The sequence below is a fragment of the Streptomyces sp. NPDC047853 genome, from assembly GCF_043204535.1.
Taxonomy (GTDB): domain Bacteria; phylum Actinomycetota; class Actinomycetes; order Streptomycetales; family Streptomycetaceae; genus Streptomyces.
Map to the genome: position 1 here is coordinate 450,670 of NZ_JBIDCI010000001.1, position 55,458 is coordinate 506,127.

The 55,458-nt window shown below is 71.6% G+C and carries 52 protein-coding genes (1 of these 52 only partly in view); 32 read left to right on the top strand and 20 right to left on the bottom strand.

Annotated features, from left to right (window positions below):
* From ACGF5T_RS02155 to ACGF5T_RS02170, 4 genes are all read left to right on the top strand, one after another.
* On the top strand, positions 1 to 1,148 hold the 3' portion of the coding sequence (locus ACGF5T_RS02155; RefSeq protein ID WP_366766048.1) for a gluconate:H+ symporter. Its footprint begins 340 nt before the window's first position; 1,148 of the gene's 1,488 nt are visible here — the last part of the coding sequence; the start codon falls outside the window, past its left edge; the stop codon is at positions 1,146 to 1,148.
* 137 nt (positions 1,149 to 1,285) lie between these two features.
* Positions 1,286 to 2,026: a hypothetical protein gene (locus tag ACGF5T_RS02160; RefSeq protein WP_366766049.1), complete on the top strand. Its 741-nt coding sequence runs from the start codon at positions 1,286 to 1,288 to the stop codon at positions 2,024 to 2,026.
* A gap of 67 nt (positions 2,027 to 2,093) precedes the next feature.
* The gene (locus ACGF5T_RS02165) at positions 2,094 to 3,416 is read left to right on the top strand and encodes an Nramp family divalent metal transporter (protein WP_356604090.1); all 1,323 of its coding nucleotides are present in this window, start codon (positions 2,094 to 2,096) and stop codon (positions 3,414 to 3,416) included.
* Between the two features lie 200 nt (positions 3,417 to 3,616).
* Positions 3,617 to 5,176, top strand: a complete 1,560-nt coding sequence (locus ACGF5T_RS02170) for a carbohydrate-binding protein (protein ID WP_356604092.1) — start codon at positions 3,617 to 3,619, stop codon at positions 5,174 to 5,176.
* Positions 5,177 to 5,281: 105 nt separating this feature from the next.
* Here the strand turns inward: ACGF5T_RS02170 and ACGF5T_RS02175 are convergent, their stop codons facing one another.
* Positions 5,282 to 6,988 carry a glycoside hydrolase family 18 protein gene (locus tag ACGF5T_RS02175; protein ID WP_356604094.1) on the bottom strand — a complete coding sequence of 569 codons (1,707 nt, stop codon included), beginning with the start codon at positions 6,986 to 6,988 and terminating at the stop codon, positions 5,282 to 5,284.
* A gap of 383 nt (positions 6,989 to 7,371) precedes the next feature.
* Here ACGF5T_RS02175 and ACGF5T_RS02180 point away from each other — a divergent pair, with 383 nt between their 5' ends.
* The 12 genes from ACGF5T_RS02180 (at position 7,372) to ACGF5T_RS02235 (ending at position 16,718) form a co-directional block, all read left to right on the top strand.
* A complete protein-coding gene (locus tag ACGF5T_RS02180; protein ID WP_356604722.1) occupies positions 7,372 to 8,220 on the top strand; it encodes a hypothetical protein in 849 nt (282 codons plus the stop codon).
* Positions 8,221 to 8,304: 84 nt separating this feature from the next.
* Entirely contained in the window at positions 8,305 to 9,012 is a 708-nt protein-coding gene (gene cpaB / locus ACGF5T_RS02185) for a Flp pilus assembly protein CpaB (RefSeq protein WP_356604096.1), read from the top strand.
* Between the two features lie 7 nt (positions 9,013 to 9,019).
* Positions 9,020 to 10,273, top strand: a complete 1,254-nt coding sequence (locus tag ACGF5T_RS02190; RefSeq protein WP_356604098.1) for an AAA family ATPase — start codon at positions 9,020 to 9,022, stop codon at positions 10,271 to 10,273.
* Positions 10,270 to 10,689 carry a TadE family protein gene (locus tag ACGF5T_RS02195; protein WP_356604100.1) on the top strand — a complete coding sequence of 140 codons (420 nt, stop codon included), beginning with the start codon at positions 10,270 to 10,272 and terminating at the stop codon, positions 10,687 to 10,689. Before ACGF5T_RS02190 ends, ACGF5T_RS02195 begins: the two co-directional genes overlap by 4 nt.
* A gap of 1 nt (position 10,690) precedes the next feature.
* Positions 10,691 to 11,053 (top strand): TadE/TadG family type IV pilus assembly protein, encoded by a 363-nt coding sequence (locus ACGF5T_RS02200; protein WP_356604102.1) that lies wholly within the window; start codon positions 10,691 to 10,693, stop codon positions 11,051 to 11,053.
* Positions 11,054 to 11,071: 18 nt separating this feature from the next.
* A complete protein-coding gene (locus tag ACGF5T_RS02205; protein ID WP_356604104.1) occupies positions 11,072 to 12,409 on the top strand; it encodes a CpaF family protein in 1,338 nt (445 codons plus the stop codon).
* 36 nt (positions 12,410 to 12,445) lie between these two features.
* On the top strand, positions 12,446 to 13,390 hold the full coding sequence (locus ACGF5T_RS02210) for a type II secretion system F family protein (RefSeq protein WP_356604106.1): 945 nt from the start codon (positions 12,446 to 12,448) through the stop codon (positions 13,388 to 13,390).
* 12 nt (positions 13,391 to 13,402) lie between these two features.
* On the top strand, positions 13,403 to 14,296 hold the full coding sequence (locus ACGF5T_RS02215; RefSeq protein WP_356604108.1) for a DUF5936 domain-containing protein: 894 nt from the start codon (positions 13,403 to 13,405) through the stop codon (positions 14,294 to 14,296).
* Positions 14,297 to 14,680: 384 nt separating this feature from the next.
* The gene (locus ACGF5T_RS02220) at positions 14,681 to 14,881 is read left to right on the top strand and encodes a hypothetical protein (RefSeq protein ID WP_366766050.1); all 201 of its coding nucleotides are present in this window, start codon (positions 14,681 to 14,683) and stop codon (positions 14,879 to 14,881) included.
* Positions 14,878 to 15,471 carry a pilus assembly protein TadG-related protein gene (locus ACGF5T_RS02225; RefSeq protein ID WP_366766169.1) on the top strand — a complete coding sequence of 198 codons (594 nt, stop codon included), beginning with the start codon at positions 14,878 to 14,880 and terminating at the stop codon, positions 15,469 to 15,471. Before ACGF5T_RS02220 ends, ACGF5T_RS02225 begins: the two co-directional genes overlap by 4 nt.
* 33 nt (positions 15,472 to 15,504) lie before the next feature.
* Complete coding sequence (locus ACGF5T_RS02230; RefSeq protein ID WP_366766051.1) at positions 15,505 to 16,083, top strand: hypothetical protein; 579 nt, start codon at positions 15,505 to 15,507, stop codon at positions 16,081 to 16,083.
* A gap of 8 nt (positions 16,084 to 16,091) precedes the next feature.
* Complete coding sequence (locus tag ACGF5T_RS02235) at positions 16,092 to 16,718, top strand: OmpA family protein (RefSeq protein ID WP_366766052.1); 627 nt, start codon at positions 16,092 to 16,094, stop codon at positions 16,716 to 16,718.
* A 37-nt stretch (positions 16,719 to 16,755) separates the two neighbouring features.
* Here ACGF5T_RS02235 and ACGF5T_RS02240 read toward each other — a convergent pair whose 3' ends face one another.
* Complete coding sequence (locus ACGF5T_RS02240) at positions 16,756 to 17,124, bottom strand: DUF192 domain-containing protein (RefSeq protein ID WP_366766053.1); 369 nt, start codon at positions 17,122 to 17,124, stop codon at positions 16,756 to 16,758.
* 183 nt (positions 17,125 to 17,307) lie between these two features.
* Here ACGF5T_RS02240 and ACGF5T_RS02245 point away from each other — a divergent pair, with 183 nt between their 5' ends.
* The 4 genes from ACGF5T_RS02245 (at position 17,308) to ACGF5T_RS02260 (ending at position 20,780) form a co-directional block, all read left to right on the top strand.
* A complete protein-coding gene (locus tag ACGF5T_RS02245; RefSeq protein ID WP_361017716.1) occupies positions 17,308 to 17,970 on the top strand; it encodes a hypothetical protein in 663 nt (220 codons plus the stop codon).
* Positions 17,971 to 17,978: 8 nt separating this feature from the next.
* Positions 17,979 to 18,989: a hypothetical protein gene (locus tag ACGF5T_RS02250; RefSeq protein ID WP_366766170.1), complete on the top strand. Its 1,011-nt coding sequence runs from the start codon at positions 17,979 to 17,981 to the stop codon at positions 18,987 to 18,989.
* A gap of 62 nt (positions 18,990 to 19,051) precedes the next feature.
* Positions 19,052 to 19,924 carry an LLM class flavin-dependent oxidoreductase gene (locus ACGF5T_RS02255; protein ID WP_356604121.1) on the top strand — a complete coding sequence of 291 codons (873 nt, stop codon included), beginning with the start codon at positions 19,052 to 19,054 and terminating at the stop codon, positions 19,922 to 19,924.
* A gap of 55 nt (positions 19,925 to 19,979) precedes the next feature.
* Entirely contained in the window at positions 19,980 to 20,780 is an 801-nt protein-coding gene (locus ACGF5T_RS02260; RefSeq protein ID WP_356604123.1) for a class I SAM-dependent methyltransferase, read from the top strand.
* A 15-nt stretch (positions 20,781 to 20,795) separates the two neighbouring features.
* On the opposite strand, the gene ACGF5T_RS02265 is transcribed toward ACGF5T_RS02260, so the two are convergent.
* Positions 20,796 to 21,986: a winged helix DNA-binding domain-containing protein gene (locus ACGF5T_RS02265; protein WP_366766054.1), complete on the bottom strand. Its 1,191-nt coding sequence runs from the start codon at positions 21,984 to 21,986 to the stop codon at positions 20,796 to 20,798.
* 998 nt (positions 21,987 to 22,984) lie between these two features.
* Here ACGF5T_RS02265 and ACGF5T_RS02270 point away from each other — a divergent pair.
* The 3 genes from ACGF5T_RS02270 (at position 22,985) to ACGF5T_RS02280 (ending at position 26,924) form a co-directional block, all read left to right on the top strand.
* Positions 22,985 to 24,310, top strand: a complete 1,326-nt coding sequence (locus ACGF5T_RS02270; protein ID WP_356604127.1) for a PhoH family protein — start codon at positions 22,985 to 22,987, stop codon at positions 24,308 to 24,310.
* A 417-nt stretch (positions 24,311 to 24,727) separates the two neighbouring features.
* A complete protein-coding gene (locus tag ACGF5T_RS02275) occupies positions 24,728 to 25,423 on the top strand; it encodes a transglycosylase SLT domain-containing protein (protein ID WP_356604129.1) in 696 nt (231 codons plus the stop codon).
* 133 nt (positions 25,424 to 25,556) lie between these two features.
* A complete protein-coding gene (locus tag ACGF5T_RS02280) occupies positions 25,557 to 26,924 on the top strand; it encodes an AI-2E family transporter (RefSeq protein WP_366766055.1) in 1,368 nt (455 codons plus the stop codon).
* Between the two features lie 67 nt (positions 26,925 to 26,991).
* On the opposite strand, the gene ACGF5T_RS02285 is transcribed toward ACGF5T_RS02280, so the two are convergent.
* Positions 26,992 to 27,528: an alkyl hydroperoxide reductase gene (locus ACGF5T_RS02285; protein ID WP_356604133.1), complete on the bottom strand. Its 537-nt coding sequence runs from the start codon at positions 27,526 to 27,528 to the stop codon at positions 26,992 to 26,994.
* 6 nt (positions 27,529 to 27,534) lie between these two features.
* Positions 27,535 to 28,089 carry a peroxiredoxin gene (locus ACGF5T_RS02290; RefSeq protein ID WP_361017728.1) on the bottom strand — a complete coding sequence of 185 codons (555 nt, stop codon included), beginning with the start codon at positions 28,087 to 28,089 and terminating at the stop codon, positions 27,535 to 27,537.
* A gap of 137 nt (positions 28,090 to 28,226) precedes the next feature.
* On the opposite strand from ACGF5T_RS02290, the gene ACGF5T_RS02295 reads away from it, so the two are divergent.
* Complete coding sequence (locus tag ACGF5T_RS02295; RefSeq protein WP_366766056.1) at positions 28,227 to 29,165, top strand: LysR substrate-binding domain-containing protein; 939 nt, start codon at positions 28,227 to 28,229, stop codon at positions 29,163 to 29,165.
* Positions 29,166 to 29,247: 82 nt separating this feature from the next.
* Here ACGF5T_RS02295 and ACGF5T_RS02300 read toward each other — a convergent pair whose 3' ends face one another.
* The 5 genes from ACGF5T_RS02300 to ACGF5T_RS02320 form a co-directional block, all read right to left on the bottom strand.
* A complete protein-coding gene (locus tag ACGF5T_RS02300; RefSeq protein ID WP_366766057.1) occupies positions 29,248 to 31,590 on the bottom strand; it encodes an ABC transporter permease in 2,343 nt (780 codons plus the stop codon).
* On the bottom strand, positions 31,587 to 32,276 hold the full coding sequence (locus ACGF5T_RS02305; RefSeq protein ID WP_356604141.1) for an ABC transporter ATP-binding protein: 690 nt from the start codon (positions 32,274 to 32,276) through the stop codon (positions 31,587 to 31,589). The genes ACGF5T_RS02300 and ACGF5T_RS02305 overlap by 4 nt, the downstream gene beginning before the upstream one ends.
* On the bottom strand, positions 32,273 to 32,797 hold the full coding sequence (locus tag ACGF5T_RS02310) for a PadR family transcriptional regulator (RefSeq protein ID WP_356604143.1): 525 nt from the start codon (positions 32,795 to 32,797) through the stop codon (positions 32,273 to 32,275). The genes ACGF5T_RS02305 and ACGF5T_RS02310 overlap by 4 nt, the downstream gene beginning before the upstream one ends.
* 163 nt (positions 32,798 to 32,960) lie before the next feature.
* A complete protein-coding gene (locus ACGF5T_RS02315; protein WP_361017733.1) occupies positions 32,961 to 33,278 on the bottom strand; it encodes a hypothetical protein in 318 nt (105 codons plus the stop codon).
* Positions 33,275 to 34,222, bottom strand: a complete 948-nt coding sequence (locus ACGF5T_RS02320; protein WP_356604147.1) for an SPFH domain-containing protein — start codon at positions 34,220 to 34,222, stop codon at positions 33,275 to 33,277. The genes ACGF5T_RS02315 and ACGF5T_RS02320 overlap by 4 nt, the downstream gene beginning before the upstream one ends.
* Before the next feature lie 293 nt (positions 34,223 to 34,515).
* Between ACGF5T_RS02320 and ACGF5T_RS02325 the strand changes: the two genes are divergently transcribed.
* On the top strand, positions 34,516 to 36,822 hold the full coding sequence (locus tag ACGF5T_RS02325) for a transglycosylase domain-containing protein (RefSeq protein WP_366766058.1): 2,307 nt from the start codon (positions 34,516 to 34,518) through the stop codon (positions 36,820 to 36,822).
* 63 nt (positions 36,823 to 36,885) lie between these two features.
* Here the strand turns inward: ACGF5T_RS02325 and ACGF5T_RS02330 are convergent, their stop codons facing one another.
* From ACGF5T_RS02330 to ACGF5T_RS02345, 4 genes are all read right to left on the bottom strand, one after another.
* The gene (locus ACGF5T_RS02330) at positions 36,886 to 38,967 is read right to left on the bottom strand and encodes a SpoIIE family protein phosphatase (RefSeq protein WP_356604150.1); all 2,082 of its coding nucleotides are present in this window, start codon (positions 38,965 to 38,967) and stop codon (positions 36,886 to 36,888) included.
* Between the two features lie 283 nt (positions 38,968 to 39,250).
* The gene (locus ACGF5T_RS02335; RefSeq protein ID WP_361017738.1) at positions 39,251 to 39,955 is read right to left on the bottom strand and encodes a DUF402 domain-containing protein; all 705 of its coding nucleotides are present in this window, start codon (positions 39,953 to 39,955) and stop codon (positions 39,251 to 39,253) included.
* An 89-nt stretch (positions 39,956 to 40,044) separates the two neighbouring features.
* The gene (locus tag ACGF5T_RS02340) at positions 40,045 to 41,448 is read right to left on the bottom strand and encodes a class II fumarate hydratase (protein WP_366766059.1); all 1,404 of its coding nucleotides are present in this window, start codon (positions 41,446 to 41,448) and stop codon (positions 40,045 to 40,047) included.
* A 77-nt stretch (positions 41,449 to 41,525) separates the two neighbouring features.
* Positions 41,526 to 43,202, bottom strand: coding sequence for a fumarate hydratase (locus ACGF5T_RS02345; RefSeq protein ID WP_366766060.1), 1,677 nt, complete (start codon positions 43,200 to 43,202; stop codon positions 41,526 to 41,528).
* Positions 43,203 to 43,456: 254 nt separating this feature from the next.
* Here ACGF5T_RS02345 and ACGF5T_RS02350 point away from each other — a divergent pair, with 254 nt between their 5' ends.
* Positions 43,457 to 44,164 carry a DUF1707 domain-containing protein gene (locus tag ACGF5T_RS02350; protein WP_366766061.1) on the top strand — a complete coding sequence of 236 codons (708 nt, stop codon included), beginning with the start codon at positions 43,457 to 43,459 and terminating at the stop codon, positions 44,162 to 44,164.
* Positions 44,165 to 44,268: 104 nt separating this feature from the next.
* The gene (locus ACGF5T_RS02355) at positions 44,269 to 44,649 is read left to right on the top strand and encodes a WhiB family transcriptional regulator (protein ID WP_356604160.1); all 381 of its coding nucleotides are present in this window, start codon (positions 44,269 to 44,271) and stop codon (positions 44,647 to 44,649) included.
* Positions 44,650 to 45,078: 429 nt separating this feature from the next.
* Here the strand turns inward: ACGF5T_RS02355 and glpX are convergent, their stop codons facing one another.
* Complete coding sequence (gene glpX, locus ACGF5T_RS02360; RefSeq protein WP_356604162.1) at positions 45,079 to 46,110, bottom strand: class II fructose-bisphosphatase; 1,032 nt, start codon at positions 46,108 to 46,110, stop codon at positions 45,079 to 45,081.
* A 126-nt stretch (positions 46,111 to 46,236) separates the two neighbouring features.
* Here glpX and ACGF5T_RS02365 point away from each other — a divergent pair, with 126 nt between their 5' ends.
* On the top strand, positions 46,237 to 46,770 hold the full coding sequence (locus ACGF5T_RS02365; protein WP_356604164.1) for a DUF4245 domain-containing protein: 534 nt from the start codon (positions 46,237 to 46,239) through the stop codon (positions 46,768 to 46,770).
* A gap of 130 nt (positions 46,771 to 46,900) precedes the next feature.
* Here the strand turns inward: ACGF5T_RS02365 and ACGF5T_RS02370 are convergent, their stop codons facing one another.
* Complete coding sequence (locus ACGF5T_RS02370; RefSeq protein WP_356604166.1) at positions 46,901 to 47,491, bottom strand: malonic semialdehyde reductase; 591 nt, start codon at positions 47,489 to 47,491, stop codon at positions 46,901 to 46,903.
* Positions 47,492 to 48,054: 563 nt separating this feature from the next.
* On the opposite strand from ACGF5T_RS02370, the gene ACGF5T_RS02375 reads away from it, so the two are divergent.
* On the top strand, positions 48,055 to 48,267 hold the full coding sequence (locus tag ACGF5T_RS02375) for a DUF4287 domain-containing protein (protein WP_356604168.1): 213 nt from the start codon (positions 48,055 to 48,057) through the stop codon (positions 48,265 to 48,267).
* A 53-nt stretch (positions 48,268 to 48,320) separates the two neighbouring features.
* On the opposite strand, the gene ACGF5T_RS02380 is transcribed toward ACGF5T_RS02375, so the two are convergent.
* The 3 genes from ACGF5T_RS02380 to ACGF5T_RS02390 form a co-directional block, all read right to left on the bottom strand.
* Positions 48,321 to 48,572: an exodeoxyribonuclease VII small subunit gene (locus tag ACGF5T_RS02380; RefSeq protein WP_356604170.1), complete on the bottom strand. Its 252-nt coding sequence runs from the start codon at positions 48,570 to 48,572 to the stop codon at positions 48,321 to 48,323.
* Positions 48,573 to 48,581: 9 nt separating this feature from the next.
* A complete protein-coding gene (gene xseA / locus ACGF5T_RS02385; RefSeq protein ID WP_356604172.1) occupies positions 48,582 to 49,790 on the bottom strand; it encodes an exodeoxyribonuclease VII large subunit in 1,209 nt (402 codons plus the stop codon).
* Between the two features lie 127 nt (positions 49,791 to 49,917).
* Positions 49,918 to 51,333 carry an APC family permease gene (locus tag ACGF5T_RS02390; protein ID WP_366766062.1) on the bottom strand — a complete coding sequence of 472 codons (1,416 nt, stop codon included), beginning with the start codon at positions 51,331 to 51,333 and terminating at the stop codon, positions 49,918 to 49,920.
* 127 nt (positions 51,334 to 51,460) lie between these two features.
* On the opposite strand from ACGF5T_RS02390, the gene ACGF5T_RS02395 reads away from it, so the two are divergent.
* Both ACGF5T_RS02395 and ppgK read left to right on the top strand, forming a co-directional pair.
* The gene (locus ACGF5T_RS02395) at positions 51,461 to 52,477 is read left to right on the top strand and encodes a 4-hydroxy-3-methylbut-2-enyl diphosphate reductase (protein ID WP_366766063.1); all 1,017 of its coding nucleotides are present in this window, start codon (positions 51,461 to 51,463) and stop codon (positions 52,475 to 52,477) included.
* 29 nt (positions 52,478 to 52,506) lie between these two features.
* On the top strand, positions 52,507 to 53,271 hold the full coding sequence (gene ppgK, locus ACGF5T_RS02400; RefSeq protein ID WP_366766064.1) for a polyphosphate--glucose phosphotransferase: 765 nt from the start codon (positions 52,507 to 52,509) through the stop codon (positions 53,269 to 53,271).
* A gap of 252 nt (positions 53,272 to 53,523) precedes the next feature.
* On the opposite strand, the gene ACGF5T_RS02405 is transcribed toward ppgK, so the two are convergent.
* On the bottom strand, positions 53,524 to 54,159 hold the full coding sequence (locus ACGF5T_RS02405) for a DUF6542 domain-containing protein (protein ID WP_366766065.1): 636 nt from the start codon (positions 54,157 to 54,159) through the stop codon (positions 53,524 to 53,526).
* 176 nt (positions 54,160 to 54,335) lie between these two features.
* Here ACGF5T_RS02405 and ychF point away from each other — a divergent pair, with 176 nt between their 5' ends.
* Positions 54,336 to 55,424: a redox-regulated ATPase YchF gene (gene ychF / locus ACGF5T_RS02410; protein WP_356604181.1), complete on the top strand. Its 1,089-nt coding sequence runs from the start codon at positions 54,336 to 54,338 to the stop codon at positions 55,422 to 55,424.
* Positions 55,425 to 55,458: the final 34 nt, after the last annotated feature.

The following is a 55,458-nucleotide window of genomic DNA, read 5'->3' on the forward strand; positions in this document are numbered from 1 at the left end:
TCCTGGAGGTCAGCGGCGGCGCCCAGGTGCTGGCAGGCCGGCTGCTCGGCCTCTTCGGCGAGAAGCGCGCCCCGCTCGCCATGGGCCTGACCGGCCTCATCTTCGGCATCCCGGTCTTCTTCGACGTCGGCATCTTCGTCCTCGCGCCGATCGTCTACGCCGCCGCCAAGCGCTCCGGCAAGTCGATCCTGCTCTACTGCCTGCCGCTGCTCGCCGGCCTGTCGATGACCCACGCCTTCCTCCCGCCGCACCCCGGCCCGGTCGCCGCCGCCGGACTGCTGCACGTGGACCTCGGCTGGGTGATCCTCATGGGCGTCGTCTGCGGCGTCCCGGCCGTCCTCGCCGCCTGGGTGTTCTCCGCCTGGATCGGCCGCCGCATCTTCGTGCCCGTGCCGCAGGACATGGTCGAGGCGGCCGAGGAGGCCAAGCAGGCCGTCATCGACGAGCAGACCAAGGCCGGCGTCGCCCCGCGCGAGACCCCGGTCGCCCTCGGCACGGTCCTCGGCATCATCGGCACCCCGCTGGTCCTGATCCTCGCCGCGACCTTCTCCTCCATCGCCCTGGACCCGTCCACCCTCCGCTCGGTGATCGAGTTCTTCGGCAACCCGTTCGTCGCGCTGACCATCGCCCTGTTCCTCGCCTACTACCTGCTCGGCATCCGGCGCGGCTGGTCCCGCAAGTCCCTGGAGACCGTCTCGACGGCCTCGCTGAAGCCGGTCGGCAACATCCTGCTGGTGGTCGGCGCGGGCGGTATCTTCGGCGCCGTCCTCAAGGCCAGCGGCGTCGCCCAGGCGCTCTCGGACACCTTCAACGACGTCGGCCTGCCGGTGATCGTCCTCGCCTACCTGATCTCGCTGGTCCTGCGGGTCGCCCAGGGCTCGGCGACGGTCGCCATCGTGACGACCGCGGGCATCGTGGCGCCGCTGCTCGCCGAGGGGGACCACTCGCAGGCGTTCGTCGCCCTGGTCATCATGGCCATCTCGGCGGGCTCCATCTTCGCCTCGCACGTCAACGACGGCGGGTTCTGGATGGTCGCGAAGTACTTCGGCATCAGCGAACGGGACACCCTGAAGACGTGGACCGTGCTGGAGAGCGTGCTGTCGGTCGCCGGCTTCGTGGTCGCGGCGCTGCTCAGCCTGTTCGTGTAGGCGTCCCGTGCGGGCGCTCATCCGGGCGCTCATCCGGGCGCTCGCGCGGGCACTCGTAGGACGTCTCGTGTAGGCGTCTGATAACGAAGTTGGGGCTGGCTGTGTCCGGCACAGGATCGTCGACCATACTGCCCGCTGTGGAGCAGCGCAGAGGATCGACGAGCCAGCCCCTGGAAGGCGCCGGATTCGACCCGGCCTTCATCCCCGGGCTCACCGCGCCCGTGACCCGTGGGCCGCAGGACGCGAAAGCGGACGAGCCGGAGGCGGAGTCCGGGACGGGGCCCGGGGAGGTCCGCGACGCGGCGGAGGCCCCGGCCGGGGACCCGTCCGCCGCGGAGCCCGCCGGGGAGTCCGCCGAGCAGTCCGGAGAACCGGACGAAGAGGTCCCCGACGGCCCCGTCTTCGAGGCGTCCGACCGCCGCGCCAGGATCGTCGCCGACCACAGGGGCGTACGCCTGTCCCTCGACGACCAGAGCTGCGAGTTCCGCTGGGACGAGGTCGGCGCCGTGGAGACGGAGACGGGACGCTTCGGCAAGCGGTTCACGGTGACGGTGCACACGCCCGACCGCCGCTGGTACCCGATCGAGATCGAGGCGAAGTCCAGGAGCGTCTTCCCCGAGTGGGAGTCCGCCCTGGACGAGGTCCTGGACGCGTACTTCGAGGACGACGCGACGCCCGAGGCGCAGGACGGCGCGGAGCCTGACGCGAAGTCCGACGCGCGGGACGACGCGAAGCCTGACGCGCGGGACGACGCGCGGGACGACGCGAAGCCCGACGCGCGAGACGCTGCGAAGCCTGACGCGAAGCCCGATGCGCAGGCCGGCGCGGAGCCTGATGCGCAGAACGGCGCCAAGGGCAAGGCCGACGGCGACGAGTAAGCGCATCGGGTGAAGATCCGCGCACGCCCTCTTGTCCCACCGGCGGTCATGGGCTTGGTTGGCCCGCATGGCGGACACCACGGGCAACATCGCAGACACCGGCGGGCCGGGCGGCACCGACTCGGCTCCCCGTAAGTCCAGTTGGCGCTACATCGGCCCCGGCATCGTCGTGGCAGCGACCGGTGTGGGCGCCGGCGACCTCGTCGCCACGCTCATCGCGGGCAGCAACTTCGGCTACACCCTGCTGTGGGCCGCGGTCCTCGGCTGCCTGGTGAAGATCTCGCTCGCGGAGGCCTGCGGCCGGTGGCACCTGGCCACCGGCCGCACACTCTTCGACGGCTGGGCCGGCCTCGGCCGCTGGACCACCTGGTTCTTCGGGGTCTACACCGTGATCTGGGGCTTCGTCTACGGAGCGGCGGCGATGTCCTCCAGCGCCCTGCCGCTGCAGGCGCTGTTCCCGGACGTGATGGACCTGGAGTGGTGGGGCATCGCGTGCGGCCTGGTCGGCCTGGTCTTCGTCTGGTTCAACAAGTACGCGGTCTTCGAGAAGGTCATGACGGTCCTGGTGGGCGTCATGTTCGTGGTGACGGTGTACCTGGCGATCCGGGTGACACCCAACCTCGGCGACGCCTTCGCCGGCCTCCTCCCGGTCCTGCCGGACGAGAAGGACTCCGTCCTCAACACCCTGGGCCTGATCGGCGGCGTGGGCGGCACCATCACGCTCGCCGCGTACGGGTACTGGGTCAACGCCAAGGGCTGGACCGACACCGGCTGGATGAAGGTCATGCGCCTGGACAACCGGGTCGCCTACGCCACCACCGGCATCTTCGTGGTCGCCATGCTCTTCGTCGGCGCGGAGCTGCTCCACTCGGCGAACATCGCGATCGCGAGCGGGGACAAGGGCCTGATCCAGCTGGGCGACATCCTGGAGGACGAGTACGGGACGGCGACCGGGAAGCTGTTCCTGGTCGGCTTCTTCGCCACGTCCTTCACCTCGCTGATCGGCGTCTGGCACGGAGTGAGCCTGATGTTCGCCGACTTCCTGTCCCGGCAGCGGGGGGAGCGCCAGGCGAGGGGCGAGGAACTGGCCTCGGGGCGCCGCGAACGCTCCTGGGCCTTCCGCGCCTACCTGCTGTGGCTCACCTTCCCGCCCATGATCCTGCTCTTCCAGGACGAGCCCTTCCGCCTGATCATCATCTACGGCGTCCTGGGCGCCGCCTTCATGCCCTTCCTCGCCCTGACCCTGCTGTGGCTCCTCAACTCCGGCCGTACGCCGCGCGAGTGGCGCAACGGCTGGCTGAGCAACGGCATGCTGGCCGTCGCCGGCCTGCTGTTCCTGGTGCTGTGCGTGAAGCAGGTCTGGGACCAGCCGTGGTCGGAGTTCTTCTAGGGGTCTCGTTCCCGTCCGGCCGCCATGTCGACGACACCGCCGTCGACATGGCGGCCGCCGGGCCCCGTCGATGTTCAAGACCATGAACGGCAATCACGTACCTAACCGTTGACGTGTTCGCAACACGGTCGTAGCTTGCGTGAAAGCGCTTTCTCCTTCCGCGGCTCACTCATGGCTCATCGACGATCCGGAGACCCACGATGCTTCGCAGACCCGTCATCGCCAGTGCCGGCCTCCTGGCCGGAACGCTCGTCGCCCTGTCCGGCAACCCGGCGCAGGCCGCCACCACCCGCTACGAGGCCGAATCCGCCCCGGCGAGCTGCACGGGCACCGTCGACTCCGACTGGTCCGGCTACTCGGGCGGTGGTTTCTGCAACGGCACCAACGCGACGGGCGCCCACGCCCAGTTCACGGTCGACGCCCCCGCGGCGGGCACGGCGACCCTCCGGGTGCGCTTCGCCAACGGCACCGGCACGCAGCGCCCCGCGAACATCGTGGTGAACGGCACGACGGTAGCCTCCGCGCCCTTCGAGGGCACCGGCGCGTGGAGCACCTGGGCGACCCGGGAGTTCGAGGTGCCCCTGAGAGCCGGCGGCAACACCGTCCGCCTCACCCCGACCACCTCGGCCGGCCTGCCCAACGTCGACTACGTGGAGGTGGAGACGGACGGCGGCACCACCACCCCGCCCCCCACCACCGGCACCCTCCACGTGGCCCCGAACGGCACCGACGGCGCCACCGGCACGGCGTCCGACCCGACCACGCTCACCTCGGCGCTCACCCGGGTCGCCCCCGGCGGCACGATCTACCTGCGGGGCGGCACCTACCGCTACTCCCAGACGGTGACCGTCCCGCAGGGCAACGACGGCACCTCCGCGGCCCGCAAGACACTCGCCGCCTACCCGGGGGAGACCCCGGTGCTGAACTTCTCCGCCCAGAGCGAGGACCCGGCGAACCGGGGCCTCGCGGTGAACGGCTCGTACTGGCACGTCAAGGGCCTCGTCGTCGAGCGCGCCGGCGACAACGGCATCTTCGTCGGCGGCAGCAACAACATCTTCGAGCGCACGGTGACCCGCTTCAACCGGGACACCGGCCTCCAGCTGTCCCGGATGCTCTCCAGCACGCCCAAGGCCCAGTGGCCGTCGAACAACCTCGTGCTGAGCGCGGTCTCGCACGACAACGCCGACTCCGACGGCGAGGACGCCGACGGCTTCGCCGCGAAGCTCACCTCCGGCCCCGGCAACGTCTTCCGCTACGCCGTCGCCCACAACAACATCGACGACGGCTGGGACCTCTACACCAAGTCCGACACCGGCGCGATCGGAGCGGTGACCATCGAGGACTCCCTCGCCCTCGAGAACGGCACCCTCAGTGACGGCTCCCAGGCGGGCAACGGCGACCGCAACGGCTACAAGCTCGGCGGCGAGGACATCGAGGTCGACCACGTCGTCCGGCGCAGCATCGCCTACGGGAACGGCAAGCACGGGTTCACCTACAACAGCAACCCGGGCACCATGCAGGTGTCGGACAACATCAGCGTCGGCAACGAGGAGCGCAACTTCAACTTCGACGACGGCGACTCCGTGTTCCGGAACAACACCTCGTGCGACAGCGGCTCGAACGACCGGATCATCGGCAACGCCGACGGGTCCAACCAGTTCTGGTCCGGCTCCAACGGCTCCCGCTGCTCGTCGTACGCCGGAGCCCCGCGCTGGTCCTTCGCCGCGGACGGCCGCCTGGTGGTGACCTTCAAGGGGTGACCGCGCCCCGCCGGCAGTGACCGAGGCGGACGGCCGGTGCGGACGGCCGGTGCGGAAAGGCCCCCGGCGCTCCGAGCGCCAGGGGCCGGACCGCACCGGGGGGACCTACGGCAGCGCGTGCACGTGGGCGCCCACCGCGTTGGACCAGGCGTTGCCCGCCGTCGCGTCCCAGTTGGTGGACCAGGTCATCGCGCCCCGCAGGTCGGGGTAGGTCCTGGACGGCTTGAAGGAGCCGCAGTTCGTGCCCTTGGTGAGGCAGTCCAGGGCGGCGTTCACCACCGACGGCGCGACGTAGCCGCCGCCGGCCGCCCGGGTGGAGGCCGGCACGCCGAGGCCCACCTGGGAGGCGTCGAGGCCGTTCTCCAGTTGGATGCAGGCCAGCGCGGTGAGGAAGTCGACCGTCCCCTGGGAGTAGACCTTGCCGTCGCAGCCCAGCATCGAGCCGCTGTTGTAGTACTGCATGTTGACGACCGTGAGGATGTCCTTCACGTTCAGCGCGGTGCGGAAGTACGAGCCCGACGTGGACTGCATGTCGATGGTCTGCGGCGCCATCGTGAGGATCATGTCCGGCCCGGCCTTCGCCGACAGGGCGCGCAGGGCCTGCGTCATGTAGGTCGGGTTGAGGCCGTTCTCCAGGTCGATGTCGACGCCGTCGAAGCCGTACTCCTGCATCACGGCGTACACCGAGTCGGCGAAGTTGGCCGCGGAGGCGGAGTCGTTCACCGAGACGGTGCCCTTCTCGCCGCCGACCGAGATGATGACCTTCTTCCCGGCGGCCTGCTTGGCCCGCACGTCGGCCTTGAACTGGTCGACGGTGTAGCCGCCGAGCCCGGCCGAGTCGAGGTTGAAGGTGACCGCGCCCGGGGTGGTCGTCGCGTCCGCGAAGGAGACCGCGATGATGTCGTACTGGGAGGAGACGTCCGAGATCCGCTGGACCGCCGCCCCGTTGTTGAAGTTCTGCCAGTAGCCGGTCACCGCGTGCTTGGGCAGGTCGCCGCCCCCGCCGCCGCCCTGCTCGGTGGTGCGGGCCGTCACGGCCGTCGACTTCGCGGACTCGCCCGCCGCGTTCGTCGCCGTGACCTGGAAGGAGTACGAGGTGGCCGCCGCGAGGCCGGTCACCGTCGCCGAGGTGCCGGTCACCGCGGTCACCTTCGTGCCGTTGCGGTAGATGCTGTAGCCGGTGGCGCCGGAGACCGCGTTCCAGGCCAGGGACGCCGACGACGAGGTGGTACCGGTGACGTTCAGGCCCGCCGGGGCGCCCGGCACGGTGGGTCCGGGGCCGTCGCCGCCCCCGCCGCCGTCCGGACCGAAGACCGAGAGGTCGTCGACGTGGTAGGCCGCCTGTCCGTACCAGCCGTGGGTGTACACCGTCACCGAGGTCGTCGAGGAGCCCGTGGTGAACCGGGTCGACAGCTGCTTCCAGGAGGCCGAGTCGGGGGTCCAGGTGGACACGTCCGTCGTGCCCGTGCCCGTGACGCCCAGGTAGGCGTACCCGCCCTGCACCCAGGCGCCCAGGGTGTACGTCGAGCCGGGCTTGACCTTCACCGTCTGGGAGCAGCGGGCGTTGTCCTGGCCGTTCGGCGTCGCCTTGAGCGCGGCCGAGCCGCCGTGCACCGGGGAGGAGACCGTCGTGCCGCTGTTCGCGGAACAGGTCCAGTCGCTCAGGCCGGCCTCGAAGCCGGCGTTCTTCGCGTTGTTGACGTCGGCGGCGGACGCCTGGCCGACGGCCGTGACCGAGAGGGCGAGCGCGGCGGTGACGGCTCCCGCCCAGAACTGCGTGCGTCTGCCGGGCCGTCTGCGTACGGGCTCCATGGGGGCCTCCGCTGGGGGTGTGGGGGCGTTGCGGTGTGTCCGCCCAAGGTGGTCCAGACCAATTGAGGGTGTCAAGGGGTAGGTCCGGACCAACTTGACGCTCGAGCTGCGGACTTGGCGAGCGCCGGGAGGGGAAGGCCAGGGGTGGGCGCGAAGCGACCGGGAAATGCTCAACGTGTCCTGATTTGGCGCACCTTGTACATCACAAGTTGTTCCACGGCTGTAGGAAACGCTGTTCTCCGGTCACAGGCGCGTGGATACAGTGCTCAGGTAGTCACGCAGTGAAGTCATCCGGGTGTGCCGGAGTTACGCCGGTGGACCGACGGGCATGGGGAGACGGGGAGCCGCGCGTGCCAACTGCCATTGCCGTGACCAGTGCCGACATGGCGCTGCCGCCGCACGACGAGCGGACGCTGCCCGCGGTCGTGCTCCAGGACGTGGACCGGCGTCCGCTGGACCAGGTGCTGGCCGAGCTGCAGTCGCTGGTCGACCTGCACGGGCACCTGATCGTGGTGTGCTCCCGGGCCGTCCCGACGGGCGTCGAGCGGCGGCTGCACACCGTCCGCGCCCTCCTGGAGACCGACCGGATCGCCCTGTTCCGTCCACCGCTCCCGCCGCTCGGACTCGCCGTGCTGGCCCGCCAGTTGCGTCAGCTCGCCTCCTGCGACCTCAGCCCCGGCGTGCTCGCCTCGGCCGGCCGCCTGCTCACCCACTACCTCCACGCCGGCGCGCTCCTCGGCTCCGTCGCCCGGCTCGACCACGTCCCCGTCGGCCTCAAGTCGCACGCCAGGTCCTGGATGCCCGGCAGCCAGTTCGGGGTCGTGGCGCACCCCGTGCCGCAGCTGGTGCGGATCGGCCCGGAGGCCGCCCTGGACGGGCCCGAGTTCGGCACGTGGCTGCTGGTCGCCAAGGGGCAGCTCCCGTCCGACTGGGTCACGGGCACCCTCGCCCCCTCCTGGCGTGCGCAGGGGCTGCGCGAGGCGCCGCTGCCCGCCGAGTCCGCGCGCTGGTGGGGGACCGGGAAGCTGACCGAGTTCTGCGCCTACCTGCCCGACCTCTCCGTCCTGTACCAGCTGGTCACCTCGGTGCGGCAGAGCCGGTGCCACTGGTGCGGCATCGACGTCATCGGCGACCGCTGCGTCTTCTGCTCCGCGACACCGCCGGAGTACGAGCGGCGGCCCGACTCCGGCCGCTCCCTCCAGCACCGGGAGAGACGCGCGCTCACGGGGTAGGCCCGCAAGGCACCCGCCCGCGCCCCCGCCCGCCCCGCCATCCGATCCGGCTCGACCGATTCCCCCAATGAGGTTGCACGGTTCATGAACTCCCGTCAGCGCCGCGGCATCATCCTGCTGATCCTGTCGGTCCTGTGCGCCCTCGGCGCCTTCGCCGGCGTGCTGTCCGTCGTCAACGACGTGAAGTCCAAGGTCGGGCCCGAGGTCACCGCCTATCGGCTCAAGAACGAGGTGCAGCCCTACACGCCCCTCGACGCGGGGCAGTTCGAGAAGATCCAGATGCCCGAGCGCTGGCTGTCGGAGAACGCCGTCACCGACCTCGGACAGGTCCGCGGCAAGATCGCGGTGACGACGCTCAAGGCGGGCTCGCTGCTCCAGAGCGACATGGTCGTCGACCAGCCCGCCCTCCAGCCGGGGCAGCAGGAGGTCGCCATCATGATCGACGCGGCGACCGGCGTCGCCGGCAAGATCACACCGGGCTCCACCGTCAACGTCTACGCCACCTTCGAGGGGGCACGCGAGGGCGACCCCGCCCAGTCCAAGATCATCGTGACGAACGCCCGGGTCATCGACGTCGGCGACCTCACCCCGCTGAAGCCCGACGAGGACAGCCGGGACCGCGAACCGACCGACGCCGTCCCCATCACCTTCGCCCTGTCCACCATCGACGCCCAGCGCATCACCTACGCCGAGTCGTTCGCCCAGCGGGTCCGGCTCGCGCTGGTGGCGCCCGGCGGCGGCACCACGGTCCCGGACAAGGACCGGACGTACGAACTCGCGAAGGACAAGTGAGACCCGTATGCCCACGAGGATCCTCCCGGCAGTCGGCGACGCGGACGCCGTACGGTCCGTCACGACCCTGCTCAGCCAGCTCCCCGACGCCGAACCGGTGGCCCCGGTCGTCGACTCCACCCAGCTCGTCGACACCCTCGCCCGACTGGCCGCCGAGTCGGTCGACGAACTGCCCGAGGTCGTCGTCGTCCACGAGCGCATCGGCCCGGTGCCGGCCCTGGAGCTGATCCGCGAGGTCGCCCTGCGCTTCCCGGCCGTCGGCGTCATCCTCGTCACCTCCGATCCCGGCCCCGCCCTCTTCCAGGCCGCCATGGACCACGGCGCCCGCGGCCTGGTCGCCCTGCCGCTCAGCTACGAGGAACTCGCCAGCCGCGTCCACGCGGTCGCCCAGTGGTCCGTGGGCGTCCGCCGGCACCTGGGCAGCGGCGGCGACGTGTTCACCGGGGCCGGCGGCACCGTCGTCACGGTCAGCGGCGCCAAGGGCGGGGTGGGGACCTCCCTGACGGCGATCCAGCTGGCCCTCGCCGCCCAGGCGTCCGGCCGCCCCACCGCCCTGGTCGACATGGACCTCCAGACCGGCGACATCGCCTCCTACCTTGACGTCCAGTTCCGCCGGTCGGTCGCCGACCTCGCCACCATCACCGACATCTCCCCGCGCGTCCTGGCCGACGCCGTCTTCCGCCACGACACCGGACTCGCCCTGCTGCTCGCCCCCGGCGAGGGGGAGCGCGGCGAGGACGTCACCGACCGCGCCGCCCGCCAGATCGTCGGCGCCCTGCGCTCCCGCTACGAGGTCGTCGTCATCGACTGCGGCGCCCAGCTCGGCGGGGCGGGCGCGGCGGCCGTGGAGACGGCGGACACGGCGCTGCTGGTGACCACCCCCGACGTGGTCGCCGTGCGGGGTGCCAAGCGGGCGGTGCGGATGTGGGACCGGCTGCAGATCCGCAAGGCCGAGGAGACCACCGTGGTCGTCAACCGGCACACCCGTGCCACGGAGATCCAGCCCGCGCTGATCCAGAAGATCACCGGCACGCTGGTCGCCACCACCACCGTCCCCGCCAACTTCAAGGAGCTCCAGGGCGCCGTGGACGCCGGCCGCGTCCACGAACTGGACAGCCGGAGCACCGTGAAGCAGGCCCTGTGGGCCCTCGCGGGCGAACTGGGCCTGGTCCGGGCGGCCGAGCCCGACCGCAAGGCCGGCCGGTTCCGCGGCGACCGGGGGGCCACGGGCGTCCGACGGCGGAAGGACGGCGGGGGATGAGCGCGTCACGGGCCCGCATCCGCGGCGAGGCACTCCGACGCGCGCGCCGGGACCGGGGCCAGGTCACCGTCGAGTTCCTCGGCATGCTGCCGACCATCATCGTCACGCTGGTGGTGCTGTGGCAGCTCGCCCTCGTGGGATACACCTACACGCTCGCGGGTAATGCTGCGGACGAGGCGGTACGGGCGGCGACGGCCGCCGGCCCGGGGGCGCGGCAGAGCGCCTGCCAGGAGGCGGGCCGGGACAAGCTGCCGGGCGCGTGGGAGGGGGGCGCCGGCGTGGACTGCGGCACCGGGGGCGGGTACGTCACCGCCGACGTACGCATCGAGGTGCCCATCCTCTTCCCCGGCACGGTCAGCTTCCCCTACACCGTGCACGGGCACGCGGGGGCCGTCGAAGAGGAGGAGGACGACTGAGATGCCGTACTCCGTGCGCGGCCGGGCGAGGGACCGGGGCCAGGTGGCCATCGAGTACCTCGGCTTCCTCCCGATCCTGATCATCGTCGGCATGGCCGTCGTCCAGCTCGGCCTGATCGCCTACACCGCCCAGCAGGCCGGGACCGCCGCCCGGGCCGGCGCGCGCGGGGCCTCGCTCGACCGCAGCGCGGAGGCGGCGTGCGCGGTGGCCGTCAGCGGCTGGCTGGCCGACGGCACGAACTGCACGGAGGCGCAGGGCGGCGACGAGGTGACGGTCACCGCCACCGTCGAGATCCCCTCGATCGTGCCCGGCTGGGACTTCGGGGACGCCACCAGAACCGCCACCATGCCGCTGGACCACTGACCGAGGAGCCGGAGACGCATGAGCCTGCGCGCACGCATCCACTCCCCCGAGGAGCACGGCAGCCGGGGCGAGGACACGCACCTGGTCGCCTCCTACCGGACCAAGCTCCTGGAGGAGATCGACCTCGCCGAGATGAGCTCGCTGGCGACGGCCGAGCGCCGGGCCCGCCTGGAGCGGGTCCTCGGGCACATCATCAGCCGCGAGGGCCCGGTCCTCTCCACCGTCGAACGCTCCCAGCTGATCCGCCGGGTCGTGGACGAGGCCCTCGGCCTCGGCATCCTGGAACCGCTGCTGGAGGACGCCTCGATCACGGAGATCATGGTCAACGGCCCCGACGCGATCTTCGTCGAACGCGGGGGGCGCGTCGAGCAGCTGCCGCTGCGCTTCGCCTCCGAGGACCAGCTGATGCAGACCATCGAACGCATCGTCTCCACGGTCAACCGCCGCGTCGACGAGTCCAACCCGATGGTCGACGCCCGGCTCCCCTCCGGCGAGCGCGTCAACGTCATCATCCCGCCGCTGTCCCTCACCGGCGCCACCCTCACCATCCGCCGCTTCCCCCGCTCCTTCACCCTCCAGGAACTGATCGGCCTCGGCTCGCTCGACGAGCACATGCTGTACCTGCTCGCCGGCCTGGTGCGGGCCCGCTTCAACATCATCGTCTCCGGCGCGACCGGCACCGGGAAGACCACCCTCCTCAACGCCCTCTCCGGCCTGATCCCCGAGACCGAACGCATCATCACCATCGAGGACTCGGCGGAACTCCAGCTCCAACAGGCCCACGTCATCCGCCTGGAGTCCCGCCCGCCGAACGTCGAGGGACAGGGCCGCGTCACCATCCGCGACCTCGTCCGCAACTCCCTGCGCATGCGCCCCGACCGCATCGTCGTCGGCGAGGTCCGCGGCGGCGAGTCCCTGGACATGCTCCAGGCCATGTCGACCGGCCACGACGGCTCCCTCGCCACCGTCCACGCCAACAGCGCCGAGGACGCCCTGATGCGGCTCCAGACCCTGGCCTCCATGTCGGACGTCGAGATCCCCTTCGTCGCCCTGCACGACCAGATCAACAGCTCCGTCGACGTCCTCGTCCAGCTCACCCGGTTCGCCGACGGCGCCCGCCGCATCACCGAGATCGCCCTGCTGGCCAGCCACGGCGGCGAGCCGTACCGCCTGGCCACGGTCGCCCGCTTCAACGCCCGGCCGATGTCCGCCGACGGCCGCGTCGACGGCGTCTTCGAGTACTACCCCCTCCCGCGCCGCACCGCCGAACGCCTCTACATGGCGAGCCAGCCCATCCCGCAGGCCTTCGGCGTGGCCCACACCGCGGACCAGCTCGCCACCCGAGAGGCCAGGTAGGAACCGAACCGATGGAAACCGAGTAGGTACCGCCCGATGGAACTGGACACGCTCGTCACGCTCACCACCGGCATCACGCTGCTGACCTGCACCCTGGCGGTCGTCGGCGTGCACTCCTACGCCGCCGGCAAGGCCCAGCGCGACGCCCTGGTCGACCGTCTCTCCGCCACGGGCCGGCTCACCCCCTCCGGCCGTCGGCGCCGCTTCCGCACCCTGGACCGCCGCCTGCGCCGCACCAGGCTCGGCCGGCAGCTGGAACTGCGCCTGGCGGCGACCGGCCTGGACGTCACGCCCGGCGAGTTCTTCGCCTACATGCTCGCGGCGGTCGCCGGCCTGTGGCTGATCGGCCAGGCCGCCCTCGCACCCTTCTTCGGGCCGCTCGCCGGCCTGCTCGGCATCGCGGTGGCGGTGCAGTTCCTCAACTGGCAGCGCCAGAAACGCATCGAGAAGTTCATCAACCAGCTCCCCGAACTCGCCCGCATCCTCGCCAACGCCACCCAGGCGGGCCTCGCCCTGCGCACCGCCATCGGCATGGCCGCGGAGGAGCTGGAGGCCCCGGCGGGCGAGGAACTCGGCAAGGTGGCCGACCAACTTGCCCTCGGCGCCTCGATGGACGACGCCCTCGGAGAACTCGGCGAGCGCCTCCCCTCCCGCGAACTCGTCGTCCTGGTCACCACCCTCGTCCTGTCCAACCGCGCGGGCGGCCAGGTGGTCAGCGCCCTGCGCAACCTGACGGAGACGCTGGAGGAGCGCAAGGAGACCCGGCGCGAGGTCCGCACCCAGCTCTCCCAGGTCAGCATGACCTCGTACGCCGTCCCCGTCCTCGGTGTCGGCTCGTTGTTCCTCATGAACGGGGTGAAGGACGGCGCCCTGGAACGCATGACGGGGTCCCCGGCCGGCCAGGCCGCGGTGATCATCGCCTTCGCGCTCTACGCCGTCGGCTTCGTCCTCATCCGCCGCCTGTCCCGCATCGACGTCTGAGGAGGTGACGCCATGACCCTCGGTCTCCTGCTCGCCCTGCTCATGGCCCTGAGCGTCTGGGGGGCCTTCGCCGGCATCCGCATGTACCGGGCCGACGCCAAACTCCCCGGCGACCTGGCCCTCGCCCTGGAGGTCGGCTCCACCCGCACCGGCGCCGTCGACTCCCTGATCGACCGCATGGGCATGCGGTACGCGCCCGCCGTGCTGCGCCTGATGGGCCCGGCCTTGGTCGCGCGGTACCGCCGCCGCATCGACCTGGCCGGCAACCCCGGCGGCCTGACCATCGACCGCTACGCCGCCCGCCGCGCGGTCTACGGCTTCCTGGGCGCCGTCGGGTTCCTGGTCTTCCTCCTGCGCGGCCAGTTCGTGGTCGCCCTGCTCCTCCTCGCCTTCGGTGCGTTCTGGACGGAGGTCGGCATCTGGTCGGCGATCCGCATCCGCAAGGACGTCATCGAGCGGACCCTCCCCGACTTCCTGGACGTGCTGGCGGTCGTGGTGAGCGCGGGCCTCGGCTTCCGCCAGGCCCTGGACCGCGTGGCCACCCACTACGAGGGTCCCTGGGCCGACGAACTGCGCATCACCCTGCGCCAGATGGACCTCGGCATGAGCCGGCGCGAGGCCTTCGCGGAACTGCGCCGGCGCAACGACTCCGAACAGGTGGCGATGTTCGTGACGGCCCTCCAGCAGGGCGAGGAACTGGGCGCGCCCATCGTCGACACCCTGGTCTCCCTGGCCAAGGACATGCGCCGCACGGACGCCCAGAACGCCCGCCGCAAGGCCGCCCGCGCGGTCCCCAAGGCCACGATGATGATCACGACCTTCATGGTCCCGGCCACGATGATCCTCCTCGGCGCAGGCCTGATCCTGGGCTCGGGGACGGACTTCGGGACCATCACGGGGGAGTAGGGGAGGTGGACCACATGCCGGCCACACGACCGGGGACGAGGGAGGAAGTCAACCAACAGAGTGCGACTGCACACGAAACAACGACATCAACATCCCGCAATTCATTGCCCACTAGTGCCACATCCATCCAAATCCTTTCGCAGCTGCAATCAACTGTGAGACAGTCGTCGTCTGGTGTTCCCGACCGGCCGGGGACCCGACCGGAGTCAGGGGAGGTGGAGATCGTGACCCCCGTCGCGCCCGGCACGACCACTGCGGACCTCCACCACCGCGCCCTGCCTCCGGGACGGACCCCGATGGACCGGCTCACAGCCCGAGACACAGCCTGCGAACGGGCCCCGCGGCCCTCGGACCCGAGGACCGCCCACCCTGGAGGGGAACACCATGACCAACTGGCTCCGCACCACCACCGCTTACCTGCACACCCGCACCCAGGCCCGCGACGACAGGGGCCAGACGGCGGTGGAGTACCTGGGGATCATCGCGGTGGTGGTGGCGATCGTGCTGGCTATCACGGGGACGGACATCGGGCAGACGATTTTCGACGCGATCACTTCGAAGATCGCCGAAGTCACCGGTGGCTGAGTCGACCCCGGGAGTGCAGCGACGCAGGGCAGGCCTTCCCGATCTACATCACGGTGGTGGGGGGCCTGCTTCTGCTGGCGCTGGCGTACTTCGCGGTGGGGCAGGCCGCAGCCACTCGAAGTGACGCCCAGTCGGCGGCCGACGCCGCGGCTCTCGCGGCGGCCCTGGAGACCCGCGACCGCCTCGCGGACGAGTGGCTCGCCAACGTGCTGGATCCCGAAACCTGGCGGGACATCTTCGAGGGAGAGGTGCCGGTCCCCGACTCCTGCTGGCGAGCTCACGAGTTGGCGGCTCTCAACGATGCGAGCGTGGACTGCGGATCCGATGGGATGCTGGGCTACACAGTCGTTGCCGAGACCAACGGCACCGTCGGGGACACGATCGTGCCGGGGACGGAGGACCAGAGGGCGACGGAGTCGGCGAGCGCCGTGATCGAAGCCCGGTGCGACTTCAAGCCGCTCGCCGAGGACGCCGGTGACGACGTGCTGCCGGTGCTCTCCTGCAAGGGTGAGGACTGGGAATTCGACCCGGACGACCTCTCGGTCCTGCCGGAGCCCGAAGATCTTTTCGATGTCCACCTGGCCGACTGACAAGTGAACGATGAGGACGAAGGAAGCGGAGTCATGAGCATTCGGTTCACGAGGACATCCCGTCAGGGGATGCTCGCATTGGCCGTTCTCGTCGGTCTGGCCTCTGGTGCCGTCGGCTGTGGTGGTGGCGGTGACGACGAGAAGCCGAAGGCCTCAGCGTCCGCTTCCAAGGAGAGCGGGTCGGGACCGAGTGCTCAGGAGGGCGGCACGGAGGAAGCCCTGGCCGAATTGAAGGGGCCCAACGGTCTAATCCTGCGTATTTCGTCCGCTGAGCGTGATTCGGGTGGCTTCCTGACCGTGAACGGGGACCTGAAGAACGATGGCGACAAGAGTGTCGCGATCCCGTCGGCGCTGAGCGGGAACGAGACGGAGATCATCAGAAACGGTAGGTCGCTCGGCGGGGCCACACTCGTGGATTCCAAGGGCAAAAAGCGATACTACGTGCTGCGCGACACAGATGGTCGCCCGCTGACGACCGCGGGTTTCTCGTCGATCAAATCCGGTGACCGCCTGGCGGTGTTCATGCAGTTCCCTGCTCCGCCGACGGAGACCACCGAAGTGACGTTCCAACTGCCGACCTTCGCCAGCGCGACCATCTCCATCTCCGGGTGAGGCGCGCCATGACCTCAACCCCGCGACTCACCTTGGTGCTTACGGCAGTCACCGTCCTGCTCAGCACCAATCTTTACGGCGCTGCCACGGCCCACGCCGACGACCCCAACGACCCCCCGGGCACCGAACCCTCCGCCTCCGCCCCGGTCGAGGTGGACCCCGCCGACCCGGACCTCAAGATCCCGGACGGTGCCACGCTCGCGCAGGCGAAGGTGCTGGACATCAAGTCGGTCGTCGAGGACCAGAGCGGCGACGAGCGCCGTGAGGACACCAACACGAACGTCACCTTCGCGCTGCAGGCCGAGGTGCTGTTCGGCAAGGACAGCGCGAAGCTCGGCGCCGAGGCGAAGTCCCGTATCGCGGGGATCGCGGAGGAGGTCAGCAACCAGAACGCCACCAGGGTCCGCGTCTTCGGCTTCACCGACGACCTCGGCTCCTCCGCCCACGGCGACGTCCTGTCCAGGAAACGCGCCAACGCCGTGCACGACGTCCTGACCCAGACCCTGAACGACGCCGACATCACCTACGAGGTCCGCGGCTACGGCGAGCAGTACCCCATCGCCGACAACTCCACGGAGGCCGGCCGCAAGAAGAACCGCAGGGTCGAGGTCTCCTTCCCCCGCACGGAGGCCTGACGGACCGACACCGCAGCCGTGCGGAGGCGCCCCGCGCCTACTCCTCCACGACCTCCACCCGTGCCCCCACCCGCACGCCCCACCCGGCCATCGCCCCGGCCTCCGCCTCCAGCACGTGCCGGGAGCGCGGGCGCGGTGCGCCCAGCCGGCCCGGCCGCATGGTGCGCACGGCGATGACCGTCAGCCGCCGGTCGAGGTAGGCGACGTCGATGGGCATCCGCATCCGGAAGGTGTGCACGTTGTTGGCGGGCGACAGCAGCATCGCCCCCTCGATGGAGTCGCGCCCCAGCAGCCCCTTCGTGCGGGCGCGGTAGGAACCGGCGATCTCCAGGGGAACGCGGACACTCGCGCCGCCCTCCCCGTGCACGACCAGGACACCCGTCCCGTCCCGCCAGCGCCGCCCCATGCCGAAGCCCCTCCCGCCCGTCCGGTGTGCGTTACGCAACCGTAATGGCCCGAGAAGGCACACGTACGGCGGATGCGGAGCCTTGTGGAGCCCCGGGTTCGCGTTCTCCAGTCTGGTGCCCCTCCACCCTGGTGGATAGCGTTGCCCCGCTCGACACAAGCCTCGCCCCACCCAGGAGCCACCGTGAATCGCCGCCGCCCCACCCTCCTCGCAGCGCTCACGCTGACCACAGCAGCGGTCCTGACGCTGTCCGCGTGCGGCAGCGACGACAGTCCGTCCGGCGACAACGACAAGATCGCGGGCGCGGACACGGGCAGTTCCTCGCCGACGGCCTCCCCGACGGCCTCCGCCGCGTCGCAGCCCGACCGGCCCAAGATCGAGCTGCCCTCCGACCTCTCCTACACCTTCGAGTGGCCCAAGACGGGTGACCAGCAGAAGGACGCCGTGATGGCGGACACCGAGGAGTCCATCAAGGCCGTCGACCTGGCGATCGTCAAGCAGGATGCGCTGGACAAGGCCTACCTCTACTACTACGAGGGCGAAGCCGCCGCGGGTACCCAGTCGTTCATCCAGAACTATGTCGATCAAAAGGCGAGCGTCACCGGGAAGTACCGCTTCTACGCCCCCGAGGTCGCCGTCGACAAGGACGGCACCGCTTCCTTCACCTACTGCGAGGACCAGGGCAAGGCCTTCGTGAAATACCTCAAGACCGGCAAGGTCCGGAAGACCGAGGTGACCGCCAAGAGCTACGTGATCTACCACGCCTCGCTGAAGAAGAACAGCGATGGGGTGTGGGAGGTCCGGAACATCGCGTCACAGAGTGGGAGCGCCAAGTGCCAGCCCTGACCCGCACGATGAGCGTGCTACCGATTGCCGTTCTGGCGAGCGTGTGTCTGTTCCCGGACACGGCGCGCGCTGACGACATCCTGGACGGAAACACCCAGAACTCAGGCACCGAGCAACACGCCGACACCGGCGCAGACGGCACCGTCTCCGTCACCGTGGGCGGCATCGTCTTCGACCGTTCGAAGAATGGCACCGGCGATTCCACCGGGGCTCTGACGTCGCCCGTGTCGTGGACTCCGCCGGCTTGCTGGTACGCCCCGAAGTACACGCCCGAGGAGTTGCAGAAGTACCTGGAGCCCATCTGGGAGGCGGGCTCCACGGGGCACGAGTGGGATGCCGAGCAGCGGGAGCAGTACAACGCCGACGACGAGAAGAAGGCCTTCAACAAGGACAAGTCCGGCAAGGGCTACTGGTGGGGCTCGTACGTCAACAAGAGTTACCCGCCCGGCTGGGACGCCTGCGACGAGGACTACTTCTGGGTGGACACGGGCGACGCCCCGCCCCCGGACATCGAGAACGCCGTCACTCCCAAGATCCTCGCCGAGCTGGCGTACGCGGAGATCCGCGTTCCGGGTACCGAGGTGACGCTGGCGCCCGCGCAGGCGACCAAGGTCAACCTTCCGACGTGGGCGTGGCTGGACGGTGCCGAGTTCAAGCCGGTCTCGGTCACCGCGTCGATCGAGGAGATCGGTCTCACGGCGACGGCCACGGCGGAACCCGTTTCCCTGCGGATCGAGCCGGGCACGCCGGACGCCGAGACCTACCCGGCCTCGGGTGTCTGCGACATCGAGGGCGGCCGTATCGGGGCGCCGTACGAGAAGGGCAGGGCGAACGACACACCTCCGTGCGGAGTGCGGTACCTGCGTTCGTCGGGCGACGGGACGTTCCCGCTCCAGGCGACGGTCACCTGGGACATCCACTGGACCGGCAGCGGCGGTGCGAGCGGAGACCTTCCCGAAGGCACCTTCGGCGCCACCCAGGCCGTCGTTGTCCAGGAGATCCAGGCCATCAACCGCTGACACCCCGCCGACCCGCCCGAATGCGGTTGTCCCCTGCCCCGCGCCGAAGGTAGGAAGGCTGCATGACTGGACTCGGTGCCGTGTTCCGCCCCCAACTCGCCCCCGAGCGGCTGCGTGCCGTCGCGCAGGCCGCCGATGACGCCGGGCTCGAGGAGCTGTGGCTCTGGGAGGACTGCTTCCGTGAGGGCGGCGTCTCCTCGGCCGCCGCGGCGCTCGCCTGGACCGAGCGGATGCGGGTCGGCGTGGGACTGCTCCCCGTGCCGTTGCGGAACGTGGCGCTCACCGCGATGGAGGCCGCCACCCTGCACCGCATGTTCCCCGGCCGCCCGATCCTCGCCCTCGGCCACGGTGTGCAGGACTGGATGGGGCAGGTCGGAGCGCGGGCCGAGTCGCCCGTCACCCTGTTGCGGGAGCACCTGCACGCGCTGCGGGCGTTGCTGCACGGGCAGCGCGTGACGACCGAGGGCCGCTACGTCCGGCTCGACGACGTGGGCCTCGACTGGCCGCCGGACCGGGACGTCCGGGTCTTCGCCGGCGCCACCGGCCCGCGTTCGCTGCGGCTGGCCGGTGAGGCCGCCGACGGGACCGTGCTCACCGCGTCCACCCCGCCCGACGGGGTACGGCAGGCCCGTCGGCTCATCGACGAAGGGCGCGCGGCGGCCGGGCGGACCGAGCCGCACGAGGTGGTCGTGTACCTCCTCGCGGCGACCGGCCCCGGCGCCGACGAGCGGCTGCGTGCCGATTTGGCCGCCGAGGGCGTCGGCTCGGTGCCGGACCTCGGGGTCGCCGGGGACGCGGCAGCCGTCGCCGAGGCGGTGCGGCGGCTGGCCGAGGCGGGGGCCGACACCGTGGTCCTCCAGCCCACCGGCGACGAGCCCGACCCGGAGGGCTTCGTACGGTTCGCGGCCGAACAGGTCAGGCCCCTGGTCGCCTAGACCGCGCCGCGCTCCAGGCATCTCCCCCCCCATGACGCCGAACGGATCCGCCCCCATGGCACACGTACCCGCCCCGCACCCCCGCACCTTCGACGAGCTGGTGGCCGAAGGAGCCTCCGTGCCCACCGAGGGGTGGGACTTCTCCTGGTTCGAGGGCCGGGCCACCGAGGCGCGGCCCTCCTGGGGGTACGCCCGGTCCCTGTCCGCGCGGCTGGTGGGGGCCGGCGCGGTGCTGGAGGTGCAGACGGGGGGCGGGGAGGTCCTGGACCACGCGCTCGCGGCCGCCGCACCCCACCGCCCGCCGCTCGTCGTCGCCACCGAAGGCTGGCCGCCCAACGTCGCCGAGGCCACGAGGCTGCTCCGCCCGCGCGGCGTCCCCGTGGTCGCCTCGCCCGACGACGCGCCCTTCCCCTTCGCGGACGGCGCCTTCGACCTGGTCGTGAGCCGCCACCCCGTCCGGCCGCACTGGGCGGAGATCGCCCGGGTGCTCGCGCCGGGCGGCACGTACTTCGCCCAGCACGTCGGCCCCGCCAGCGTCTTCGAGCTCGTCGAGTACTTCCTCGGGCCGCAGCCGGAGGAGACCCGTGGCCACCGCCACCCGGACCGTGAGCGCGCCGACGCCGAGCAGGCCGGTCTCGAGGTCGTCGACCTGCGCGCGGAACGGCTGCGGATGGAGTTCCACGACGTCGGCGCCGTCGTCCACTTCCTGCGCAAGGTCGTGTGGATGGTGCCCGGCTTCACCGTCGACGGGTACCGGGACCGACTGCGTGAGCTGCACGAACGCATCGAGAGCGAAGGGCCCTTCGTCGCCCACAGCACGCGTCACCTCTTCGACGCCCGCAAGCCGCACGCGTAGGGCCCGCCCGGCGGGTCACGCGTGCGCGCCCGTCGTCACCTCGCCCACCACCAGCTCCGCCCGTGCCTCCAGGACCTCGCCCACCCGCTCCACCCGTGCGGCCAGCTCGCGCCGCTGCCGGGCCGTCAGCCGTCCCAGCGGTTCGACCGTGACGGTCGTGAGCCGTCCCCGGCGCCGCTGGTGCCACACGCCGGCCACGACGCCGTCCACCAGGAGGACCGGGAAGTTGCCCGCCTGGCCGCCCGCCAGCGCCCGTCGGTACGCGGCTCCGGGGAAGAGCAGCTCCCGCGGCTGCGCGGCGATGACGTAGGCGTCGAAGTACGGCAGCAGCCGCACCCCGCGCAGCAGGTCGTCCCGCGCGGGCCCGTCGGGGAAGACCGTGTCGCCCGCCACCACCCAGGCGGGCGCCCCCTCGAAGCGGACCTCCTCGATCTCGCCCGCGGCGGCCAGGCCGTCGTACAGCGCCCGCGCCCAGCCCGCGGGCGCCGCCAGCCACCTGGCGAAGTGCTGCGGGGTGGCGGGGCCGTACGCGTGCAGGTAGCGGCGTACCAGGAGCCGCAACGCCTCCTCGGGCGGCAGGGGGGTGAAGCGGGGCGGGCGGGTGTACGTCACCTTGCGGCCCCGGTTCGGGCCGAAGGAGAGCGCGCCGGACTGGCCCGCCCGGTGCAGCACCTGCCGCCAGCGCGGCCACAGGGTCTGGAAGGCGGGCATCACCAGGTCGCCGGCCCACGGGCCCGTACGGGCGACGACCTCCTCGCCCAGTTCGTCGACGGTCAGGAACGCGCCGTCCAGGGCGGCACCGATCGCGGCCACGACCTGATCGGCCCGCTCCTCGTCGAGGCGTACGTCGGGGGCGAAGGGCGCGGCGCCGGAAGGGATCGCGGGCAGCGCCGCGCACCACATCGCCAGGTCGCGGGTGGGCAGGAGGTGCACCGTCCCGCGCGGACCGTGGGTCTTCACCAGCGAGGCCGGTGGGGCGGCCGTCCCGGTCGGCCACAGGGCGTCCCGTACGTCCGCACGGGTCACCCCGTCCGCCCGCAGCCCCAGCGACAACTCGGCCGCGGACAGCACCTGCGCGTGGGTTCCGAGCATCGCGTCGGCCACGTCGGCGAGCGCCGTGTCCGCTCGGGCGGACTTGGCCAGGAACTGCCGTTCGAGCCGTCGGGCGCTCACCGCGCCCCAAGGGGGCGCCACCATCGTCGTCATGAGGTGACGTTAGAGGAGCAGTAGGACAGGAACTGTCCCAGTGGAGCCGGAGCGGGAGGGAACTTTCCGGGCGTAAACGGCGTACCGTCGCACATGTCCACGGGGTCGGCGGGAGGTGCGGAATCGCCCCTCGATCCTCACAGGGTTTCCACATCGTTATTCACCGGTGGCCTCCGCGGGTCGAATCGCGCCCGCCCGATCACGTAAGTTCGAGGCCAGGCAATTCGCGTGAGCAAAGCTGCGCGTGTGGCACCGCGCGGCGGAGGGGGCTGCGCGGTGCCCGGTCAAGCGGGCGTTCGCCGGTGGTGTCACCCGGTCGGACGAGTCGCGGGCGGCCCACGGCGCGGGGCGCGCGGTCGGCCGGGTCTTCCGCGGCGCCGCCCGGTTCGTCCCTTCCGGAGCCTTCGGCGCCTCCCGAGTCCCGCCCGCCACCCCGTTCGCCGACGCATCCGCCGCGTTCCGGCCACCGCTCGGGGCGGAATGAGGGCTTCCATGGCCACTGCGGCGTTGTCGGGCGATTTCGGAGAGTAGTTGTGGCACGCCGATGCGCGCGACATCCCTTACGAAGGGTTATGGTGGAAACCCCCCCTCGGGCCGGTCCGTCTCCCCCCCCACGGACCGGCCCGTTTTTTCTGCCTCCCGCGCCCCGGCTCCTCGCGCCGCTCCGTCCCGCTCCGTGCGGGACGCCCGTCATGAGGAGTTCACCGGTGCGTCGTCCGGGGTCGTGGCATGGCGGCGCTCGTTCCCGGGCATAAGCCAAGCAGGTCGACGCCCGAACCACGGGTGTCGGATCTCAGCGGACGGCACGGAGCCGTCCGCCCGGGAGGCCCTTTGCACCAGCCCCACCGTGCGGTCACGGCACGGAAGACGCGGCGGAGGGCCGGTCCGCGGCCCGCGCCGGTGCAGGGCGGTCGTCGATCGGTCGGCTCATTGCAGCGCTCCCGGCCCAGCGTCCACTCCGTCGCTCCCCGACCTCTTCCGAGGGGGTACGTCCTTCCGTGGTGACCAGCACAAAGCGCCACAAGCCAGATAGGCGCACCTACGTTCTCGACACCAGCGTCCTGCTGGCCGACCCGAACGCCCTGAACCGCTTCGACGAGCACGAGGTCGTGCTGCCGATCGTCGTGGTGACGGAGCTGGAGGCGAAAAGGCACCACCCCGAACTCGGCTACTTCGCCCGGCAGGCCCTGCGCCTGCTCGACGAGTTCCGGGTGCGGCACGGCCGCCTCGACGCCCCCATCCCGATCGGGGACCTCGGCGGCACCGTACGGGTCGAGCTCAACCACTCGGACCCCAGCGTGCTGCCCACGGGCTATCGCCTGGGGGACAACGACTCCCGCATCCTCGCGGTCGCCCGCAACCTGCAGGCGGAGGGATTCGACGTCACCGTCGTCTCCAAGGACCTCCCGCTCAGGATCAAGGCGTCCTCCGTCGGCCTGCTCGCCGAGGAGTACCGCGCCGAGCTGGCCATCACGGACGCCTCCGGCTGGACCGGGATGTCCGAACTCACCCTGCCGGGTGAGCAGGTGGACGTGCTCTTCGAGGAGGGCCGGGTCTACGTCCCCGAGGCCGCCGACCTGCCCGTGCACACCGGTCTGACCCTCCAGTCGGAGCGCGGCAAGGCCCTCGGCCGGGTCACGCCCGACGGCAACGTCCGCCTGGTGCGCGGCGACCGGGAGGCGTTCGGCATCAAGGGCCGCAGCGCCGAGCAGCGGATCGCGCTCGACCTGCTCCTCGACCCGGACGTCGGCATCGTGTCGATGGGCGGCCGGGCCGGCACCGGCAAGTCGGCGCTGGCGCTGTGCGCGGGACTGGAGGCCGTGCTGGAGCGCCGGCAGCACCAGAAGGTGATGGTCTTCCGCCCGCTGTACGCGGTGGGCGGACAGGAGCTGGGTTATCTGCCCGGCTCCGAGGCCGAGAAGATGAGCCCCTGGGCGCAGGCGGTCTTCGACACCCTGTCGGCGGTCACCAGCCGGGAGGTCATCGAAGAGGTGACCGCGCGCGGGATGCTGGAGGTCCTGCCGCTCACCCACATCCGCGGCCGCTCGCTGCACGACGCCTTCGTCATCGTGGACGAGGCCCAGTCGCTGGAGCGGAACGTCCTGCTGACCGTGCTCTCCCGGATCGGGGCCAACTCGCGGGTCGTCCTGACCCACGACGTGGCGCAGCGGGACAACCTGCGGGTCGGGCGGTACGACGGAGTCGTCGCCGTCATCGAGAAGCTGAAGGGGCATCCGCTCTTCGCGCACGTCACCCTGACGCGGTCCGAGAGGTCGCAGATCGCGGCACTGGTGACCGAAATGCTGGAGGACGGCCACATCTGAGGAAGCAGGTCCCGAGAGGGCCGATTGTGTGACGGTTGGCGCCGTCCGGAAGGCGAAGAGCCTAGCCGGGCGGCGTCGTCGTGTGTGGGGGTTTCCGGAATTCCCCTGGGCCAAACGGGATGTGAGCTTTCACACGCAACACAGAATTGCCTCACCCCGTCGGGTTACGGCAGAGTCTCCTTCCTGTCAGGCCCCGCATACGACTCAGCCGTACCCCCAGCGGTACGGCGCCCCAGAAGCACCAGAGCCAACTCCATAGCAGCGTCGTATGCCGCCCGAGCACCACACGGCGCTCCCCTCGCGGGAGTTGTCCACCGGGCCCGTGCCTCCCGTGACCCGTAGTTGGGGAGGCCTGTGTCAGGGGCACGATTGCGTCCGCGAGGGTCACCGAAGCGGGCGATGCTGGAAGGAAACCGTGTGAGCCGGATCTCGGTCCGGGGATTCGCAGTGGCCTCGGCCACGGCGGTCACCGCAGTCGGAAGCGTCGTCGGCGTTGCCTCGGGCAGCACCGCGCAGAACAACGACGCGGAGGCGACGGCAGCAGGCACGACGCTGCTCGCGGACATCCCCATGGGCGAGCAGGCGCAGGTGCAGACCGCGTCCCTGACGCAGCAGGCCGACGTACAGGCCATCGCCGCGGACGTGAGCGCCAAGAAGGACGCCGAGGAAGCGGCCCGCAAGGCAGCCGCCGAGACCGCCGTGGCCAAGCAGGAGAAGGCCAAGAAGGCGGCCGAGGAGGCCAAGAAGCGCGAGGCGGAGCAGGAAGCCGCCAGCCGCGACGCCAAGCGCGAGTCGACCAGCTTCGCCGTCCAGAGCTCGTACAGCACCAGCCAGATCCAGGCCATGGCCCGCCAGATGGTGCCGAGCGGCCAGTGGCAGTGCTTCAGCAACATCGTGGACCACGAGTCCAGCTGGAACTACCAGGCGGTCAACCCCTCCTCCGGCGCCTACGGCCTCTTCCAGGCGCTGCCGGCGGGCAAGTACTCCTCCGCGGGCGCCGACTGGCGGACCAACCCGGCGACCCAGATCAAGTGGGGCCTCAACTACATGGACAGCCGCTACGGCAGCCCGTGCGACGCCTGGGCGTTCTGGCAGAACAACCACTGGTACTGAGCCCGCCCCGCTCAACCTCGCGCAGCCCCTCACCGTCCTACGGTGAGGGGCTTTCGCGTCCCCGCCCTGTACGGTCGTGCCGGAACGACTCCAGGGGGGAGTGGTGAGGAGAGACGGGGGAAGAGGACGGATCATGTCGCGAGTGCCAGGGTGGCTCGGCCGGCTCGGCGCCGGACTGACGCAGATGAGCAAGCGGTTGGACCAGCGCCGCGAGGAAGCACGGCGCGCGGAGGCCGACGACGGACCGGTGCCGGTCACCGGCCACGGGCCGCCGGACGTGTCGGTGGAGCACCTCGGCCCGCACCAGCAGCTCGTGGTCCAGACCCGCCCCGACCCGGCGCAGGCCGTGCCCTGGGGCGTACGGGTCGCCGCGGAGGCCGGATGGCGGCTGCTGGTCCTCGCGGGCACCGTATGGGTGCTGATGAAGGTCATCAGCGCCGTGCAACTGGTGGTGCTGGCGTTCGTGGCCGCGCTGCTCATCACGGCGCTGCTCCAGCCGACCGTGGCCCGGCTGCGCCGGCACGGGGTGCCCCGAGGGCCGGCCACCGCCCTGACCGCGATCCTCGGGTTCGTCGTGATGGGATTGATCGGCTGGTTCGTGACCTGGCAGGTCATGGAGAACATCGACAACCTCTCCGACCAGGTCCAGGACGGCATCGACGAGCTGCGCAACTGGCTGCTGAACAGCCCCTTCCACGTCACCGACAAGCAGATCAACGAGATCGCCAAGAACCTCCGCGAGGCGGTCGGCGCCAACACCGACCAGATAACGTCCGCCGGCCTGGAGGGCGTCACGGTCGTCGTCGAGGCGCTCACCGGCATCCTGCTGGCGGCCTTCTCGACGCTCTTCCTGCTCTACGACGGCAAGCGCATCTGGCAGTGGACGCTGAAGCTGGTGCCGGCGGCGGCCCGGCCGGGCGTCGCCGGGGCCGGCCCGCGCGCCTGGCGGACGCTGACGGCGTACGTGCGGGGCACGGTGATCGTGGCGTTGATCGACGCCATCTTCATCGGCCTCGGCATCTACTTCCTCGACGTGCCGATGGCCGTGCCGCTGGCCGTGTTCATCTTCCTGTTCGCCTTCATCCCGCTCGTCGGCGCGGTGATCTCGGGCGCGCTCGCGGTCGTCGTGGCGCTGGTGACGCAGGGCGTGTTCGCGGCCGTCATGACCCTCGTGGTGGTGCTGGCGGTGCAGCAGATCGAGGGGCACATCCTCCAGCCGTTCATCCTCGGGCGCGCGGTGCGGGTCCATCCGCTGGCCGTGGTGCTGTCCGTGGCCGCCGGCGGCCTGATCGCCGGCATCGGCGGCGCGGTGGTCGCCGTACCGCTGGTGGCGGTGACGAACACCGTCGTGGGCTATCTGCGGGCGTACTCGCAGGAAGCGGCCCTGCGGCAGGCCCCGAAGCCGCACGGGGCGACGTCGACCGACGCGTCCCCGGCGACGGACCACCCGCCGCGGCCCGCCGAGGCCGAGGCGCCGCCGCCGGACACGTCACCGGCGTAGCGACACGCGAACGGGCCCCGCCCACCGGATCGGTGAGCGGGGCCCGTCGCGTGTGCGCGGCGCGGGACTACTGCGCGGCCAGCACGGCCTCGGCGTCCAGCGTGACGCCGACGGCCTCGACCACGGCGGCGATCTTGAACGCCTCCTGGATCGTGTCGCGGTCCACACCGGCCTTGCGGAGCACCTGCTCGTGCGAGTCCAGGCACATGCCGCAGCCGTTGATGGCGGACACCGCGAAGGACCACAGCTCGAAGTCGACCTTGTCGACGCCCGGGTTGCCGATGACGTTCATCCGCAGACCGGCGCGCAGGGTGCCGTACTCGTGGTCCGACAGCAGGTGCCGGGTGCGGTAGAAGACGTTGTTCATCGCCATGACGGCGGCGGCCGACTTGGCGGCCTGGTACGCCTCCGGCGACAGGTTCGCCTTCGCCTCCGGCTCCAGCTCACGCAGCACGATGGGGGAGCGCGAGGCGATGGCGGTCGCCAGCACGGTGCCCCACAGCTGCTGCGCCGGGAGGTCGGAGTTGCCGATGACCGAGCCCAGGTTGAGCTTCAGGTCCTTGGCGTAGTCCGGGACGGCGGACTTCAGGGAGTCGAGGGACATGTCAGATCACTCTCCCGAGAGCAGCGCGACCGGGTCGAGGGTCTCGTCGCCCTTGCTCCAGTTGCACGGGCAGAGCTCGTCGGTCTGCAGGGCGTCGAGGACCCGCAGGACCTCCTTGGGGTTACGGCCGACCGAGCCGGCGGTCACCATGGTGAACTGGATCTCGTTGTTCTGGTCCACGATGAACACGGCGCGCTTGGCGAAGCCGTCCTCGCCCTCGATGCCGAGGTCGCGCATCAGCTCGTGCTTGGAGTCCGCCATCATCGGGAACGGCAGGTCCGTCAGGTCCGGGTGGTCCTTGCGCCAGGCGTGGTGCACGAACTCGGAGTCGCCGGAGAAGCCGAGGACCTGGGCGTCGCGGTCGGCGAACTCGTCGTTCAGCTTGCCGAAGGCGGCGATCTCGGTCGGGCACACGAAGGTGAAGTCCTTGGGCCACGCGAAGACGACCTTCCACTGACCCTCGTAGGTCTTGTGGTCGATCTGCTGGAACTCCTTGCCCTTCTCCAGCGAGACGCAGGCGGTCAGATCGAACTCGGGGAACTTGTCACCGACAGTGAGCACGCGCTCTCCAATAGTGCAGCGAAGAAACACCCGGATTGCGGGTGTTTCCCATGGGTTGGACGTTCTTGATGTTGGCACAGGGTGCATTGATTAGTGAAATAGCTACACTCGGTCGAGTTGATCGGAGGTGGCTATTAGTGTCGGGTAAGAAGAGGCAGCCCAGCCTCGCCCAGCTGCGGGCCTTCGCCGCGGTCGCCGAGCATCTGCACTTCCGCGATGCCGCCGCCGCGATCGGGATGAGCCAGCCCGCGCTCTCGGGAGCCGTCTCGGCCCTGGAGGAGACACTCGGTGTCACCCTCCTGGAGCGTACGACGCGCAAGGTGCTGCTCTCACCCGCGGGCGAGCGGCTCGCCGTGCGGACGAAGGCGGTGCTGGCGGAGGTCGGCGCGCTGCTGGAGGAGGCGGAGGCGGTACGGGCGCCCTTCACGGGGGCGCTGCGCCTCGGGGTCATCCCGACGGTGGCGCCGTACCTGCTGCCCACGGTGCTGCGACTGGTCCACGACCGCTACCCCGCCCTCGACCTCCAGGTGCACGAGGAGCAGACGGCGAGCCTGCTGGAGGGGCTCACGTCCGGCCGTCTCGACCTGCTGCTGCTCGCGGTGCCGCTCGGCGTCCCCGGTGTGACGGAACTCCCGCTCTTCGACGAGGACTTCGTGCTCGTCACCCCCCTCGACCACCCGCTGGGCGGGCGGGAGGGCATCGAGCGCTGGGTGCTGCGCGAACTGAACCTGCTGCTGCTCGACGAGGGGCACTGCCTGCGCGACCAGGCGCTCGACATCTGCCGCGAGGCGGGCCGCGCGGGCGTCCCGGCGACGACCACGGCCGCCGGCCTGTCGACGCTGGTGCAGCTGGTGGCGGGCGGCCTCGGGGTGACGCTGCTGCCGCGCACGGCCGTCCGCGTGGAGACGTCCCGCTCCAGCCAACTCCTCACCGGCGCCTTCATCGACCCGGCCCCCACCCGCCGCATCGCCCTCGCCATGCGCACGGGCGCGGCCCGCTCCGCGGAGTACGAGGAACTGGCGGGTGCCCTGCGGGAGGCGATGCGCGAGCTGCCGGTGCGGATCGTCACCGGCTGACGCACGCGCCGGCGCCCGTCCCCGCGGCACGCTGGGTGCCGCGGGGACGGGCGCGGGGGCCGGCCGGGCGGGGCCCGCCGGATCACTCCGTCCGCAGTCCCTCCGGGCGCATCAGGCGCAGCAGCGGCGGGAGGCTGGCCAGGGTCACCAGCAGGACGACCGCGCCGCCGATGCCGGCCATGGCCAGGACGCCGATCCAGTCGACGGAGACCGGTGTGCCCGTCATCTTCAGCAGCACCGTGCCCAGCGTCAGGCCGACCACCGAGGCCAGCACCAGGCCCAGCGTGATCGGGATCGCGGTCTGCCACAGCACCGACAGGCTCAGGGTGCGGCGCCGGGTGCCGAAGGCGACCAGGGACGACAGCAGCTTCCGGCGCTCCCGCAGCTGCTCCAGCTGCGACACCAGCAGACTGGCGCCGATCAGCCCCAGCACGCACGCGGCGCCGACGAACAGGCCGGTGCGGATGGCGTCGAAACGGTCGCTGCGCTCCGTGGCGGCCCAGACCATCGGGTAGGCCAGCGGGTCCACCGCCGCCGCCGTGTTGCGCACCCGCTCGTGGACGTCCGGCACCGACTCGTCGAGCCTGAGGTAGGCGTGCCCCTCCAGCCCCGGCGCGAGCGACGGGGGCAGCGCCTTCGGCGTGATCAGGAAGCCGCCCCGGTCCGTGCCGGCGAGCAGACCGGTGCGCGGTGCCGCCTCCTTGACGTCGGAGGGCACCTTCCAGGGGATCTCCAGGCTCTTCGGGGAGCCGTCGAAGGACGGGTCGAGGTAGAGCGTCCGCCGGTCCTTCGCCATCGCCGGCACGTCGACGCCGGCGTCCCACTCGGCCCCGCGCACGGCGAACACGTCACCGTCGCGGCAGGAGGACAGCGTCGCGATCTCGCGCAGCGAGGCGCAGTCGCCCACCGTCAGCATCGTGGAGTCCTCCGGGTTCCGGCGGCGGTCGCCGGCGTAGCCCTCGGAGTACGAGAAGACGGCGTCGACGCCCTCGGTCTGCCGGAACTTCGTCGCGGCCGCGGGGACCGGCACCTCGCTCGGCAGGGCCACCTCCATCTGCGCCTGCGTGACGTCCTTGCCCGTGCTCTTGGTGTAGTCGTCGTCCACGCCCGCGAACAGCATCTGGAGCGCGATCGCACCGGCCACCGCCACCGCGATGCCGTTGACCATGCGGGCCGCGGTGCCGCTGCTCAGCTGGAGCCGGCGCACGGCCAGCTGCCAGGACAGCGCGCCGCTGCCGAGCCGGGCGACGACCGTCTCCACGATCCAGGGCAGCAGCGCGGTGACGCCGACGAGCAGCAGGACGACACCGCCGGTCACCAGGTACTGGTTGAAGTCCCCGCGGTCGCGGCCCTGGCCGATCATCGGGTACAGCATCGCCAGGCCGGCCACCGGAAGCAGCAGCCGCCACCACAGGCGCCGCCGCGCGGGCCTGGCCGTACGCACCACGCCGAGCGGCTCGATGACCACCCCGCGCATCGCGAACAGCGTCACCAGCACGGCCGCGGCCGGCACCGCCACCGCCACCAGCAGGGCCAGCAGCGGCGAGGGGTTGAGGTAGCTCGGGAAGACGCTGATGCGGAACACCTCCGCGGTGCCCGCCAGTTGCCGCCCGACCAGGAAGAAACCGGCGCCGAAGACGAGCCCGAGCACCGCGCCCGCCAGCGCCTCGCCGGCCGCGATCCGCCGGGTCATGCCACTGTCGGACCCCACCAGCCGCAACGCGGCGAGCCGCCGGTCGCGTCGCTCGCCGCCGAACCGCACGGCCGCGGCGATGAAGACCGCGACCGGCATCAGCAGCACCACGAAGACGACGAGGATCAGCAGCAGGAGGACCGGGTCGGACTGCTCGGGCCCCGGGTCGGGGTCGCCGAAGTGGTCGATGCGGACGACCCGGCCGCCGTCGAGGTGCGGCGCGAGGCCGTCGGCGCCCCGGTAGAAGGCGAGTTCGTGCGAGCCGACCAGCCCGCTCTCCCCGATGGTGCCGGTGATGCGCTCCGGCAGCCGCTCCCGCAGCAGCTTTCCGGCGTCGGAGGCCAGCAGCCGCTCGAGCGCGGGGGAGACCACCATCTCGCCCGGCGCGGGGAACCGGTCCACCCCCGGCGGCAGCGGCGCCCGGGGCCCCTCGGCCTCCAGGGCGCGGCCCCGCACGGAGTCGTCGCGGAATTCGGTGCCGACCTCGGCGACGATGAGGGTGTCGGCGCCCTTCGGCGGCCGGTCGTCGGTGAACGTGATGTCGGTGCGCGCGGCCTCCCTCTCGTGCCGGACGGCCAGCGCGTTCGGCAGGGCCGTCGTCAGCAGCAGCAGCGCCACGCCGAGCCCGACCCCCACGGCCGTCAGCACGGCCCGGGTCCAGCCCTCGCGCCCGCCGGTGACGGTGAAGCGGACGCCCATGGCCAGGTCGCGGGCCCACCGGCGCACGCTCATACGACGCGCTCCATGTCCCGTGACTTCCCGTCCCGTACGACGACCTCGCGGTCGGAGTAGGCGGCCACCCGCGCCTCGTGCGTGACCAGCACGACGGCGGCGTTGGTGGAGCGGGCGGCGTCCGTGAGGAGCTCCATGACCCGCTCGCCGTTCAGGGAGTCCAGCGCGCCGGTCGGCTCGTCGGCGAAGAGCACCCGGGGGCCGGTCACCAGTGACCGCGCCACCGCGACCCGCTGCCCCTGGCCACCGGAGACCTCGCCGGGCCGCTTCTTCCTCAGGTCGTCGACCTCCAGCCGCTCCATCCAGGTCAGCGCGGCCCGCTCGGCCTCCTTGCGGGAAGCGCCGTTCAGCCGCAGCGGGAGGGCCACGTTCTCCACGCAGGTCAGCTCCGGCACGAGCTGCCCGAACTGGAACACGAACCCGAACTCCGAGCGGCGCAGGGCGCTGCGCTCGGCGTCGTTCATGGCGGACAGCTCGCGCCCGTCGTACGTGATCGTCCCCGAGTCGGGGGGCACGATGCCGGCGAGGCAGTGCAGCAGCGTCGACTTGCCGGACCCGGAGGGGCCCATCACGGCGACGACCTCGCCGGGGTGGATGGAGAACTCGGCGCCGTCGAGGGCGAGGGTCGGACCGTAGGCCTTGCGCAGTTGCTCGGCCGAGAGCAGCGAACCTGCGGGGGGAGTCATCGGGCCACCGCCTCACGGAGCTTGTCGAGGCGCGCCGCGGTGAGTTCCAGCCACCGCAGGTCGGCCTCCAGATGGAACAGGGCGTGGTCGCAGATCAGCTGGTCGGCGAGGTCGCCCCTGCGCTTGCGGTCGGTCAGGATGCGCATGCTGCGCAGGTGCTCCGAGCGCTGCGTGTCGAGGACGTCGGTGGCGTCGCGGTGGGTGAGCAGCGCGAGGACGACCTTGGTGTACAGGGTGGACTGGAGGTACGGCTCGGGCTTCTCCGGGGTGGCGAGCCACCGCTGTACGTCGGTGATCCCCTCCTCGGTGATCGCGTACCGCTTGCGTTCGGGACCGCCGCCCGCCTCGATGCCGTCGACGACCACGAGGCCGTTCTTCAGCAGGCGGGACATCGTCGAGTAGACCTGGCCGTAGTGCAGCGGCCGGTCGTGACCGAACTTCTCGTCGAAGGCGCGCTTCAGGTCGTAGCCGTGGCGCGGCCCGGACTCCAGGAGCCCCAGGAGGGTGTGACCGATGGACATGCCGAGCACTCTACACACGGTGTATACGCACCATGTATACGCGGAGTGCAGAGCCCGGTGCGGGGGGTGCGGGACCGCAGGTCAGGGCCGGTTGTCACGGTTCCGTGACGACGGAGGCCGCGCCTCCGCACCCGGTGGGACGAGGGTGCGGCGCGCGGCTTCGTCACGGCGGCGGGGTGCCGGGACCGGGTCCCGTCCCGCCCGGCGGGCGTCCCCGGCGCGGCAGCGGTCCCGCGTCCCCGGGCAGGCGGCCCGCCTCGGCCAGGGCCCTGCGGAGCAGGAACTCGATCTGGGCGTTGGCCGAGCGCAGCTCGTCGCCCGCCCAGCGGGCCAGCGCCTCGTACACCTGCGGGTCCAGCCGCAGCAGCACCTGCTTGCGCTGCTGCGGCCGACGCTTGGGGGCCGGGCCCCCGGACGGCTCGGGCCCCTCGGGGGGCCCGGTCCCCCCGGGCGCTGCGGGCCCCTCGGGCGGGGTGGTCACTGGTAGAGCGTCCCCGTGTTCAGGACCGGCTGGGCGGCGCGGTCCCCGCAGAGCACGACCATCAGGTTGGACACCATCGCCGCCTTCCGCTCGTCGTCCAGCACCACGATGTCCTGCTCGCTGATCCGGGCGAGCGCGGCCTCCACCATGCCGACCGCGCCGTCCACGATCTGCCGCCGCGCCGCGACCACCGCGCCGGCCTGCTGGCGCTGGAGCATCGCCGAGGCGATCTCCGGCGCGTACGCGAGGTGCGTGAAGCGGGACTCGATGATCTGCACGCCGGCCGCCTCCACGCGCGCGTGCAGCTCCACGGCGAGCTTCTCGGTGATCTCCTCGGCGTTGCCGCGCAGCGAGAGGCCGTCCTCGTCGTGGGCGTCGTAGGGGTACTCGATCGCGATGTGCCGCACGGCCGCCTCGGTCTGGGTGGAGACGAACTCGATGTAGTCGTCCACCTCGAAGGTGGCCTGCGCGGTGTCCTCCACCCGCCACACCACGACCGCGGCCAGCTCGATCGGGTTGCCGTACGCGTCGTTCACCTTCAGCACGGCCGTCTCGTGGTTGCGCACCCGCGTCGAGATCTTGGTGCGCGAGGTGAACGGGTTCACCCAGCGCAGTCCGTCCTGCCGGATCGTGCCCCGGTACCGCCCGAAGAGCTGCACCACGCGGGCCTCGCCCGGCGCCACCATGTTCAGCCCGCACATCGCGAGGAAGGCGGCCAGCGCGATGACGATGCCGCCGATGATCAGTGCGGCCTTCCCGCCGGTCGAGGCGACCGCGGTCGCGCCGACGATCAGACCGGCGCCGACGAGCAGCCCGACCAGGCCCAGCAGCAGCGCGAAACCGCCGCCGATGCTGTGCGCCTGCGTCTCGCGCACCCGTGGCGCCGGCATCTGCGGCACGTCCGCCGTGACCTGCGGTGCGTCCTGGGTGTGGTGTGCGGACATGGAGGGTCCCCCGTTCCCGCCGGGCGCGCTCGTGCCGCCCGGCCGCTGTCGTCTGTCACTATCGTCTGTCTAGCTAAGTGATATCACTTTACCTCGGATCGGCAACCCTGGGCCCCTCTCGAACGTCGGTTCCTGTGGAGCGGGTGCTGATTCTCACGTCCGTACAAGGGGGGATCGGCGGCCGTTTGTCATACCTCCCGGTGTTAGCTTTCTGAGCTGACCTGAGCGACGAACCTGTGTGACACGTGAGCGAGACGTGCACACGGACGACCGAAGCGGAGCGGATCGGACCCATGGGGCGAGCGGAAGAGAGAAGAGCGCGACAGCGCGGTGGCCGCCGCGCGGCGCCGAAACGCCGCCGTTCGTCGGGCGCGGGCGGGAAGAGCGGCATACGCCGGCTGTTCACCTGGAAGAAGATCCTCGGCACCTTCTTCGGCCTCTGCCTCCTCGGCATGGGCGCCTTCATCGTGCTGTACATGGTGATCGACATCCCCGAGGGGAACGCCGACGCGGAGTTGCAGAGCAACGTCTACAAGTACAGCGACGGCACCATCATGGCCCGGGACGGCGAGCGCAACCGCGAGATCGTCGACCTGGCCAAGATCCCCAAGGACGTCCGGTACACCTTCGTCGCCGCCGAGAACAAGACCTTCTACAAGGACGCGGGCGTCGACCTGAAGGGCACGGCGCGAGGCGTCCTCAACACCCTCTCCGGCAAGGGCGCGCAGGGTGGTTCGACCATCACCCAGCAGTACGTCAAGAACTACTACCTGTCCCAGGAACAGACGGTCTCGCGCAAGCTGAAGGAACTGGTCATCTCCCTGAAGCTGGACCGGGAGAAGTCCAAGGACTACATCCTCGCCGGCTACATCAACACCAGCTACTACGGCCGCGGCGCCTACGGCATCCAGGCCGCCGCCCAGGCCTACTACCGCGTCGACGCCGAGGACCTCACCGTCGAGCAGGGCGCGTACCTCGCCGCGCTGCTCCAGGCGCCCAACCAGTACGACTGGGCGATCGCCAGCGACACCGGCAAGAAGCTGGTCCAGCAGCGCTGGAACTACGTCCTGGACAACATGGTCGAGCAGAAGTGGCTGGACGGCACCGAGCGCCGGGGCATGACGTTCCCGGAGCCCGAGGCGCCCAAGCCGGCCCCCGGGATGGAGGGCCAGACCGGCTACCTGGTCGAGGCGGCCAACGACGCGCTCAGGCAGCGTCTCGTCGAGCAGGGCGTCGCCGAGGACCTGGAGCAGGCGAAGGCCCTGGTCGACCTCGGCGGCTACACCATCACCCTGAACGTCGACAGGAAGAAGCAGGCGGAGCTGGAGAAGGCGGTCAAGGCCAAGCTCACCAGCAAGCTCGACCCCGGCAAGCGCGAGGTCGACGCCGACGTCCAGGCCGGCGCCGTCTCCGTCGACCCGAAGACGGGCTCGGTCGTCGCGATGTACGGCGGCGTGGACTACGTGAAGCACTTCACCAACAACGCCACCCGCGACGACTACCAGCCCGCCTCCACCTTCAAGCCGCTGATCCTCGCCGCGGCCGTCGACCAGGACGCCGAGACGCAGGACGGTGTGCCGATCACGTCCAACACGATGTACGACGGCACGAGCAGGCGCCCCGTGATGGACGGCGACCAGAAGGTCGGCTTCGCGCCCCCGAACGAGGACGACGTCGACTACGGCGACATCACCGTCCAGGAGGCGATGAACAAGTCCGTCAACTCCGTCTTCGCGCAGATGGGCATCGACGTCGGCATGCCCCAGGTCGTGCGGACGGCGGGCGAACTCGGCATGGAGACCGAGGGCATGGACGCCGTGCCGGCCCAGACCCTGGGCAGCATGGGCGCGAGCCCGCTGGAGATGGCGGGGGTCTACGCCACCCTCGACCACCACGGCAGGAAGGTCACCCCGGCCGTCGTGAAGTCCGTCGAGCACAAGGACCGCACGGTCGACTTCCCCGACCCGATCGGCGAGCAGGTCATCAGCCGCGAGGCCGCCGACACCGTGACCTCGGTGCTCACCGGCGTGGTCGACGACGGTACGGCCAAGCGGTCCGTGCGGGACAACCCGCTGCGCGACGGCCAGCAGGTGGCCGGCAAGACGGGTACGTCCGACAACAACAGGTCGGCCTGGTTCACCGGGTTCACGCCCGAGCTGGTCACCTCGGTCGGCCTCTTCGGCGAGGACCCGAAGACCCACAACCAGGTCCCGATGTACAAGGCGGGCGGCGTCGACCACCGCGTCAACGGCGGTGGCTTCCCGGCGGAGATCTGGGCCGCGTACACCTTCGGCGTCATGGACGAGGTCACCGAGTTCGACCTGGAGACCAAGCAGGGCAACGCGGTCGAGCCGAGCGACACGCCCACGCGGAGCGAGTCGCCGACCCGGTCGCCGAGCCAGGAGGAGACCTCGAAGGCGCCGGAGACCGAGGAGCCGGAGACCCAGGAGCCGACGACCGAGGCCCCGGAGACCGAGTCGCCGACCCAGTCGCCGTCGCAGTCGCCCTCCAACAGCCCGTCCACCGAGCCGCCGACGGGCGGAACGACCACGGAGCCGGAGGACCCGCTCTTCCCCGACGGGGACCGGCAGGAGCGGTAGCCGACGACAGGCACGCGAAAGGGCGCCCGGACCCACCGGGCGCCCTCTCCGCGTACCCGGGCCTCAGCCCCGGTTCAGCTCGAACCACACCACCTTGCCGGTGCTCAGCCGCGTCGCGCCCCAGCGCCGGGCCAGCCGGTTCACCAGGTACAGCCCGCGCCCGCCCTCGTCGGTGGCCCGCGCCTGCCGCAGCCGCGGCAGCTGCGGCACGTCGTCGCCGACCTCGCAGCGCAGCACGTCCGTGCGCAGCAGCCGCAGGGTGACCGGCCGGGAGGCGTACCGCACGGCGTTGGTGACGACCTCGCTCACCAGCAGCTCCACGGAGTCCGTGAGGTCCTCCATGCCCCAGCGGGCCAGCGCGCGCCGGGCCAGGCGGCGGGCCCGGCCGGGGGCCGTGTCGTCCGGCTCCAGGAACCAGTACGCCACGTCGCTGGGCGCGATGCCGTCGAAGCGGGCGGCGAGCAGCGCGATGTCGTCGTCCCGGTCGCCCGGCCCGAGCATGTCCAGCACCTCGTCGCACAGGGCTTCCAGGGGCGGCGGATGGTCCGGCCCGGTGAGCTGCGCGGTCGCCGCGAGGCGCTCCCGCAGCTGCTCTATGCCGGTCCAGACGTCCCGCAGGCGGGACTCGACCAGCCCGTCGGTGTAGAGGAGCAGCGTGGCGCCCGCGGGGGCGTCCAGCTCCACCGCCTCGAAGTCCACGCCGCCGACCCCGATCGGGGCGCCCGCGGGCACCCGCAGCACCTCGGCCCGGCCGCCCAGGTGCAGCAGCACGGGCGGCGGGTGACCGGCGTTGGCGACGGTGATGCGGTGCGACACCGGGTCGTACACGGCGTACAGGCAGGTCGCCATGCGGTCCGTGCCCAGGCGCTGGGCCTGCTCGTCGAGGTGGTGCAGCACCTCCTGCGGCGGCAGGTCGAGCCCGGCCAGGGTCTGCGCCGTGGTCCGCAGCTGGCCCATGATGGCCGCCGAGGTCATGGAGTGGCCCATGACGTCGCCGACGACCAGCGCGACCCGGCTGCCGGGCAGCGGGATGGCGTCGTACCAGTCGCCGCCGACCCGCGCCGTCTCCGCGGCCGGAAGGTAGCGGGAGGCCAGCCTGACGCCGGTGCAGCGCGGCAGGTTCTCCGGGAGCATCGTGCGCTGCAGCTCGTCGGCGATGTACGCCTCACGCCCGTACAGCACCGCCTTGTCGATGCCCAGCGCGCTGTGCGTGGCCAGCTGGGCGGCGACCAGCAGGTCGTCGGCCTCGAAGGCGACGCGCTCCGGGCCGCGCAGGAACAGGGCGGCCCCGATCACCCGGCGCCGGCCGCGCAGCGGCGCCAGGATGGCCCGCCGCCCGTCCGGGACGGCGAACTCGCGTCCGTCGCCCAGCAGTTCCGGCAGGGCGGCGAGGGCGGCGGGGCTGTCGGTGAAGACCGGGCGCACCCCGCGCAGCACCTCGGCGAGCGCGCTGCCCGGCCGCACCTCGCACAGCTCGGAGCCGACCGACTCCAGCTCGGAGGGCTCGGGCTGGGCCGCGGGCGTGAACCCGCTCTCGGTGTCCCGCTCGGCCGGTATCCGGTCCGTGCGCCGGAGCCGCAGCACCAGGGGGCCGGTGGGCCGCTCGTCACCGACCGGGAGCGGCTCGCGCAGATACACGAGGATCGCGTCCGCGAAGGTCGGCACGGTGGCCCGGCACAGCCCCATCACGATCTCGTCCAGGTCCATGCCCCGGGCGATCCGCCGGGTCGCGGCCCCCACGAAGCGCAGCCGGTCGCCGTCCCGCCGCATGGGCGTGGGCCGCCCGGGCACGGTGGGCTGTCCGGTGCGCCGCTCGGGTTCCGCCGGCGCGCCACGGCGCTCCGGGGCCGACGCCCCGGACGGTGTGCCGCCGCCCGGCTGGACGGGGACGCCCTCGGTGGCGGGCCGCGGGCGGAGGGGCTCCGGCTCGACGGACGGCTCGGCGCCCGGCTGGGAGTGCTCGAAGGCATCGGTGCCGGAGGCGGGCGGCGGTTCGCCGGTGCGTCCCTGTGCCGGTAACGCGGCCCCGGGGGCGCGCGGCGGCACGGGGGTACGCAGGAGCGCCCCGCGGGGATCCGCGGGGTCGGCGCCCGTCTGGGGGCGGTCGAAGGAGGTCGGGTGCTCCGTCACGCGTGTCGAATCCATCCGTCCGGGACTGCGCGCGGCGCGTGCAGTTCGTCCCGCAGAAATCCCGATACCCGGAATACGTGCCCCGGGAACGGGATTGCCGCGTGGTCAGGGGCTGTTCCTGTGTCACCGGGGGGCCGTCGGCGGCCCGTGCCCGTCTTGCCCTCGTACCCCTCGCTCACGTCCAGCCGCCCCTCGGTGACGATCGGTCAAGCACAGCGCACGCTCCGCCGGTTGCCGCTGCCGCGCGCCCTTGCGGAGGACGATCCTACGTTTCCTGCCCGGGGGCGCAGCAAGGGTCTCACGAGGACACCTGCGCGGGTGTGCGGTCCCAGTCCCCGGGCAGTGACGGTACCGCCCAGGACGGGTCGGGGCGCCAGTGTTCCCAGCCGTCGGCGTAGGGGGTGCCCCAGGCGCGGATCCCCGCCACCGCGGCGCGCCCCGCCCTGCGCACCCGTTCGGCGAGCCCGGCGTCCACCAGCCGGTCCCGCTGGGCCTGCGCGAACTCGTCCTCGTCCCGCCAGTACCAGCTGCGGTCCGGGTGGACGGAGATGTCCAGGAAGTGGTCCTCGGAGTCGACGCCGCCCGCCCAACGGGTCAGCGGCTCCTCCAGGTTCACGTACCAGTTCTTGAACCGCCAGCCCGGGTCCCAGAACAGCCACACCGACCAGGGCTCGCCGGGTCGGGCCAGCTTCAGCACGCCCGTGCCGAACCACCGGTCGCGCTGCACCGTGCGCGGCTTGGTGTAGCGCGAGGCCAGCGGTTCCAGGTGCACGGGCGTACCGTCGGCGAGCACCGGCTTCACGCACTCGGTGCCGGGCGCCAGCCACACGGCGAGCAGCTCGGCGTCGTCCCGGACGACGGTGACGGGGCGGGCGATGTGCAGGTGCCGGCCGCCGTTCTCCCGGTACCGCCACAGGATGTGGCTCCCCGGCGCCCAGTACTCCGCCCGGGCCGCCGGACCCTTCGCCTCCGCCGCCGCGCTCACCGCTTCACCGTCTGCCATGGACAGATATTAGGTGTCCTGACCACACGACGCGGGGTGATCGCGAAGGGCGTCCGCGAAGGGGGCCCGCGCGCGCGGGGAGCGGCCGGTCATGGGCGGGTCATCCGCAGCACGTCCAGGGCCTCGTCCAGCTGCTCGCTCGTCAGGTCGCCGCGCTCGACGTAGCCGCCCTCCAGCACGACCTGACGGATCGTCTTCCGCTCCGCCAGCGCCTTCTTGGCGACCTTGGCGGCCTCCTCGTACCCGATGTACTTGTTGAGCGGGGTGACCACGGAGGGGGAGGACTCGGCGTACTCCCGGGCCCGTTCGCGGTGGGCGACGATGCCGTCCACGGTCCGGTCGGCGAGCAGCCGCGAGACGTTCGCGAGCAGCCGCACCGACTCCAGCACGTTCTTCGCGATGACCGGCAGCATCACGTTGAGTTCGAAGTTCCCGGCCGCGCCGGCCGCGGCCACGGTGGCGTCGTTGCCGGTGACCTGGGCGGCCACCATGAGGACCGCCTCGGGGATCACCGGGTTGACCTTGCCGGGCATGATGGACGAACCCGGCTGGAGGTCGGGCAGGGAGATCTCCGCCAGCCCGGTCCGCGGCCCGGACGCCATCCACCGCAGGTCGTTGGCGATCTTCGTCAGGCCCACGGCGATGGTCCGCAGCTGCCCGCTGGTCTCCACGATGCCGTCCCGGGCGCCCTGCGCCTCGAAGTGGTCGCGCGCCTCGGTCAGCGGCAGCCCGGTCGCGCGGGCCACCTCCGCGATGACGGCGGCGGAGAAGCCGGGCGGGGTGTTGATGCCGGTGCCGACGGCGGTGCCGCCCAGCGGCAGCTCGGCGAGCCGGGGGAGCGAGGCGTTGAGCCGCTCGACGCCGTACCGCACCTGGGCCGCGTAGCCGCCGAACTCCTGGCCCAGGGTGACGGGCGTGGCGTCCATGAGGTGCGTGCGCCCGGACTTCACGACGTCGCCGAACTCCGCCGCCTTGCGCTCCAGGGCGTCGGCGAGGTGGTCGAGGGCCGGGATCAGGTCACGGGTGACGGCGGCGGTGGCCGCGATGTGGATCGACGAGGGGAAGACGTCGTTGGACGACTGGGAGGCGTTGACGTGGTCGTTGGGGTGCACGTCGCGGCCGAGGCGCTCGGTGGCCAGGGTGGCGAGGACCTCGTTGGTGTTCATGTTGGACGAGGTGCCGGACCCCGTCTGGAACACGTCGACCGGGAAGTGCTCGTCCCACTTCCCCTCGGCGACCTCGCCCGCCGCCTCCTGGATCGCGGCGGCGACGTCCTGGTCCAGGACCCCCAGCTCGGCGTTGACCTTGGCCGCCGCCCCCTTGATCCGCGCGAGCGCCTCGATGTGGGCGCGTTCGATGCGCTGCCCGGAGACCGGGAAGTTCTCCACCGCCCGCTGGGTCTGCGCGCGCCACTTGGCGTGGGCGGGCACCCGCACCTCGCCCATCGAGTCGTGCTCGGTGCGGTACTCGGTCCTGTCCTGCTCGTCGGCCATCGACGATCACCTCCACGTGTCACAGCGTCCGCGCCGGGACCACTGTTCCCCGTGGAGGCGAATCGTCACGGACCGGGTCAGGCGAGTCCGGGGCCGCGTACCGGAATGGACGTGAACGTGGGCGCCGGCGCGGGGTCCTGGAAGAAGTCGTTGCCCTTGTCGTCCACCACGATGAACGCCGGGAAGTCCTCGACCTCGATCTTCCAGACCGCCTCCATGCCGAGCTCCTCGTACTCGACGACCTCGACCTTCTTGATGCAGTCCTGGGCGAGCCGGGCCGCCGGGCCGCCGATGGAGCCGAGGTAGAAGCCGCCGTGCGCGTCGCAGGCGTCGGTGACCTGCTTGCTCCGGTTGCCCTTCGCCAGCATCACCCGGGAGCCGCCCGCCGCCTGGAACTGCTCCACGTAGGAGTCCATCCGCCCGGCGGTGGTCGGACCGAACGACCCGGAGGCGTACCCCTCGGGCGTCTTCGCCGGACCGGCGTAGTACACCGGGTGGTCCTTCAGGTACTGCGGCATCTCCTCGCCCGCGTCCAGCCGCTCCTTGATCTTGGCGTGCGCGATGTCGCGGGCCACGACCAGGGGGCCGGTGAGGGACAGCCGGGTCTTCACCGGGTACTTGGTCAGCTCGGCGAGGACGGCGTCCATCGGCTGGTTGAGGTCGATCTTCACGACGTCGCCGTCGGCGTCGAGCTGCTCGTCGGTGGTCTCCGGCAGGAACCGCGCCGGGTCGGTCTCCAGCTGCTCCAGGAAGACGCCCTCGGCGGTGATCTTCGCGACGGCCTGGCGGTCGGCGGAGCAGGAGACGGCGATCGCGACCGGGCAGGAGGCCCCGTGCCGCGGCAGGCGCACCACGCGCACGTCGTGGCAGAAGTACTTGCCGCCGAACTGCGCCCCGATGCCGATCTTCTGCGTCAGCTCGAAGACCTTCTCCTCCAGCTCCTTGTCCCGGAAGCCGTGCCCGAGCGCCGAGCCCTCGGCCGGGATCTCGTCCAGGTAGTGCGCGGAGGCGTACTTCGCGGTCTTCAGCGCGTACTCGGCCGACGTGCCGCCGACGACGATCGCCAGGTGGTACGGCGGGCAGGCGGCCGTGCCCAGCGAGCGGATCTTCTCCTCCAGGAACTTCATCATGGAGGACTCGTTCAGGACGGCCTTCGTCTCCTGGTAGAGGAAGCTCTTGTTGGCCGAGCCGCCACCCTTGGCCATGAACAGGAACTTGTAGGCGCCGCCGTCGGTGGCGTACAGCTCGATCTGGGCCGGGAGGTTCGAGCCCGTGTTCTTCTCGTCCCACATGGTGAGCGGGGCCATCTGCGAGTAGCGCAGGTTCAGGTTCTGGTAGGCGTCGTAGATGCCCCGGCTCAGGGCCTCCTCGTCGCCGCCCGCCGTGAGCACGTTCTGCCCGCGCTTGCCCATGACGATCGCCGTGCCGGTGTCCTGGCACATCGGCAGCACGCCGGCCGCCGCGATGTTCGCGTTCTTCAGCAGGTCCAGGGCGACGAACTTGTCGTTGCCCGAGGCCTCCGGGTCGTCGATGATGCGGCGCAGCTGTGCCAGGTGGGCGGGGCGGAGGTGGTGCTGGATGTCGTGGATCGCCTCTTCGGCCAGCTTGCGCAGCGCCTCGGGCTCCACCTTGAGGAAGGTCCGCCCGTCGGCCTCGAAGGTGGAGACGCCCTCGGAGGTCACCAGCCGGTACGGAGTGGTGTCCTCTCCCTGGGGGAGCAGATCGGTGTACGCGAACTCAGGCATCTCGCCCATTCCTCACTCGACAGACGCGCGGCTGGATTCCACAGCACGACGGCTGGCCTCCATCGGCAGCGTCCACCAGCGTAGAACCTGCCGTCGGCGGCGAGCTTGTGAGGTCAGGCTCAGTAGGCCGGCACGCGCCCGGGTGGGACCGGGTGGGACCGGGTGGGACCGTGTGGCACCGGGGGCGCGTCGCGACAAGCGCGTCGCGACAAGGTTGTCCACAGGTCTGGTCGCGATCTATCGCGTTTCGGTACGCTGCTGCCGTGGACCTTCAGAAGCACGACCGACCCCAGACCGCGGCACCGCGCGAGCCCGCACCGCGCGTCTCCGAGCTGCGCGCCTCGGACGCCGACCGTGACCGCATCGCCGACATGCTGCGCGAGGCCCTCGCCGAGGGGCGTCTCGACGCCGAGGAGCATGCCGAGCGCGTCGAGGGCGTGCTGGCCGCCAAGACGGTCGGCGAGCTGGACGTCTTCGTCCGGGACCTGCCCGCCGGGCACGCCGGAGGGCACACCGCCGCGCCGGCCGCGCCCCACCGTCCGGCCGCCGGCACCGTCCCCTCCGACCCGGACGAGAACGTGGTGGCGGTCTTCAGCAGCGCCGTCCGCAAGGGCCGCTTGCGGGCGAGCCGCCGCATCCACGCGTACGCGGTCTTCGGCAGTGTCGAGATAGACCTCAGCGAGGCCGTCTTCGAACACCAGCAGGTCGTGATCAAGGCGTTCTCCGTCTTCGGCAGCGTCGAGGTGCGCGTCCCGGAGAACGTGTCGCTGCGCGGCGCGGGCGGTGGCGTGCTCGGCAGCTTCGAGGTGGACACGCTCGACGCGGCCGACGCCGGGGCTCCCGTCGTCTATGTCGACGGCTGGGCCGTGCTGGGCTCGATCGAGGCTCGACCGAAGCGTGGCAAGCTCGTCGCGGATCTCCTGGGGCGGGTGCAGCGCAAGGTCGACGAGGGTTTGCGCAAGCACCTGTAGCGCGGCGCGCGCCGCGGTGGGAAACCCAGTGCATAGGCGCGCGCACAGCGGGTAAGCCTTGACGCATCGTCTCTCGCTCGCGAAGCCGTCGTCAGGAGTAGACCGTGCTGCAACCGCCGCATTCGTCCCTGCAGGTCGCTGCCGTTCCGGCCCAGCGGGTGCCCGAGCGGGACAGGGACCAAGACGCTCCCTGGCACACCGAGGCGGTGTGCCGGCGCGACGAGGCCGGACTGTTCTTCGCACCGTCCAAGGAACCCACCGCCGCCCGGCTCTCCCGCGAGGAGGCCGCCAAGCGCGTCTGCGCGCGCTGCCCGGTCATGGTCGAGTGCCGCGAGCACGCCCTGCTCCAGCCCGAGCCCTACGGCGTCTGGGGCGGCCTCACCGCCGCGGAGCGCCGCGTGGTGCTGGCCAGGCGCCGTCGCCGCGACCTCGAACTGAAGAAGACGGCCCGCCCCGCGGCGGACCGCATAGCCGCGGCGGGCTAGCGACCCAGGCACACAGGAAGGCACCCTCTCCGCACAGAGGGTGCCTTCTCGCATACACCGAAACCGGCGGGCCCGCCCCAGGGACGCGGGGAACTGCGCGCCCAGCCACGACACACCCGCACCCGCCCCACGACACGCACCCCCACCTCAGCGGGCGCCCCGGCCGCCCCGCACATCACGCCGCCGGGCACCGCTCCCGCCCCCCAGGGGCGCGGGGAACTGCGCGACAAGCCACGACACGCCCGCACCCCGCCCCACGACACGCACCCCCGCTTCGGCGGGCGCCCCGGCCGCCCCGCACATCACGCCGCCGGGCACCGCTCCCGCCCCCCAGGGGCGCGGGGAACTGCGCGACAAGCCACGACGCACCCGCACCCGCCCCACGACACGCACCCCCGCTTCAGCGGGCGCCCCGCAGAACCGACGGAGTCACTTCGCCCGGTCGAAGTCCACCGCGCTGTAGGCCCGCAGCTTGCTCAGCCGGTGCTCGGAGTCGATCCGCCGCACCGTGCCCGACTTCGACCGCATCACGATCGAGTCGGTCGTGGCCGTCTCGGACCGGTAGCGCACCCCGCGCAGCAGCTCGCCGTCGGTGATGCCGGTCGCGACGAAGAAGACGTTGTCCCCGGAGACCAGGTCGTCGGTGGTCAGCACCCGGTCCAGGTCGTGGCCGGCGTCGACCGCGCGCTGCCGTTCCTCGTCGTCCTTGGGCCACAGCTTGCCCTGGATGGTGCCGCCCAGGCACTTCACCGCACAGGCCGAGATGATGCCCTCCGGCGTGCCGCCCACCCCGAGCAGCAGGTCGATGCCGGTGCCCTCGCGCAGCGCCAGGATGGAGCCGGCCACGTCGCCGTCGGAGATCAGCTTGATGCGGGCGCCCGTCTCCCGGACCTCCTTGATGAGCCCCTGGTGCCGGGGCCGGTCGAGGATGACGACGGTGACGTCCTCGGGGGTGCGCCGCTTGGCCTTGGCGATGCGGCGGATGTTCACGGACACCGGCGCGTTGATGTCGACGAAGTCGGCGGCCTCGGGCCCGGTGACCAGCTTGTCCATGTAGAAGACGGCCGACGGGTCGAACATGGAGCCCCGCTCGGCGGCGGCCAGCACCGCGATGGCGTTGGTCATGCCCTTGGCGGTCAGCGTGGTGCCGTCGATCGGGTCGACGGCGATGTCGACCTCGGCCCCGGTGCCGTCCCCGACCCGCTCTCCGTTGAAAAGCATCGGGGCCTCGTCCTTCTCGCCCTCGCCGATGACGACGACGCCGTTCATCGAGACGGTGGAGACGAGGGTGCGCATGGCGCGCACCGCGGCACCGTCGGCGCCGTTCTTGTCACCGCGCCCGACCCAGCGGCCGGCGGCCATCGCCGCGGCCTCGGTGACCCGGACGAGTTCCAGGGCGAGGTTGCGGTCGGGAGCCTCTGAGGGGACGTCCAGTTCGGACGGCAGATGATGCTCGGTCATCGGAGCGCACCTTTCTGATACGACGACGGCCGGATGAGGGTATGGCCATGACTCTATCGTCAGTCCGACAAAATGAGCAGGGGGCCCCACGTATGAGCACGCCAGGCACCTGCGACGATAGGGGGCGTGGCAGGAATGAGTGGCAAGCAGAAGTCGGCCCGGGACATGATCCTCTCCCTCGGGCTCATCGTGCTCGCGGCGGGCGTCATCTGGATCTTCATCCCGCACGAAGACGGAGAGCCCCCGGTCAAGCGGGTCGACTACCGGGTCGAGCTGCTCACCGCGCAGCGCGCCGCGTCGTACCCGGTGGCGGCGCCCCAGGGCCTCTCGGAGGACTGGAAGGCGACCTCCGTGCGCTTCAAGGGCGACGACTTCGACGCCTGGCACCTGGGTTTCCGGGCTCCGGACGGCGAGTACGTGGCGGTCGAGCAGTCCACGAAGAAGGCGGCCACCTTCATCGAGGACGCCAGTCAGGGTGCGCGGGCGACCGAGCGGACCGAGGAGATCGGCGGCCGGACCTGGACCCGGTACACGGGCGGCCGGTACGACGCGCTGGTGCTCCAGGGCGCGGACGACATGAAGGGCGCGACGACGGTCGTGGCCGGCACGGGCTCGTTCGACCAGCTCTCCAAGATGGCGGCGGCGCTGAAGCTGGCCTGAGCCCCCGGCTCACGGGCGTACAGCGCTGAGCCTCCGGCTCCCCGGCGTACGACGAAGCCCCCCGGTGCACCACCGGGGGGCTTCGTCACGCGTCGGGAGACGGAGGGCGTCCTCAGGCCGTCGTGATGCCTCAGACCGTGGTGACGACCTCGTCGTACGCCAGGCGCGGGGAGCGCGGGAACCAGGCGTCCGGGCCCGGGCGGCCGATGTTCACGACCATCAGCGGGGTGTGGTCGTCGTCCAGGAACTCCTTGCGGACGCCCTCGAAGTCGAAGCCGGTCATCGGCCCGGCGGCCAGACCCGCGGCGCGCACGCCGACGATGAAGTACGCGGCCTGCAGGGCGGCGTTCAGCAGGGCGGCGCCCTCGCGCGCCGGGCGCTCGCTGAAGAAGGCGTCCTTGGCCTGCGGGAAGTGCGGGAAGAGCTGCGGCAGCTCCTCGTGGAACTCGTTGTCCGCCGAGAGGATCGCCACCAGCGGAGCGGCGGCCGTCTTGGGCTGGTTGCCCTCGGCCATGTGCTGGACGAGGCGCTCGCGGGCCTCGGGGGAGCGGACCAGCGTGATGCGCAGCGGCGACTGGTTGAAGGCGGTCGGGCCGTACTTGACCAGGTCGTAGATCGCCTGGACCTGCTCGTCGGTCACCGGCTCGTCGGTGAAGGTGTTCGCGGTGCGGGCCTCGCGGAACAGCAGGTCCTGGGCGGCGGGGTCAAGAACGAGAGACATGGTTGATCTTCCTCGGGGTGTGCGTCGGCGCTCCGCGCGGAGCGGTGGGAGCCGTTGACGGGGACGACGCTACGGGAAAGAAGTTCAAAGTTCAACCAAAACTGGGATGCGGTGATCCGCTTCACATCGCCGTCGAGGCGAAGGGGGCGGTCCGAGGGGCGCGGCGGCGGGCGGGTCGCCGGAGGACGGGCGGCGGAATCGCCGTCGGTCCGCGTCGCCGTGGCCCCTGCGCCGCCTGCCGGACCCGCGCACCCGCGCGTGGGACCTCGTCGTCCTGCACACCGTCCACCCCGGGCGCCGGCGCGTGTCGGATGGCCCGGCGCGCGCCGGGCTCGGCGTGCTCACCGGGACGGACCGGCCCGCCAGAGCCTCACCACCGAGCGGCGGGGGGGGGTGCCGGCCTCCCCGAGGGGGCCGGCCCGACGGTGCCCTGGCCGCGCTTCACGGCGCTGGAGGTGAAGTGATGCAGGTCACTCCGGCGGCCGGATGACTTCTCCTCCGGGCGCGGGTCTCACACGGTGGCAGAACGCCTCGCACACCCGGACCGCTTGGAGCGCATCGACATGACCGCCGCCGTGAAGGGCCCCGCCTCCTATTTCCCGTCGATCGAGAAGAAGTACGGCCGCCCGGTCGCCGAGTGGAAGGAAATGATCCGCTCCTCTCCGCTCGGCAAGCACATGGAACTCGTCGCCTGGCTCAAGACCGAGCACGGCCTGGGCCACGGGCACGCCAACGCGCTGGTGGCGCACACCCTGGCCGAGGACACGCGGAAGTAGGCCGCGCGCCGACGGGACCGGCGGCCGCCCTCCCGCGGGGCGCCGGCCGCCGCCTAGCGGTCGGCGTCCTCGTCGTCCGCCTCGGCCTCCTCGGCGAGCGCCGCGTCGAGGCGGGCCCGGGCGCCGTCCAACCAGCGGCGGCAGACCTTCGCCAGCTCCTCGCCCCGCTCCCACAGCGCGAGGGACTCCTCCAGCGTCGTACCGCCGGCCTCCAGCCGCCGTACGACCTCGATCAGCTCGTCCCGCGCCTGCTCGTACCCGAGCGCCTCGGTCACGGCCGTCGGCTGCTCCACCTCGCTGGTCATCCACCCACCCTATGCGTCGACTCGTACGGAGAAATCACCCTCGGACACGCGTGCGCGCAGCGTCTCGCCCGGCTCCACCTCGCCGGGGTCCCGCACGGCGTGGCCGTCGGCTCGCTGGAGCACCGCGTACCCGCGCTTGAGGGTCGCGGCGGGGGAGAGGGCCACCACGCGCGCGTGCGTGTGCGCCAACTCCGAACGGGCCCGGTCGAGCTGGTGCCCGAGGGAGCGGCGGCCCCGCTCCAGCAGGGCCGTCACCTGGTCGGCCCGCTCGTCGATCATCCGGTGCGGATCCTGTATCGACGGCCGGGCCAGGGCGTGGGCCAGCCCCCGCTCCTCCCGGTCGACGTACGCCGCCACGCAGCGCCGGGCGCGGTCCCGGAGCTGGCGCACCCGCTCGTACTCCTCGCCGACGTCCGGCACGACCTTCTTCGCGGCGTCGGTCGGCGTGGAGGCCCGCAGGTCGGCGACGTGGTCGAGGAGCGGATTGTCCGGCTCGTGGCCGATCGCCGAGACGACCGGCGTACGGCAGGCGGCGACCGCCCGCACCAGCTGCTCGTCGGAGAACGGCAGCAGATCCTCCACGCTGCCCCCGCCCCGCGCGACGACGATCACATCGACGTCGTCCATCGCGTCCAGCTCCTTCACCGCCTGCGTCACCTGCGGCACGGCGTGCACGCCCTGCACGGGGACATTGCGCACCTCGAAGCGGACGGCCGGCCAGCGGTGCCGGGCGTTCTCCAGGACGTCCCGCTCGGCCGCCGAGGCCCGGCCGCAGACCAGGCCGATGAGCTGCGGCAGGAACGGCAGCGACTTCTTCCGCTCGGGCGCGAAGAGCCCCTCCCGCGCGAGGGTCTTCTTCAGCTGCTCCAGGCGCGCCAGCAGCTCCCCCACACCCACCGGCTTGATCTCGGCGGCCCGCAGCGACAGCTGTCCCCGCGGCGCGTACCACTCCGGCTTCGCCTGGACCACGACCCGCGCGCCCTCACCCACCACGTCCGCCACCGCGTCGAACACCTGCCGGTAGCAGGTCACGCTCACGGAGATGTCGTACGACGGGTCGCGCAGCGTCAGGAACACGACGCCCGCGCCGGGCCGCCGCGACAACTGGGTGATCTGCCCCTCGACCCACACCGCGCCGAGACGGTCGATCCAGCCTCCGATCAGGCGTGACACCTCGCCGACGGGCAGCGGGCTTTCGGGAGTCGAGTGGACAGCCATGCGCCCGAGCGTAGCGGCCGGGTCCGACAACGCGGCCCGGTCGACGGCGGGGCCGCCGCCGAAGCCGCCGGTGCGCGGGGAGGCCCGCCCAGGTCGCCCGCCTTCCGGGCAGTCACCCCCGGTCCGCTCACGTCCCCGCCGGAGGCCTGCGCCGGGCCTGGACCGCCAGCACCACCAGACCCACCGCCAGCCAGATCGCCCCCACCACCTGCGCGGTGTGCGAGGCCTCCACGATGACGGCCACGGTGATCGCCGCGCCGAGCACCGGCAGCAGCACATGGCGCCACCAGCTCACCGGCCCCCCGCGGCGCCGCACCGCGAACCAGCCCACCACGCTCGCGTGCAGCAGTGTGAACGCCGTCAGCGCGCCGACGTCGACGACCGAGACCAGGTGGTCGAGACCGTCGTCCCGGCGCGCCGCCCACACCGCGGCCCCCATCGTGATCACGGCCGAGACCAGCAGCGCCCCGCGCGGCACCCCGGAGTACGTCCGCGACAGCACCTTCGGCAGCCGCCGGTCGCGGCCCATCGCGAAGATCAGCCGCCCGGCCGCGGCCTGCCCGGCCAGCGCCGCGAACGCCGCACCGATGGCCTTGCTCACCGCCACCAGGTCGTGCAGCCACGTGCCGACCGACGAGTCCACGGCGTCGTAGAACGCCGACCCCTGCCGCTCCGGCTCCGCCGCCAGCTGGGCCGACGACACCGGCTCCAGCAGCGCCACCAGGTACGTCTGCGCCACGAACAGCACGCCCGCCAGCGCCAGGCAGAACAGCAGCGCCCGCGCGACCTTCGCCGACCCGCCGGTGACCTCCTCCGCGAAGGTCGCGATCGCGTCGAAACCCAGGTACGACAGCACCGCCACCGACACCGCGCCCACCACCGCCGACAGCGCGAACGCCCCCTGCGTCCCGTCCCCGGACAGTGGCGACAGCCAGCCCCGCTCGGCACCGTCACGCGCCAGGACCACGACCGCCGCCACCAGGAACACCAGCAGGACCACGATCTCCATGGCGAGCACCAGGAAGCCCACCCGGGCCGCGGCGCGCACCCCCCACAGGTTCAGCGCCGTCGTGACGACCACCGCGATCGCCGTCCACACCCAGCGCGACACCTCCGGGACCAGCGCCTCCATGGCGATGCCGGAGAACAGGTACGCCACCGCCGGGATGAGGACGTAGTCCAGCATCGCCATCCAGCCCGCGACGAAACCGGCACCGTTCCCGAGCCCCGCGCGCGCGTAGGCGAACACCGAGCCCGCCTGGGGGACCACCCGCACCATCTGGGCGTAGCTGAACGCGGTGAACGCCATCGCGACCGTGGCGATCACGTAGACGAGCGCCACCGCGCCGTGCGACTTGGCGTCCAGCGTGCCGAAGACCCCGACCGGCGCCATGGGCGCGATGAACAGCAGCCCGTAGACGACCAGATCCCTGAAGCCGAGGCTGCGCTTCAGCCGGTGCTCGTGCTCCGGGTGCGCTGGGTGCTCGTCGTGTTCGTGGTGTTCGCCACCGGCCCCGTCGGCCGCCGTACCGGTCTCCGCCATCGTGCCTCCGCCAGCACCTCGGACCCTGCTCGGACCCTGCTCCGGAACGTCCCCGTCCGCGTCCCCGTCAGTCTCCCCGGCAACGCCGCACCCACGCGATCTCTGACCCGCCGAACGCGGCCTTACGATGGGTGCCATGACTGCTTCGCCTGGCCGCCGTGTCCTGCTCGCCGCCCCCCGTGGCTACTGCGCGGGTGTGGACCGCGCCGTGATCGCCGTCGAGAAAGCCCTGGAGCAGTACGGCGCTCCCGTCTACGTCCGGCACGAGATCGTCCATAACAAGTACGTGGTCCAGACCCTGGAGAAGAAGGGCGCCGTCTTCGTCGAGCGGACGGACGAGGTCCCCCCGGGCAACATCGTGATGTTCTCCGCCCACGGCGTGGCCCCCGTCGTCCACGAGGAGGCCGAGCGCGGCAGGCTCGCCACCATCGACGCCACCTGCCCGCTCGTCACCAAGGTGCACAAGGAAGCCGTCCGCTTCGCCGACGACGACTACGACATCCTCCTGATCGGCCACGAGGGCCACGAGGAGGTCATCGGCACCTCCGGCGAGGCCCCCGACCACATCCAGCTGGTCGACGGCCCCGAGGACGTCGCCAAGGTCGAGGTCCGGGACCCGTCCAAGGTCGTCTGGCTCTCCCAGACCACCCTGTCGGTGGACGAGACCATGGAGACCGTCGACGCCCTCAAGGAGAAGTTCCCGCAACTCATCTCCCCGCCGAGCGACGACATCTGCTACGCCACGCAGAACCGCCAGCTCGCCGTGAAGCAGATGGGCGCCGAGGCCGACCTGGTGATCGTCGTCGGCTCCCGCAACTCGTCCAACTCCGTACGTCTCGTCGAGGTCGCCAAGCAGGCGGGCGCCCGCGACGCGTACCTCGTGGACTTCGCCGACGAGATCGACGCGGCGTGGCTGGAGGGCGTGACCACGGTGGGTGTCACCTCCGGCGCCTCCGTACCGGACGTCCTGGTCGAGCAGGTCCTGGAGTGGCTGTCGCAGCGCGGCTTCGAGGACGTGGAGATCGTCAAGGCCGCCGAGGAGTCGATCGTCTTCTCGCTGCCCAAGGAGCTCCGCCGCGACCTGCGCGAGGAGGCGGCGTCCCTGGTGGCGGAGCGGGGCGGCTCCGGTACGGCAGGGGCGTGACCGTCAGTCGTCCGTCGTAACGTGGGGCCATGCAGATCTTCGGCGTGGACATCGGCGGATCCGGGATCAAGGGCGCCCCTGTGGACCTCGACAGGGGCGACCTGGCCCAGGAGCGCCACAAGGTGCTGACCCCGCATCCCGCGACCCCCGACGGCGTGGCCGACGGGGTGAAGCAGGTTGTCGAGCACTTCGGCTGGACCGGCCCGGTCGGGCTGACCTTCCCGGGCGTGGTCACGGGCGGCGCGACCGTCCGCACCGCGGCCAACGTGGACAAGGGCTGGATCGACACGGACGCGCGGGCCCTGTTCGCCGAGCGGCTGGGCGGGCTGGACGTGACGGTCGTCAACGACGCCGACGCGGCGGGCGTCGCCGAGATGCGCTTCGGCGCCGGCCGGGACCGCAAGGGCACGGTCATCCTCCTCACCTTCGGCACCGGCATCGGCAGCGCCGTCTTCACCGACGGCGTCCTCGTGCCCAACAGCGAGCTGGGCCACCTGGAGCTGGAGGGCCACGACGCGGAGAAGCGCGCCTCCAGCAAGGTCAAGGAGGACCACGACATGTCGTGGGAGCACTGGGCCCACCGCGTGCAGAAGTACCTCGCCCACGTCGAGATGCTCTTCTCGCCCGAGCTGTTCGTCATCGGCGGCGGCGTCAGCCGCAAGGCGCACAAGTTCCTGCCCCACATCGAGGGCATCAAGGCGGAGATCGTGCCCGCCGAGCTCCAGAACAACGCGGGCATCGTGGGAGCGGCGATGCACGCGGCGGAGGCAGCGGGCCGCGGCAGCGCCGGTTGACGGGGCGGAGGGCGGGTGCCGCGGGCCGGCCGGGGCGGGCTTGCGCGTGTTCCGGGGCGTTCTGGCAGGCGTCGGGTCCACAGGCCGTCCGGGGCGGCGGAACCGGCCGCCGCCTGACCTGTGCACCAGGCCGCCCGGCCTGTGCACGAGGCCACCTGACCCGCCCGCCCGCCCGGCTCACCTGCCGCCCCTCTGCCCCTCCGCCCTACGTCCTCTCAGCCGCCCCCCGTCACACCGGCCGGCCGGCCTTCGTCACACCGGCGGGTGCCTCCGCGCGGCGGCCCGGCGACGCATCAGCCGGATCCGGCGGACGAGCACGGTCACCCCCGCGACCAGGGTCCCGCCGTAGAGCCAGCCCGCCTCCGTGGCCAGGGCGGTCACGAGCCCCATTAGCCGCCCGCCCAGCCCCTCGCCGCTCTCGGCGACGGTCACCAGGCCCACGGCGAAGGCGATCGGCACGACGACGGGGGCCGTCAGCAGGTCGCCCCGGCGCACCCAGAGCGCGGTGAGCAGGCACACCGGCAGGAACAGCACGCCGTACACCGTGAGGGACGCGCCGAACAGCACCTGGTCGAGGAAGCCGAGCACGAGCATCACCGCCGCGCAGAACAGACCGCTGCCCAGCCCGGTCAGCCGGGGATCGGGCATCTGGCGCAGGGCACGCACCGCCCGCGCCACCGGGGGGCCGGGCCGCGCCGCCGGAGCCGGCCGCGCCTGCGCCGGTCGAGCCGTGGCCGGCCTGCGCCCGCCACCCGCACCGGGCCCGCCGCCCGGCCGGGCGACGGCCCGCCCGGCCGCGGCGCCGCCCGCTCCCCGCCCCTGCGGGGGCAGCGGCGCCCGACCCCGTCGCGGTCCGTACTGCGCAGGTCGCGTCCCGTGTTGCTCCACTGGACCAACTTAGGTCTGTTTATGTGCCGAATAGGCCGACAGACACGCCGTCGGCCAGAGCTTGGCCGAGCGTTCGACGCCACGCCGGGGCGGTACCGGCCACCCCGTAGACTGGTGGATCGGCCCTGCCTGGCCCGCCCCACTCCTCCGCATCCTCACGTACGGGAAGTCGCAACGTGTCGCTCACGATCGGAATCGTCGGTCTGCCGAATGTCGGCAAGTCGACCCTGTTCAACGCCCTGACCAAGAACGACGTGCTCGCGGCCAACTACCCGTTCGCCACGATCGAGCCCAACGTCGGCGTGGTGGGCGTCCCCGACCCCCGCCTGACGAAGCTGGCCGAGATCTTCTCCTCGGAGAAGGTCCTCCCGGCCACCGTCGACTTCGTCGACATCGCGGGCATCGTGCGCGGGGCGAGCGAGGGCGAGGGCCTGGGCAACAAGTTCCTGGCCAACATCCGCGAGTCCGACGCGATCTGCCAGGTCATCCGCGCCTTCAAGGACGAGAACGTCGTCCACGTCGACGGCAAGGTCTCGCCGAAGGACGACATCGAGACGATCAACACCGAGCTGATCCTCGCGGACCTCCAGACCATCGAGAAGGTCCTGCCGCGCCTCCAGAAGGAGTCGCGCATCAAGAAGGACGTCGCGCCGAAGGTGAAGGCCGTCGAGGAGGCCAAGGAGATCCTGGAGAAGGGCGACACGCTCTTCGCCCACGGCATCCTCCAGGGCAGCGACCGCGCGGAGCTCCTCCACGACCTGCACCTCCTCACCACCAAGCCCTTCCTCTACGTCTTCAACGTCGACGAGGACGAGCTGACCGACGAGGACTTCAAGAACGAGCAGCGCGCCCTGGTCGCCCCCGCCGAGGCGATCTTCCTCAACGCCAAGCTGGAGCAGGACCTCGCCGAGCTGGACGAGGACGAGGCCCTGGAGCTCCTCCAGTCCGTCGGCCAGGACGAGCCCGGCCTCGCCACCCTCGCCCACGTCGGCTTCAACACCCTCGGCCTGCAGACCTACCTCACGGCAGGCCCCAAGGAATCCCGCGCCTGGACCATCAAGAAGGGCGCCACCGCCCCCGAGGCCGCCGGTGTCATCCACACCGACTTCCAGAAGGGCTTCATCAAGGCCGAGGTCATCTCCTTCGACGACCTGGTCGCCACCGGCTCGGTCGCCGAGGCCCGCGCCAAGGGCAAGGCCCGCATGGAGGGCAAGGAGTACGTGATGCAGGACGGGGACGTGGTGGAGTTCCGCTTCAACGTCTGACGGCTGACGTCTGACGCTCACCACGTCACTGATC

Excerpts from the sequence above, each read along its gene's own strand:
- ACGF5T_RS02330 (WP_356604150.1), bottom strand. The coding sequence starts at position 38,967 with ATGGATTCGACACGCGTGACGGAGCACCCGACCTCCTTCGACCGCCCC.
- cpaB (WP_356604096.1), top strand. The coding sequence starts at position 8,305 with ATGAACTCCCGTCAGCGCCGCGGCATCATCCTGCTGATCCTGTCGGTC.
- ACGF5T_RS02235 (WP_366766052.1), top strand. The coding sequence starts at position 16,092 with ATGACCTCAACCCCGCGACTCACCTTGGTGCTTACGGCAGTCACCGTC.
- ACGF5T_RS02335 (WP_361017738.1), bottom strand. The coding sequence starts at position 39,955 with ATGGCAGACGGTGAAGCGGTGAGCGCGGCGGCGGAGGCGAAGGGTCCG.
- ACGF5T_RS02200 (WP_356604102.1), top strand. The coding sequence starts at position 10,691 with ATGCCGTACTCCGTGCGCGGCCGGGCGAGGGACCGGGGCCAGGTGGCC.
- ACGF5T_RS02215 (WP_356604108.1), top strand. The coding sequence starts at position 13,403 with ATGACCCTCGGTCTCCTGCTCGCCCTGCTCATGGCCCTGAGCGTCTGG.
- ACGF5T_RS02345 (WP_366766060.1), bottom strand. The coding sequence starts at position 43,202 with ATGGGCGAGATGCCTGAGTTCGCGTACACCGATCTGCTCCCCCAGGGA.
- ACGF5T_RS02260 (WP_356604123.1), top strand. The coding sequence starts at position 19,980 with ATGGCACACGTACCCGCCCCGCACCCCCGCACCTTCGACGAGCTGGTG.
- ACGF5T_RS02285 (WP_356604133.1), bottom strand. The coding sequence starts at position 27,528 with ATGTCCCTCGACTCCCTGAAGTCCGCCGTCCCGGACTACGCCAAGGAC.
- ACGF5T_RS02170 (WP_356604092.1), top strand. The coding sequence starts at position 3,617 with ATGCTTCGCAGACCCGTCATCGCCAGTGCCGGCCTCCTGGCCGGAACG.
- ACGF5T_RS02370 (WP_356604166.1), bottom strand. The coding sequence starts at position 47,491 with ATGTCTCTCGTTCTTGACCCCGCCGCCCAGGACCTGCTGTTCCGCGAG.
- ACGF5T_RS02265 (WP_366766054.1), bottom strand. The coding sequence starts at position 21,986 with ATGACGACGATGGTGGCGCCCCCTTGGGGCGCGGTGAGCGCCCGACGG.
- ACGF5T_RS02220 (WP_366766050.1), top strand. The coding sequence starts at position 14,681 with ATGACCAACTGGCTCCGCACCACCACCGCTTACCTGCACACCCGCACC.
- ACGF5T_RS02310 (WP_356604143.1), bottom strand. The coding sequence starts at position 32,797 with ATGTCCATCGGTCACACCCTCCTGGGGCTCCTGGAGTCCGGGCCGCGC.
- ACGF5T_RS02205 (WP_356604104.1), top strand. The coding sequence starts at position 11,072 with ATGAGCCTGCGCGCACGCATCCACTCCCCCGAGGAGCACGGCAGCCGG.
- ACGF5T_RS02380 (WP_356604170.1), bottom strand. The coding sequence starts at position 48,572 with ATGACCAGCGAGGTGGAGCAGCCGACGGCCGTGACCGAGGCGCTCGGG.
- glpX (WP_356604162.1), bottom strand. The coding sequence starts at position 46,110 with ATGACCGAGCATCATCTGCCGTCCGAACTGGACGTCCCCTCAGAGGCT.
- ACGF5T_RS02195 (WP_356604100.1), top strand. The coding sequence starts at position 10,270 with ATGAGCGCGTCACGGGCCCGCATCCGCGGCGAGGCACTCCGACGCGCG.
- ACGF5T_RS02305 (WP_356604141.1), bottom strand. The coding sequence starts at position 32,276 with ATGACTCCCCCCGCAGGTTCGCTGCTCTCGGCCGAGCAACTGCGCAAG.
- ACGF5T_RS02230 (WP_366766051.1), top strand. The coding sequence starts at position 15,505 with ATGAGCATTCGGTTCACGAGGACATCCCGTCAGGGGATGCTCGCATTG.
- ACGF5T_RS02280 (WP_366766055.1), top strand. The coding sequence starts at position 25,557 with ATGTCGCGAGTGCCAGGGTGGCTCGGCCGGCTCGGCGCCGGACTGACG.
- ACGF5T_RS02340 (WP_366766059.1), bottom strand. The coding sequence starts at position 41,448 with ATGGCCGACGAGCAGGACAGGACCGAGTACCGCACCGAGCACGACTCG.
- ACGF5T_RS02300 (WP_366766057.1), bottom strand. The coding sequence starts at position 31,590 with ATGAGCGTGCGCCGGTGGGCCCGCGACCTGGCCATGGGCGTCCGCTTC.
- ACGF5T_RS02190 (WP_356604098.1), top strand. The coding sequence starts at position 9,020 with ATGCCCACGAGGATCCTCCCGGCAGTCGGCGACGCGGACGCCGTACGG.
- ACGF5T_RS02210 (WP_356604106.1), top strand. The coding sequence starts at position 12,446 with ATGGAACTGGACACGCTCGTCACGCTCACCACCGGCATCACGCTGCTG.
- ACGF5T_RS02390 (WP_366766062.1), bottom strand. The coding sequence starts at position 51,333 with ATGGCGGAGACCGGTACGGCGGCCGACGGGGCCGGTGGCGAACACCAC.
- ACGF5T_RS02375 (WP_356604168.1), top strand. The coding sequence starts at position 48,055 with ATGACCGCCGCCGTGAAGGGCCCCGCCTCCTATTTCCCGTCGATCGAG.
- ppgK (WP_366766064.1), top strand. The coding sequence starts at position 52,507 with ATGCAGATCTTCGGCGTGGACATCGGCGGATCCGGGATCAAGGGCGCC.
- ACGF5T_RS02255 (WP_356604121.1), top strand. The coding sequence starts at position 19,052 with ATGACTGGACTCGGTGCCGTGTTCCGCCCCCAACTCGCCCCCGAGCGG.
- ACGF5T_RS02180 (WP_356604722.1), top strand. The coding sequence starts at position 7,372 with ATGGCGCTGCCGCCGCACGACGAGCGGACGCTGCCCGCGGTCGTGCTC.
- ACGF5T_RS02175 (WP_356604094.1), bottom strand. The coding sequence starts at position 6,988 with ATGGAGCCCGTACGCAGACGGCCCGGCAGACGCACGCAGTTCTGGGCG.
- ACGF5T_RS02395 (WP_366766063.1), top strand. The coding sequence starts at position 51,461 with ATGGGTGCCATGACTGCTTCGCCTGGCCGCCGTGTCCTGCTCGCCGCC.
- ACGF5T_RS02165 (WP_356604090.1), top strand. The coding sequence starts at position 2,094 with ATGGCGGACACCACGGGCAACATCGCAGACACCGGCGGGCCGGGCGGC.
- ACGF5T_RS02250 (WP_366766170.1), top strand. The coding sequence starts at position 17,979 with ATGAGCGTGCTACCGATTGCCGTTCTGGCGAGCGTGTGTCTGTTCCCG.
- ACGF5T_RS02325 (WP_366766058.1), top strand. The coding sequence starts at position 34,516 with ATGGGGCGAGCGGAAGAGAGAAGAGCGCGACAGCGCGGTGGCCGCCGC.
- ACGF5T_RS02240 (WP_366766053.1), bottom strand. The coding sequence starts at position 17,124 with ATGGGGCGGCGCTGGCGGGACGGGACGGGTGTCCTGGTCGTGCACGGG.
- ACGF5T_RS02320 (WP_356604147.1), bottom strand. The coding sequence starts at position 34,222 with ATGTCCGCACACCACACCCAGGACGCACCGCAGGTCACGGCGGACGTG.
- xseA (WP_356604172.1), bottom strand. The coding sequence starts at position 49,790 with ATGGCTGTCCACTCGACTCCCGAAAGCCCGCTGCCCGTCGGCGAGGTG.